General features: G+C 66.0%; 55 protein-coding genes and 1 other RNA gene (2 of these 56 running past the window's edge). 16 read left to right on the top strand and 40 right to left on the bottom strand.

What is annotated here, in order from left to right; translation table 11 throughout:
* The 3 genes from M2320_RS04060 to M2320_RS04050 all read right to left on the bottom strand — a co-directional run.
* Window positions 1-117, bottom strand: the start of a protein-coding gene (locus tag M2320_RS04060; RefSeq protein WP_264596175.1) for a hypothetical protein. Its footprint begins 129 nt before the window's first position; only the first 117 of its 246 coding nucleotides appear in the window; its start codon is at window positions 115-117; the stop codon falls past the left edge of the window.
* A 108-nt stretch (window positions 118-225) separates the two neighbouring features.
* Entirely contained in the window at window positions 226-1,659 is a 1,434-nt protein-coding gene (locus M2320_RS04055) for a nickel-dependent hydrogenase large subunit (RefSeq protein ID WP_264596174.1), read from the bottom strand.
* Window positions 1,656-2,648, bottom strand: coding sequence for a HupU protein (locus M2320_RS04050; protein WP_264596173.1), 993 nt, complete (start codon window positions 2,646-2,648; stop codon window positions 1,656-1,658). Before M2320_RS04050 ends, M2320_RS04055 begins: the two co-directional genes overlap by 4 nt.
* Window positions 2,649-2,717: 69 nt before the next feature.
* Here M2320_RS04050 and M2320_RS04045 point away from each other — a divergent pair, with 69 nt between their 5' ends.
* A complete protein-coding gene (locus M2320_RS04045; RefSeq protein ID WP_264596172.1) occupies window positions 2,718-3,980 on the top strand; it encodes a glycerate kinase type-2 family protein in 1,263 nt (420 codons plus the stop codon).
* Between the two features lie 78 nt (window positions 3,981-4,058).
* Here M2320_RS04045 and M2320_RS04040 read toward each other — a convergent pair whose 3' ends face one another.
* The 15 genes from M2320_RS04040 to M2320_RS03970 all read right to left on the bottom strand — a co-directional run bounded on the left by M2320_RS04040 (window position 4,059) and on the right by M2320_RS03970 (window position 20,289).
* Window positions 4,059-4,844, bottom strand: a complete 786-nt coding sequence (locus M2320_RS04040) for a hypothetical protein (RefSeq protein WP_264596171.1) — start codon at window positions 4,842-4,844, stop codon at window positions 4,059-4,061.
* 277 nt (window positions 4,845-5,121) lie between these two features.
* Window positions 5,122-6,045 (bottom strand): UDP-N-acetylmuramate dehydrogenase, encoded by a 924-nt coding sequence (gene murB / locus M2320_RS04035; RefSeq protein ID WP_264596170.1) that lies wholly within the window; start codon window positions 6,043-6,045, stop codon window positions 5,122-5,124.
* Window positions 6,042-6,740 carry a glutamine amidotransferase gene (locus M2320_RS04030; protein ID WP_264596169.1) on the bottom strand — a complete coding sequence of 233 codons (699 nt, stop codon included), beginning with the start codon at window positions 6,738-6,740 and terminating at the stop codon, window positions 6,042-6,044. Before M2320_RS04030 ends, murB begins: the two co-directional genes overlap by 4 nt.
* Window positions 6,737-8,143, bottom strand: coding sequence for a UDP-N-acetylmuramate--L-alanine ligase (murC, locus tag M2320_RS04025; RefSeq protein ID WP_264596168.1), 1,407 nt, complete (start codon window positions 8,141-8,143; stop codon window positions 6,737-6,739). Before murC ends, M2320_RS04030 begins: the two co-directional genes overlap by 4 nt.
* Window positions 8,140-9,258 (bottom strand): UDP-N-acetylglucosamine--N-acetylmuramyl-(pentapeptide) pyrophosphoryl-undecaprenol N-acetylglucosamine transferase, encoded by a 1,119-nt coding sequence (locus tag M2320_RS04020; protein WP_264596167.1) that lies wholly within the window; start codon window positions 9,256-9,258, stop codon window positions 8,140-8,142. Before M2320_RS04020 ends, murC begins: the two co-directional genes overlap by 4 nt.
* The gene (locus M2320_RS04015; RefSeq protein ID WP_264596166.1) at window positions 9,258-10,409 is read right to left on the bottom strand and encodes an FtsW/RodA/SpoVE family cell cycle protein; all 1,152 of its coding nucleotides are present in this window, start codon (window positions 10,407-10,409) and stop codon (window positions 9,258-9,260) included. Before M2320_RS04015 ends, M2320_RS04020 begins: the two co-directional genes overlap by 1 nt.
* Window positions 10,410-10,448: 39 nt before the next feature.
* Window positions 10,449-11,906, bottom strand: coding sequence for a UDP-N-acetylmuramoyl-L-alanine--D-glutamate ligase (gene murD, locus M2320_RS04010; RefSeq protein WP_264596165.1), 1,458 nt, complete (start codon window positions 11,904-11,906; stop codon window positions 10,449-10,451).
* Between the two features lies 1 nt (window position 11,907).
* Window positions 11,908-13,050, bottom strand: coding sequence for a phospho-N-acetylmuramoyl-pentapeptide-transferase (gene mraY, locus M2320_RS04005; protein ID WP_264596164.1), 1,143 nt, complete (start codon window positions 13,048-13,050; stop codon window positions 11,908-11,910).
* Entirely contained in the window at window positions 13,051-14,487 is a 1,437-nt protein-coding gene (locus M2320_RS04000) for a UDP-N-acetylmuramoylalanyl-D-glutamyl-2,6-diaminopimelate--D-alanyl-D-alanine ligase (RefSeq protein WP_264596163.1), read from the bottom strand.
* On the bottom strand, window positions 14,484-15,920 hold the full coding sequence (locus tag M2320_RS03995; protein WP_264596162.1) for a UDP-N-acetylmuramoyl-L-alanyl-D-glutamate--2,6-diaminopimelate ligase: 1,437 nt from the start codon (window positions 15,918-15,920) through the stop codon (window positions 14,484-14,486). Before M2320_RS03995 ends, M2320_RS04000 begins: the two co-directional genes overlap by 4 nt.
* Complete coding sequence (locus M2320_RS03990; protein ID WP_264596161.1) at window positions 15,920-17,797, bottom strand: peptidoglycan D,D-transpeptidase FtsI family protein; 1,878 nt, start codon at window positions 17,795-17,797, stop codon at window positions 15,920-15,922. The genes M2320_RS03995 and M2320_RS03990 overlap by 1 nt, the downstream gene beginning before the upstream one ends.
* A 2-nt stretch (window positions 17,798-17,799) precedes the next feature.
* The gene (gene ftsL, locus M2320_RS03985) at window positions 17,800-18,366 is read right to left on the bottom strand and encodes a cell division protein FtsL (RefSeq protein WP_264596160.1); all 567 of its coding nucleotides are present in this window, start codon (window positions 18,364-18,366) and stop codon (window positions 17,800-17,802) included.
* Window positions 18,367-19,302: a 16S rRNA (cytosine(1402)-N(4))-methyltransferase RsmH gene (gene rsmH, locus M2320_RS03980; protein ID WP_319801410.1), complete on the bottom strand. Its 936-nt coding sequence runs from the start codon at window positions 19,300-19,302 to the stop codon at window positions 18,367-18,369.
* A gap of 342 nt (window positions 19,303-19,644) precedes the next feature.
* Window positions 19,645-20,024, bottom strand: an RNA gene (rnpB, locus tag M2320_RS03975) — RNase P RNA component class A.
* Window positions 20,025-20,034: 10 nt separating this feature from the next.
* Window positions 20,035-20,289, bottom strand: coding sequence for a hypothetical protein (locus tag M2320_RS03970; RefSeq protein ID WP_264596159.1), 255 nt, complete (start codon window positions 20,287-20,289; stop codon window positions 20,035-20,037).
* 82 nt (window positions 20,290-20,371) lie between these two features.
* Here M2320_RS03970 and M2320_RS03965 point away from each other — a divergent pair, with 82 nt between their 5' ends.
* A complete protein-coding gene (locus M2320_RS03965; protein WP_264596249.1) occupies window positions 20,372-21,295 on the top strand; it encodes a 50S ribosomal protein L11 methyltransferase in 924 nt (307 codons plus the stop codon).
* A gap of 15 nt (window positions 21,296-21,310) precedes the next feature.
* Window positions 21,311-22,102, top strand: a complete 792-nt coding sequence (locus M2320_RS03960; RefSeq protein WP_264596158.1) for a transglutaminase family protein — start codon at window positions 21,311-21,313, stop codon at window positions 22,100-22,102.
* A gap of 166 nt (window positions 22,103-22,268) precedes the next feature.
* Here the strand turns inward: M2320_RS03960 and queA are convergent, their stop codons facing one another.
* From queA to M2320_RS03945, 3 genes are all read right to left on the bottom strand, one after another.
* Window positions 22,269-23,300, bottom strand: a complete 1,032-nt coding sequence (queA, locus tag M2320_RS03955) for a tRNA preQ1(34) S-adenosylmethionine ribosyltransferase-isomerase QueA (protein WP_264596157.1) — start codon at window positions 23,298-23,300, stop codon at window positions 22,269-22,271.
* A 54-nt stretch (window positions 23,301-23,354) separates the two neighbouring features.
* A complete protein-coding gene (locus M2320_RS03950; protein WP_264596156.1) occupies window positions 23,355-23,936 on the bottom strand; it encodes a hypothetical protein in 582 nt (193 codons plus the stop codon).
* Between the two features lie 144 nt (window positions 23,937-24,080).
* Entirely contained in the window at window positions 24,081-24,704 is a 624-nt protein-coding gene (locus tag M2320_RS03945) for a transglutaminase-like cysteine peptidase (RefSeq protein WP_264596155.1), read from the bottom strand.
* Between the two features lie 372 nt (window positions 24,705-25,076).
* On the opposite strand from M2320_RS03945, the gene M2320_RS03940 reads away from it, so the two are divergent.
* Window positions 25,077-25,913, top strand: coding sequence for an EcsC family protein (locus tag M2320_RS03940; protein ID WP_264596154.1), 837 nt, complete (start codon window positions 25,077-25,079; stop codon window positions 25,911-25,913).
* Window positions 25,914-25,974: 61 nt separating this feature from the next.
* On the opposite strand, the gene M2320_RS03935 is transcribed toward M2320_RS03940, so the two are convergent.
* The 3 genes from M2320_RS03935 to M2320_RS03925 all read right to left on the bottom strand — a co-directional run bounded on the left by M2320_RS03935 (window position 25,975) and on the right by M2320_RS03925 (window position 27,771).
* On the bottom strand, window positions 25,975-26,181 hold the full coding sequence (locus tag M2320_RS03935) for a TOBE domain-containing protein (protein WP_184428028.1): 207 nt from the start codon (window positions 26,179-26,181) through the stop codon (window positions 25,975-25,977).
* A 139-nt stretch (window positions 26,182-26,320) separates the two neighbouring features.
* Window positions 26,321-27,025 carry a YkgJ family cysteine cluster protein gene (locus M2320_RS03930; protein ID WP_264596153.1) on the bottom strand — a complete coding sequence of 235 codons (705 nt, stop codon included), beginning with the start codon at window positions 27,023-27,025 and terminating at the stop codon, window positions 26,321-26,323.
* The gene (locus M2320_RS03925; RefSeq protein ID WP_264596152.1) at window positions 27,022-27,771 is read right to left on the bottom strand and encodes a group III truncated hemoglobin; all 750 of its coding nucleotides are present in this window, start codon (window positions 27,769-27,771) and stop codon (window positions 27,022-27,024) included. Before M2320_RS03925 ends, M2320_RS03930 begins: the two co-directional genes overlap by 4 nt.
* Before the next feature lie 264 nt (window positions 27,772-28,035).
* Here M2320_RS03925 and M2320_RS03920 point away from each other — a divergent pair, with 264 nt between their 5' ends.
* Window positions 28,036-28,410, top strand: coding sequence for a hypothetical protein (locus M2320_RS03920; RefSeq protein ID WP_264596151.1), 375 nt, complete (start codon window positions 28,036-28,038; stop codon window positions 28,408-28,410).
* 65 nt (window positions 28,411-28,475) lie between these two features.
* Complete coding sequence (locus tag M2320_RS03915; protein ID WP_264596150.1) at window positions 28,476-28,859, top strand: hypothetical protein; 384 nt, start codon at window positions 28,476-28,478, stop codon at window positions 28,857-28,859.
* Here the strand turns inward: M2320_RS03915 and M2320_RS03910 are convergent.
* Complete coding sequence (locus M2320_RS03910) at window positions 28,853-29,155, bottom strand: hypothetical protein (RefSeq protein ID WP_264596149.1); 303 nt, start codon at window positions 29,153-29,155, stop codon at window positions 28,853-28,855. The genes M2320_RS03915 and M2320_RS03910 overlap by 7 nt on opposite strands.
* A 164-nt stretch (window positions 29,156-29,319) precedes the next feature.
* Window positions 29,320-29,511, bottom strand: a complete 192-nt coding sequence (locus M2320_RS03905; protein ID WP_184428033.1) for a hypothetical protein — start codon at window positions 29,509-29,511, stop codon at window positions 29,320-29,322.
* Between the two features lie 33 nt (window positions 29,512-29,544).
* On the opposite strand from M2320_RS03905, the gene M2320_RS03900 reads away from it, so the two are divergent.
* Entirely contained in the window at window positions 29,545-30,612 is a 1,068-nt protein-coding gene (locus M2320_RS03900; RefSeq protein ID WP_264596148.1) for an MBL fold metallo-hydrolase, read from the top strand.
* Between the two features lie 591 nt (window positions 30,613-31,203).
* On the opposite strand, the gene M2320_RS03895 is transcribed toward M2320_RS03900, so the two are convergent.
* The 4 genes from M2320_RS03895 to tgt all read right to left on the bottom strand — a co-directional run bounded on the left by M2320_RS03895 (window position 31,204) and on the right by tgt (window position 35,620).
* Window positions 31,204-31,941, bottom strand: a complete 738-nt coding sequence (locus M2320_RS03895; RefSeq protein WP_264596147.1) for an endonuclease NucS domain-containing protein — start codon at window positions 31,939-31,941, stop codon at window positions 31,204-31,206.
* A gap of 171 nt (window positions 31,942-32,112) precedes the next feature.
* Window positions 32,113-32,307: a YqaE/Pmp3 family membrane protein gene (locus tag M2320_RS03890; protein WP_184430207.1), complete on the bottom strand. Its 195-nt coding sequence runs from the start codon at window positions 32,305-32,307 to the stop codon at window positions 32,113-32,115.
* 94 nt (window positions 32,308-32,401) lie between these two features.
* Window positions 32,402-33,994, bottom strand: coding sequence for a glutamine-hydrolyzing GMP synthase (guaA, locus tag M2320_RS03885; protein WP_264596146.1), 1,593 nt, complete (start codon window positions 33,992-33,994; stop codon window positions 32,402-32,404).
* Between the two features lie 498 nt (window positions 33,995-34,492).
* Complete coding sequence (tgt, locus tag M2320_RS03880) at window positions 34,493-35,620, bottom strand: tRNA guanosine(34) transglycosylase Tgt (protein ID WP_264596145.1); 1,128 nt, start codon at window positions 35,618-35,620, stop codon at window positions 34,493-34,495.
* Between the two features lie 530 nt (window positions 35,621-36,150).
* On the opposite strand from tgt, the gene M2320_RS03875 reads away from it, so the two are divergent.
* Together M2320_RS03875 and M2320_RS03870 are read left to right on the top strand one after the other, a co-directional pair.
* The gene (locus M2320_RS03875) at window positions 36,151-36,651 is read left to right on the top strand and encodes a hypothetical protein (protein WP_184430210.1); all 501 of its coding nucleotides are present in this window, start codon (window positions 36,151-36,153) and stop codon (window positions 36,649-36,651) included.
* A 73-nt stretch (window positions 36,652-36,724) separates the two neighbouring features.
* Window positions 36,725-36,967 (top strand): hypothetical protein, encoded by a 243-nt coding sequence (locus M2320_RS03870; RefSeq protein ID WP_264596144.1) that lies wholly within the window; start codon window positions 36,725-36,727, stop codon window positions 36,965-36,967.
* 1 nt (window position 36,968) lies between these two features.
* Here the strand turns inward: M2320_RS03870 and der are convergent, their stop codons facing one another.
* From der to M2320_RS03845, 5 genes are all read right to left on the bottom strand, one after another.
* Window positions 36,969-38,375 (bottom strand): ribosome biogenesis GTPase Der, encoded by a 1,407-nt coding sequence (der, locus tag M2320_RS03865; protein WP_264596143.1) that lies wholly within the window; start codon window positions 38,373-38,375, stop codon window positions 36,969-36,971.
* Window positions 38,376-38,529: 154 nt separating this feature from the next.
* Window positions 38,530-39,192, bottom strand: a complete 663-nt coding sequence (locus M2320_RS03860; protein ID WP_264596142.1) for a hypothetical protein — start codon at window positions 39,190-39,192, stop codon at window positions 38,530-38,532.
* A gap of 323 nt (window positions 39,193-39,515) precedes the next feature.
* Complete coding sequence (locus M2320_RS03855) at window positions 39,516-39,896, bottom strand: hypothetical protein (protein WP_184430213.1); 381 nt, start codon at window positions 39,894-39,896, stop codon at window positions 39,516-39,518.
* Window positions 39,897-39,957: 61 nt separating this feature from the next.
* Complete coding sequence (locus M2320_RS03850) at window positions 39,958-40,566, bottom strand: response regulator transcription factor (protein ID WP_264596141.1); 609 nt, start codon at window positions 40,564-40,566, stop codon at window positions 39,958-39,960.
* Between the two features lie 14 nt (window positions 40,567-40,580).
* Complete coding sequence (locus M2320_RS03845; RefSeq protein ID WP_264596140.1) at window positions 40,581-41,570, bottom strand: P1 family peptidase; 990 nt, start codon at window positions 41,568-41,570, stop codon at window positions 40,581-40,583.
* Window positions 41,571-41,645: 75 nt separating this feature from the next.
* Here M2320_RS03845 and M2320_RS03840 point away from each other — a divergent pair, with 75 nt between their 5' ends.
* The 3 genes from M2320_RS03840 (at window position 41,646) to M2320_RS03830 (ending at window position 44,124) form a co-directional block, all read left to right on the top strand.
* A complete protein-coding gene (locus tag M2320_RS03840; RefSeq protein ID WP_184430216.1) occupies window positions 41,646-42,377 on the top strand; it encodes a cytochrome c biogenesis CcdA family protein in 732 nt (243 codons plus the stop codon).
* 422 nt (window positions 42,378-42,799) lie between these two features.
* Window positions 42,800-43,609 carry a Hint domain-containing protein gene (locus M2320_RS03835; RefSeq protein ID WP_264596139.1) on the top strand — a complete coding sequence of 270 codons (810 nt, stop codon included), beginning with the start codon at window positions 42,800-42,802 and terminating at the stop codon, window positions 43,607-43,609.
* Between the two features lie 74 nt (window positions 43,610-43,683).
* Window positions 43,684-44,124 carry a low molecular weight phosphatase family protein gene (locus M2320_RS03830; RefSeq protein WP_264596138.1) on the top strand — a complete coding sequence of 147 codons (441 nt, stop codon included), beginning with the start codon at window positions 43,684-43,686 and terminating at the stop codon, window positions 44,122-44,124.
* 108 nt (window positions 44,125-44,232) lie between these two features.
* Here the strand turns inward: M2320_RS03830 and M2320_RS03825 are convergent, their stop codons facing one another.
* Window positions 44,233-44,547, bottom strand: coding sequence for a rhodanese-like domain-containing protein (locus M2320_RS03825; RefSeq protein WP_264596137.1), 315 nt, complete (start codon window positions 44,545-44,547; stop codon window positions 44,233-44,235).
* A gap of 207 nt (window positions 44,548-44,754) precedes the next feature.
* Between M2320_RS03825 and M2320_RS03820 the strand changes: the two genes are divergently transcribed.
* From M2320_RS03820 to M2320_RS03805, 4 genes are all read left to right on the top strand, one after another.
* On the top strand, window positions 44,755-47,052 hold the full coding sequence (locus M2320_RS03820) for an NADP-dependent malic enzyme (RefSeq protein WP_264596136.1): 2,298 nt from the start codon (window positions 44,755-44,757) through the stop codon (window positions 47,050-47,052).
* A 126-nt stretch (window positions 47,053-47,178) separates the two neighbouring features.
* Complete coding sequence (locus tag M2320_RS03815; RefSeq protein WP_264596135.1) at window positions 47,179-48,570, top strand: porin; 1,392 nt, start codon at window positions 47,179-47,181, stop codon at window positions 48,568-48,570.
* Window positions 48,567-50,012, top strand: coding sequence for a PAS domain-containing sensor histidine kinase (locus M2320_RS03810; RefSeq protein ID WP_264596134.1), 1,446 nt, complete (start codon window positions 48,567-48,569; stop codon window positions 50,010-50,012). The genes M2320_RS03815 and M2320_RS03810 overlap by 4 nt, the downstream gene beginning before the upstream one ends.
* Before the next feature lie 195 nt (window positions 50,013-50,207).
* On the top strand, window positions 50,208-50,942 hold the full coding sequence (locus M2320_RS03805; protein WP_184427971.1) for a response regulator: 735 nt from the start codon (window positions 50,208-50,210) through the stop codon (window positions 50,940-50,942).
* 76 nt (window positions 50,943-51,018) lie between these two features.
* On the opposite strand, the gene M2320_RS03800 is transcribed toward M2320_RS03805, so the two are convergent.
* The 4 genes from M2320_RS03800 to M2320_RS03785 form a co-directional block, all read right to left on the bottom strand.
* On the bottom strand, window positions 51,019-51,900 hold the full coding sequence (locus M2320_RS03800; protein ID WP_264596133.1) for an ion channel: 882 nt from the start codon (window positions 51,898-51,900) through the stop codon (window positions 51,019-51,021).
* Between the two features lie 31 nt (window positions 51,901-51,931).
* Window positions 51,932-52,327: a hypothetical protein gene (locus M2320_RS03795; protein WP_264596132.1), complete on the bottom strand. Its 396-nt coding sequence runs from the start codon at window positions 52,325-52,327 to the stop codon at window positions 51,932-51,934.
* A 209-nt stretch (window positions 52,328-52,536) separates the two neighbouring features.
* The gene (locus M2320_RS03790) at window positions 52,537-52,746 is read right to left on the bottom strand and encodes a hypothetical protein (protein WP_264596131.1); all 210 of its coding nucleotides are present in this window, start codon (window positions 52,744-52,746) and stop codon (window positions 52,537-52,539) included.
* Window positions 52,747-52,773: 27 nt separating this feature from the next.
* Window positions 52,774-55,054, bottom strand: the 3' portion of a protein-coding gene (locus M2320_RS03785) for a tetratricopeptide repeat protein (protein WP_264596130.1). The gene runs 1,133 nt beyond the window's last position; only the last 2,281 of its 3,414 coding nucleotides appear in the window; the start codon falls outside the window, past its right edge; it ends in the stop codon at window positions 52,774-52,776.

Raw genomic sequence — 55,054 nt, 5'->3', positions numbered from 1 at the left:
TTGACCGGCGGCGCAGGCGCCGCAGACCGAAACCATCGCCCCCTCCTCCCAGGCTTGGGCGCCGCAGGTGAGGCCGAGCAGCGCCGCGCCGGCCAGAAGAATTTTTGATGCGTGCATTGTGAGCGGCCTCGTCAAGACTTGGGTAAGCTTGACGCGAGTTTTGGCGTTGCGCCTTGCCGGCGCGTTAAGGCCGGCGGGGCGGCTGGAAACGCGGTTAACGTCCCCTCAATGCGCCGTGCACACCATGCAGGGGTCAAAACTCCTGACGACATGCTGGATCGCCGCTGCCTTCGCCCCAAGCGCGCCGGTCTCGACGCCCACCAGCGCCTGCTCCAGCGGGCCGGGAACGCCCGCCGCGTCGCGCGGCGAAAAATTCCACGTGGTCGGCGCGATGATTTGATAAGCGCGGATGTGGCCGCGCTCGACGCTCACCCAATGGCCGAGCGCGCCGCGCGCCGCCTCGACTTTTCCAATCGCCGCGCCGCTCGCCAGCGGCGGCGCCGTCTCGCAAAAACTTTCGCGCACGTTTAGCGCACGCGCCCAACTTTCGGCGGCGATTGTGACCTGGGCGATTTCCACCACGCGGGCCACGACCCGCGCCAGCACATGGCTGCCTCCGGAGTTTTGAAGCAGCGCGCGCACGAGTTTTTGGCCCGCGACCGCCTGCCGCGCCACCGCGCCGGTTTCGGCGGGGTTTTTGTCCAGGCGCGGCGCCTTGGCGAAGGAATAGGCCCCGATCCGCTCCATGTCAGGAAGGGTGTGTGCGCGAAAAGGGTCTTCTGCGCTGTCGGCGAAATAGGAGGCGGCGACCTGCTCGCCGATCCGGCCCATTTTTTTCACGGCGCCCGCGGGATCGACGACGCCGGCCTGGAACAGTGGTCCCTCAGACCCGTAGTAGCCGCCAAAGCTCATCAGCGGCAGGGCGCAGCGGCCGAGTTTGTCCAGGCTAAGGTCCCCGGCGAGGCGCAGGAAGGCGGGGAAATCGGCCTTTTTCTCAGCATAGGCCCGCAGTTGCGCGGGCGTCTCCAGCGCGGCGATGTCTTCGAGCGGCGCGCCGAACAGGCTTTTTTCGGCAAAGGCGCGGAAATCGCCCAGAATGGCGAGCAGGCGCATCTTGCCGCCGAGATCGAGCGCGCGGGTGACGCCGCCGGGCTGCAGAGCCAGCGAATGCGGCCATTTGCCGGCAAGCAGCCCCATAATGTGCAGCAGGCGGGCGCGCGCGGGCAACATTTCGCGCGCGGCGGTTCCTTCCGTCGCCTTGAAGCGGGCGGCGATTTCGGCATGCCACGGTTTGCCCGCATATTCGGCGCGGGCGAAATCCGGCATGAAGAACAGATAGAAATGGCTCAGGTGGTCGGCGATGTTTTCGGCGGCGTGGACAAGGTTCGCCGCCAGTTCGCCATTGGGCGGCGGCATGACGCCCGAAATTTCGCGCAGGGCGGCGGCGGCGGCCAGGCTTTGCGACACCGAGCAAATGCCGCAGATGCGCGGCGCGATGGTGAGCGCGTCATGGGCCGGGCGGCCGACGAGGATTTGCTCGAAACCGCGATAGAGCGTGGTCGCGACCCGAGCCTCGGCGACGCGGCCCTCTTCGATGTCCAGCGTCAACTCCAGGTCGCCCTCGACGCGGTTGAAGGGACCGACGACCAGCCGGGTCACTTCTGCCTCTTGGGGTTGACCAGAATGCGGTCGGCCTCGGCGTTCTGGCGCACCCGCGCCGGCGTCGCCGATTTCGATAAAGCGGCCAGCGTCATGAACCAGGCTTTGGGCATGTCGAGCGGCAGGCCCACCGGAATGCCGCCGATTTTTGGCGTGACATGGGTGTCGCGCGCATCCTCAAACCCCGGGGAGGTGCAGGAAATGCAGGCGAAGCCGGCATGGGTGCAGGAACCGCCGCCATTCCAGGCGCGCTGGTTGCAATCGCCGATCGCCTGGGTCGCCTTGCAGCCGAGATGCTCCATCAGGCAGCCGCGTTCGGACAGCGTGCGAGCGGAGGCCTTGAACTCGTAAAACTCGTTGCGCGAGCAGCCGTGGTGGGCGAGATGGCCGGCGAAAAACAACGGACGTCCGAAGCCGTCGAGGTCGCTGGACTTGAGGTCCCCCGCCGCGAGCGCGCCGAGCGTCTCGACGATCCAGCCGGGATGCGGCGCGCAGCCGGCGACGTTCACCACCGGCAACCCGCTCCGCGACCGCCATGCCGCACCCAAAACGCCGCCGGGATCGGCGCCGTCATAGTGCAGGCCGCAGCTGTCGGTCGGGTTGGGATCGCCGGCGGGGATGCCGCCAAAGGCGGCGCAGGAGCCGACGGCGACGCAGGTTTCGGCGTGTTGCGCCAGCGCGCGGGTGAGATCGAGCAGGGTGCGGGTGGTTCCCGAGAGACGGTTGAATTGGCCGGTGCCGTTGGGGCCGCGCAGGATCGAGCCTTCCACGCAAAGGATGTCGAGTTTTTGCGCGCCGGTTTCGATATCGGCGAAAATCTTCAAAACCTCCGCGCCGGTCGCCTCGCTGACGCTCGGGTGCCAGAGCAGGTCGAGCCCGAGGTTATGGAGCTCCGCGAACAGGCCGGCGCCGCCCTGCTCGAGCGCCGCCATGGTGCAGCCGCCACACGAGCCGGCTTGCAGCCACAACAGGGTTTTTCGCTGTGTCATCGCGGCAATGTCGCCGCAATCGCTCCCGATTTCAATGGCCTCGCGGGCCGGCTCGTGATTTGATGCGCCATGGACGCGCGCACCCTCTTGAGACGCATGTTTGACGCCGCGATCGCCTCGGCGCAGCCGGCTTTGTGCCTGGCGCCGCATCTGCCGGAAAAGCCGCGCGGACGCACATTGGTGATCGGCGCGGGCAAGGCGTCGGCCGCCATGGCGCGGGCGCTGGAGGATGTTTGGGACGGGCCGCTGTCGGGCGCTGTGGTGACACGGTTCGGCTATGGCGTGGCCTGCCAAAGAATTGAGGTGATCGAGGCGTCGCATCCCCTGCCCGACGCCGCCGGACTCGCCGCCGCGCAAAAAATCGCCGGGCTGGTTCAGGGGCTGAGCGCCGACGATCTGGTGATCGCGCTGATTTCAGGCGGCGGCTCCGCTTTGCTCGCCGCGCCCCTGCCCGGACTGACGCTGGAGGACAAAAGGGGCTTGAGCGCCGCCCTGCTCGCCAGCGGCGCGACGATCAGTGAAATCAATTGCATTCGGCGGCATTTGTCGGCGCTCAAGGGCGGGCGGCTCGGCGCGCTCTGCGCCCCGGCGCGGGTCGTCGCGCTGCTGATTTCCGACGTGCCCGGCGACGATCCCATCGACATCGCCTCGGGCCCGACGGTCGGCGACCCCACCACCTGCGCCGACGCACTCGCCGTGCTCACGCGCTACGGCGTTTCAGCGCCGCCCGCCGTGCTCGATCTGCTGCGCACCGGGGCCGGCGAGAGCGTCAAGCCAGGCGATCCCCGCCTCGCCCGCTCGGAGGTCAGGTTCATCGCCACGCCGCAGATGGCGCTGGAGGCGGCGGCGGTTTACGCACGCGAGGCTGGGTTCGCGGTGCACATCCTGAGCGACCGCATCGAGGGCGAGGCGCGCGAGGTCGGCACGGTTTTGGGCGCTCTGGCGCGGCAGGTCGCCGCCAAGGGGCAGCCGTTCGCCGCGCCCTGCGTGCTGCTGTCGGGCGGCGAGACCACGGTGACCGTGCGCGGGTCGGGGCACGGCGGACGCAATGTCGAGTTTTTGTTGTCGCTCGGCCTGGCGCTGGACGGGTTGCCCGGGGTTTACGCGCTGGCCGGCGACACCGATGGCGTGGATGGCGCCGAGGAGATCGCCGGAGCTTTGCTGGCGCCGGATTCTTTGGCGCGGGCCCGGGCTTTGGGGTTTTCACCGCGCGCGAGCTTGGAGGCCAATGACGGCCATGGGTTTTTCCAGGTTTTGGGGGACAGCGTCGTGACCGGACCGACGCTGACCAATGTCAACGATTTCAGGGCGATCCTGATCGCGCCTTCCTGACGACATTGAAGCCCAACCCCTCCCTCTCCCCGCAAGCGGGTCGAGGGAGCGGCGCCGTCACGTGTCGGCCACCGCGCGCTACCTGAGGTTCAGGGAAACGGCGTCAAAGCGGGCCAGTTGCGAGGCCAATTCCGGAATGGAGCGGGCCGCCCCATCATTGGGCTTGGCGACGATCAGTGAGACCGGACGCGCCGGGGCGGGCGGATTCGCCGCCGGGGCGACGGTTTGGACGACCGGGCGCGTGACCACGGGCGACATGCTGACCGGCTTGGCGACGGGTCCCGCGGCGCGGTCGGCCTCTCGGATCGCCAGCCTGAGTTCGCGCTGGTTGATGCTGAAATCCAGATTCATCCGGCCGGCGACGCCATTGTCCGTGATCTTGTGGGCAAACCGTCCGTCATCATAGCAATACATGCGAGAGCCGATCGCATATTTCATGTTGTTCTCATGGCACTGAACGCGAAAGGCGGCGGCGACCCGCTCCGCGTTAAACTGATAGGCATAGGCGCCCAGTCCCACGACCATGAGCGCCAGCGACCCATAGGCCAGGACATTGTGCGTCGTTTTCGACGTGATGACGACCAAAGCTCCTGAAGAGATTTTTGACCACAGCGACGGCGTTTCGACAGGCGCGGGCTTGCTTCTCGCGCGCATCGCGCGCGCCATCAGATGGCGCCTGAGTTCGTCCTCGGCCTCCTTCTTCTTGCGCTCGAGCTCACGCGCAATTTTACGCGCGGCGACCCGGCGCTGAATGGCGTCGACTTCAAAGGACTCGTCAACGGATGTTGATGGGGCCGTCTGGATCGCCTCGTCCGAGGCGACGACGACCTCCCCGCTGTCTTCCGAAATCTGCGTGCTGCTCATCGGCGATTTCCAAACACGTCCAATCACAATATCGGCGCGAGGTAATCAACCAATCCTTAAAAGCGGATTATATGCGACACAACAACTTCATTATCTCCAGTTTACTGACGAGTCTTGGTTAAACCTAACCAGTATCCGGTTCACCTCTACTTCCTTATAGGAAGCAAGACCGGCGATTGATTTGGAGAAAAACACCCCTACGCCATGCCGGACGGTCGAAATCAATGTTTCAGAAATAATCGATCATCGCCTGTGCGGCGACTGAACGGAAATCAGCCTATTGCTTCAACCCAATTCTCTTGATTTCCCAGTGCAAGTCCACGCCCGTCGCAGCCTTCACCCGCGCGCGGACCTCCTCGCCAAGGTTTTCGATGTCGGCGGCGGTGGCGTTGCCGCGGTTGATCAGGAAATTGCAGTGCATTTCCGAAACCTGCGCGTCGCCGACGACGAGACCGCGGCAGCCGGCCTTATCGACCAATTGCCAAGCCTTTTCGCCGGGCGGGTTTTTGAATGTCGAGCCGCCGGTCTTTTCGCGGATCGGCTGGCTTTTTTCGCGGGCTTCGGTGATGCGGTCCATTTCCGCATTGATCGCGGCGGGGTCGCCGGGGCGGCCCTCGAACAGGGCTTCGGTGAAAATGATGTCGTCGGGGGCGCCGCTGTGGCGGTAGGTCATGTGGAGGTCTTCGACCTTGAACACGTGAACCTCGCCCTTGCGGTCGACGCCTCGGGCTTCAACCAAAAAATCCTTGGTTTCGCCACCATGGGCGCCGGCGTTCATGCGCAGGGCGCCGCCGATGCAGCCGGGAATGCCGCGCAGAAAAGCCAGACCGTCAATGCCGGCGTCGGCCGCCGCCTTGGCGGCGCGCATGTCGGGGACGCAGGCGCCGACGCGCAGCCGATGGCCCGGCTCGACCTTGACCTCGCCGAACGCCCGGCCGCCCAGCCGGATCACCACGCCGGGGATTCCGCCGTCCCGAATGATGAGATTGGAGCCGAGACCTATGACTGTGACTTCAATGGTTTGAGGCAGGTTCTTGAGAAAATAGGCGAGGTCTTCTTCATCCGATGGATTAAAAAGAACCTGCGCCGGACCGCCGACGCGAAACCAGGTGTAGGGCGCGATTTCGGCATTCGCGGTGAGGCGGCCGCGCAGCTCTGGCATGCGCGCCGAAAGCTCGCCGGTGATGTCCTTAAAACTCATGCAAAAATCCCGTCCAGCCAGCGCCGGAACATTTTGACCCCGGCCTGCGCCGTCGCCGCGCCCGTTTCCGCCGCTTGGCGGCGCAGATCGCCGGGCTTGATCCCGACCTTGCCGAGCTCGCAGGTGTGGCCGATCAGCCAGGCTTCGAGCGCTTCCGGTTCGACCTCGGCGTGGAATTGCAGGGCGAGCCCGTAAGCACCGAGAACAAAAGCCTGGTGCGGACAGAGCGGGGTGGAGGCCAGCGACACGCCGTTGGGCGGCACGCCAAAAGCGTCGCCGTGCCAGTGCAGCACGGGAACGCCTTGAAGGTCGGACAGCGGGTTTTCGCGCCCGATGTCGCGCAGGGTGAGCGGCGCGTAGCCGATCTCCTTGCCCGGGCCCGGACCGACCGGCGCGCCCAGCGCCGTCGCCATCAATTGCGCGCCCAGACAAATGCCGAGCGTCGGCTTTTCCGCCAGCAGGCGGCGGCCGATGGCGGCGATTTCCGCTGTGAGGAACGGGTAATCCTCGGTTTCATAGACGCCGATGGGTCCGCCCAGCACGATCAGCAGGTCGCAGGCTTCGATGTCGGCCGACGGCAGCGGCCCCAGCCCGACCTCATGATAGACCGGGACAAAACCGTAATCGGGAAGGATGCGCGCCAGAACGCCCAGGTTTTCGAAGGCGACATGGCGCAGGACCAGCGCCCGCTTCACGCGCCGCCCTCCGCGAGTTGGCCGGGCAAGGCATAGGCCCATTGGGTGATGCTGCCGGCGCCCAGGCAGACGACGTAATCGCCGGGCTTCGCCAGTTCGCGAATATATTTCGGCAGAGCTTCGGGGGTGGGCAGCGCCAGGGCTTGGCGGTGGCCGTGCGCCTTGATCGCGGCGACCAAATGGTCGCGGTCGACGCCCTCGATGGGGGCTTCGCCGGCGGCATAGACATCGGCGACCAGGACGACGTCGGCGTCGTTGAAACAGGTGGAAAAGGCGTCGAACAGGGTTTGCAGGCGGGTGTAGCGGTGCGGCTGCACCACCGCGATCACCTGGGCCTTGGTCGAAGCGCGAGCGGCCCTCAGCACGGCGGCGATTTCGACGGGATGGTGGCCGTAATCGTCGAAAATGGCGACCCCGTTCCAGTCGCCGGTGCGGGTGAAGCGGCGCTTGACGCCGCCGAAACCGGCGAGGCCTTTTTGAATCTGGTCGAGGCCGACGCCGAGCTGGTAGGCGACAGCAATCGCCGCCGTGGCGTTGAGCGCATTGTGGTGGCCCGGCATGGGCAGCACGAGGTCCTTTAACACGATCTCGCGGCCGTGGAGGCGGTCGCGGATCGTCACCTGGAAGCGGCAGACGCCGCCGGTGAGGTCGATGTTGGACAGGCGCACGTCGGCCTGCGGATTCTCGCCATAGGTGATGACGCGACGATCCTCGATTTTGCCCACCAGTTCCTGGACGGTGGGATGGTCGAGGCACATGACCGCGAAACCGTAGAACGGCAGGTTTTCCACAAAAGTGCGGAACGCCTCCTTGATGGCCTCAAAAGTTTTGAAGTGGTCGAGATGCTCGGGGTCGATATTGGTGACAACAGCGACGTCGGCAGGCAGTTTGAGAAAGGTGCCGTCGCTTTCGTCGGCCTCGACCACCATCCACTGGCCCTCGCCAATGCGGGCGTTGGTGCCATAGGCGTTGATGATGCCGCCATTGATCACGGTGGGGTCGAGTTCGCCGGCGTCAAGCAGGGTGGCGACCAGCGAGGTCGTCGTCGTCTTGCCATGGGTGCCCGCGACCGCCACGCATTGCTTGAGGCGCATCAGTTCGGCGAGCATTTCGGCCCGGCGCACCACCGGCAGGCGCTTTTCACGGGCGGCGGAGAGTTCGGGATTGTCGCGCTTGATCGCGGTCGACACCACGATCACCTCGGCGTCGCCCAGGTTTTTCGCGTCATGGCCGATGAAAATCTTGGCGCCCTTGTCGCGCAGGCGTTTGACATTGGCGTTGTCGGAGGCGTCGGAGCCCTGGACCTGATAACCGAGATTGATCAGCACTTCGGCGATGCCCGACATGCCGATGCCGCCTATGCCCACGAAATGGATGGGGCCGAGCGTGCGGGGCAGTTTCATTGGGGGGTCTCCGGCGAATCGATCATGCCCGCAATGTGCAGGGTCAGGTAGGCCAGCCTGATGGCGGCGTCGGTCACGCCCGCGGTTTTTGCCTCCGCGGCGCGCTTCGTCAAGTCTTGGGGATTGGCGAGCGCATGGCGCAGCCGCTCCAATAGTCCCAGAGGGGTGAAATTGATCTGCCGAACGACATCCGCCGCGCCGGTGGCGGCGAGATGGGCGGCATTGGCCGCCTGATCCGCGTCGAGCGCGTGGGGAAAGGGGACGAGGATCGAGGGGCGCCCGATCGCGGCGATTTCCGACACGGTCGAGGCGCCGGAGCGGCCGATCACCAGATGCGACGCGGCGATGCGCTTGGGCAGGTCGTTGAAGAAAGGCGCGACTTCGGCGGCGATCTTCAGCCGGGCGTAGGTCTCCTTGACGCGCGAAAGGTCTTCGTCGCGGGCCTGCTGGGTGACGACCAGGCGCGCCCGCTCCGCTTCAGTGAGCAGGCCGAGCGCGTCGGGGACCACGTCGGAAAACACCCGCGCGCCCTGCGAGCCGCCGGTGACCAGCAGTCGCAATTTCTGGTCGTCGAACCCGGGATAGGCGTAGCGCGCCGCCTCCAGCACCGCCGGGCGCAGGGGATTGCCGACATAGGCGACTTGCGCCCCGCCGGGGGAAAGGCCGTCGAGGGTGGGAAAGCCGGAGGCGATCAGTTTCGCCCGTCCCGCCAAGAACTTGTTGGCGCGGCCGATCACCGCATTCTGTTCGTGCAACACCAGCGGCACGCCGCGCAGCGAGGCGCCGAGCGCCGGGGGCACCGTCGGATAGCCGCCGAACGCGACGATGGCGCGGGGTTTCAGCTCGCCGGCGAGATTGAAGGATTCGAGCACGCCATTGGCGAGGGTCAGAAGCGCCATCAGCTTGGCGCCAAGCCCGGAGCCGGTCGGCGTCGCCGAAGCGATGACATGCACGGCTTCGGCGGGGAAGTCGGCGGCGTATTTCTGGGCGCGGTCGTCGGTGGCGAGCCGGACGCGCGCGCCCTTGGCGATCAGCTCATGGGCGAGCGCCGCCGCTGGAAACAAATGGCCGCCGGTTCCGCCGGCGGCGACCAGGATCAGATTGTCGCTTTCCATCAGGCGGCTTGTCCTTCAGGCGGTCCCCGATGATCGAACAGGATTTCCGAACGCGGCCGCTTGCGAGTCACCGCTATCAGAAAACCCATGCTGATGCCTAGGGAAAGCAGCGACGATCCACCGTAGGAAATGAACGGAAGCGTCATGCCCTTGGCCGGCATCAGGTGCAGGTTGACCGCAATGTTGATCGAGGCCTGGATGCCGAACAGCATGGCGAGGCCCGCCGTGGCGAAGCGGCAGAACGGGTCCTCGTTGCTCGACGCCTTGATCAGGCTGCGCAGCACGATGAAGGCGAACAGGCCGACCAGCGCCATACAGAAGATCAGGCCGAATTCCTCGCCGGTCACGGCGAAGATGAAGTCGGTGTGGGAGTCCGGCAGGATTTGTTTAAAGGTGCCCTCGCCCGGCCCCTTGCCGAACCAGCCGCCTGAGACGAAGGCGTCATGCGCGGTCTCCACCTGAAAGGTGTCGGCCTGTCCGCCCCCCTCGCCGGGGTTCAAAAAGTTCTGGATGCGGGCGCGGACATGGGGGGCGAATTTATAGGCGAGGCCGGCGCCGACCACGCCGACGCCGCCGAGCGCCGGGAACCACAGCCAGTGCAGCCCGGCCATGACCAGAAGCGCGCCCCAGACCAGGCAGACGAGAAGGGTCTGGCCGAAATCGGGCTGCAGCACCAGCGGAACGATGGTCACCGGCAGCAGCGCGATCGCCAGCAGATTGCCGGGAACGTCATGGCGTCGCGCGCCTTCGGAAAAGGCCCAGGCGGCGAGGATGACGAAGGCGGGTTTCAGGAATTCCGAGGGCTGGACGCCGAAAATCCAGCGCTTCGCGCCCTTGACCTCATGGCCGAACAGTAAGGCGGCGAAAATGCCCGCCATGGCGACGACATAGAGCACCAGCGCGCCGCGACGCAAATGGCGCGGTTGCAGGAAGGAGCAGGCGATCATCAGCGCCACCGAGGGCGCCAGCAATTCCACCTGCCGGTTGACGAAATGGAAGGTGGGCAGGCCGATGCGCTCGGCGACCGGCGGGCTGCCGGCCATGATCAGCACCAGACCGCAGACGATCAGGGCGCCGACCGCCGCCAGCAGCCAGCGATCGACGGTCCACCACCAATCGGCGACCGGGGAGCGTTCCGCGCGTGATACCATGTGCAATCGTCCTTCCGCCCGGCGCTAAGGCCCGCGCGCCTAAATGGGTTCGTCCTGTGGCTTTTCGGCTTCCGGCGCGGCGGCGGGCGCGTCGAGGGAGGGCCCGGTGATCACGTCCTCCACCGCCTCGCGGAACGCGTCGCCGCGCTTTTCGAAATTGGGGAACTGGTCGTAGGAGGCGCAGGCCGGCGATAGCAGCACCACCGGCTCCGGCGCGTCGCTCGCCCGCGCGTCGCGCGCGGCGGCGGCGGTGGCGACGTCGAGCGTCCCGCATTTTTCGTAGACGACCGCGCCTTCCAGGGTTTTCGCAAAATCCTCGGTCGCGGCGCCGATCAGATAGGCCTTGCGGATTTTTCCGAACAGGCCGCGCAGCGGCGCAATGCCGCCCTCCTTGGCCTTGCCGCCGATGATCCAGAAAATGTCGTCAAAGCTGAGCAGCGCCTTTTCGGCGGCGTCGGCATTGGTCGCCTTGCTGTCGTTGACGAACAAGACCTTGCCGGAACGGGCGACCTGCTCCATGCGATGGGCGAGGCCCGGATAGGATTTCAGGCCGGCGTAAATACGGTCATGGGTGAGGCCGAGGCGTTCGCAGGCGGAAAAGGCGGCGGCGGCGTTCTGGCCATTGTGCGCGCCGCGCAGAGCCGGCGCCTGCGAGAGGTCGAACAAAGCCTCTTCCACCGTCTTCATCGCCGGCAAAGCAAAAGTGCGGCGCAGCGCGCCGGCCTCGCAGCGGACGGCGCCAATGGCGTGGGGCTGGCTGTTGGTGATGCCGACCACGGAATGGCCGAGTTTTTTCAGATATTGGAAGATCGCCTCGCAAAAGGCGTCGTCGCGGCCGACCACGGCGAAATCGCTGGATTCCACCAGCCGCTGCTTGATGGAGGCGTAATTCTCCATGGTCCCGTGCCGGTCGATGTGGTCGGGCGTGAGATTGAGCAGCACGCCGATCGTCGGATTCAGCGAGGGCGCGAGGTCGATCTGGAAGGTGGAGCATTCCACCACATGCACGCGATTTTCGGCCGGCGGCGCGAGGTCGAGGATCGGCACGCCAATATTGCCGCCCATCTGCACGTCGGCGCCGGCTTCGCGCAGGATATGGGCGATCAGCGAGGTCGTGGTGCTCTTGCCATTGGTGCCGGTGATGGCGATCAGCGGCGCGTGCGGGCAGGTTTTGGCGCGCTCGCGCAGGAAAAGCTCGATGTCGCCGATCACCTCGACGCCCGCCTCCTGCGCCTTGACCACGGTCCAGTGCGGCGCCGGATGGGTCAGCGGCGCGCCGGGGGTGAGGATCAGCGCATGAAACAGCGACCAGTCGGCGTCGTGGAGGTCATAGGGGGTAAAGCCCGCCTCCGTCGCCTTTTCGAGCGCGGTTTGCGAATCGTCCCAGACGTAGACGCTGGCGCCGCCGGCCGCGAGGGCCTTGGCGGTGGAGAGGCCGGAGCCGCCGAGGCCGAACAGCGCGACGGTCTTGCCGGAAAAGCTTGAAACCGGGATCATGTTAGCGAACCTTGAGAGTGGTCAGGCCGATCAGCGCCAGGACAAAAGCGATGATCCAGAAGCGCACCACGACCTGCGGCTCGGCCCAGCCGAGTTGCTCAAAGTGGTGGTGGATCGGCGCCATTTTGAACACGCGCTTGCCCGTGGTCTTGAACGAGACGACCTGGACGATCACCGACACCGCCTCCATCACGAACAGGCCGCCGACGATGGCGAGCACGATCTCGTGCTTGATCGCCACCGAAATCGCGCCGAGCATGCCGCCCAGCGCCAGCGAACCGGTGTCGCCCATGAAAATTTGCGCGGGCGGCGCGTTGAACCACAGAAAGCCCAGGCCCGCGCCCAAAACCGCGCCGGCCATGACGGTCAGCTCGCCGGCGCCGGTGACATGGTTGATGCCGAGATAATGGGCGTAAATGAAATTGCCGGCGAGATAGGCGATGATCCCGAACGTGGCCGAGGCGATCATCACCGGCACGATGGCGAGGCCGTCCAAGCCGTCTGTGAGGTTGACCGCATTGCCGGCGCCGACAATGACCAGCGCCGCAAAGGGAATGAAGAACCAGCCGAGATCGATCAACCAACCGTTGACGAAGGGGGCGGCAAGCTTGGTCGCCGGGGCCGCGGTGTGGAAGGGCGCGACCAGCGCGGAAGCCAAGTCGGCGAACGAGGTCACCGGCGGCGCCACCGAAGCGCACATCATGAAATAGGCGGCGAGCATGGCGATGCCGGCCTCGATGGCGAGGCGCGAACGGCCGGAAAAGCCGGCGTGGCTCTGCTTGGTGACCTTGAGATAATCGTCGTAAAAGCCGATCGCTCCGAAGCCAAGGGTGACGAACAGCACGATCCAGACATAGGCGCTTTTCGGATTGGCCCACAGGATCGTCGACAGCGCCACGCCGAACAGAATCATCAGGCCGCCCATGGTCGGCGTGCCCCTTTTGGCGAGATGCGATTGCGGGCCGTCGGTGCGGATCGGCTGACCCTTGCCCTGCTTCAGCCGCAGCGCCGCGATCATGCCGGGGCCGAAGAAGGCGACGATGGCGAGCGCCGTGGCGCTCGCGCCGGCGGCGCGGAACGTGATGTAGCGGAACACGTTCAACGCGTTGAAATAATGGGTAAGATCGGTGAGCCAGGTGAGCATCTATGCCTCTGAATTCAATTCCGGAGCGGCGAAACGCTTTTTCAGCGCCGCGACCAAAGCGTGCATTTTCGAACCGTTCGAGCCCTTGACCATCAGCGCGTCGCCGGGACGCAGCGCCTGGGCCAGCAGGGGTTCGAGCCCGCTGGCCTCCGCCGCCCAGCCACCGCGCTTCGCCGGGGGCAAGGCGTCGTAAAGCGAGCGGCTCAGCGGACCCGCCGCGAAGACCAGATCAATACGGTTTTTTTCAAGCGGCTCCGCGAGTTGCGCATGCAGCTGCGGGCCGGTGGCGCCGAGCTCCAGCATGTCGCCGAGCGCGGCGATGCGGCGGCCTTCGCCGGACACCGGCGCCGCGCCCAACAGGTCGATCGCCGCCTTCATCGAGGCCGGATTGGCGTTGTAGCTCTCGTCGATCAGCAGGACATCGCTGCCTTGGATCAGCGGATCGAGCGGCAGGTTTTCGCGGGCGCCGCGGCCTTGCGGGGGCGCGAAATTTTTCAGCGCCTCGGCGGCCTTGCGCATGTCGAGCCCGACGGAACGGGCCGCCAGCAGGACGGCGAGGCTGTTGACCGCCAGATGCTTTCCCAGCGCGCCGAGGCTGTAAACAACGTCCTCGCCGAGCACGCGCGCCGAAATCCGGGCGAACGCGGCCTTCGGTTCGTAATTCACGAGCTGGGCGTCGGATTCGGTCTCGCCGAAAGTGAGGATGGGACCGGCGTGGCGTTTCGCCTCCTCCTCGAGGATTTGAAACGTGTCGATGTCGCGGTTCAGGATGGCGACGCCGCCTTCGACCAGACCGCCAAAAATTTCGGCCTTGGCGCGGGCGATGGCTTCGACATTTTCAAAATGTTCGAGATGGACTGGCGCGACATTGGTGACGATGGCGACATGGGGGCGCACCATGTCCACCAGCGCGGCGATTTCGCCCGCATGGTTCATGCCGATCTCGAACACGGCGAAATCGGCGTCCTCCGGCAGCCGCGACAGGGTGAGCGGCACGCCCCAATGGTTGTTGAAACTTTTTTCGGAGGCGTGGACGTTTCCGGCCGCGCCGAGCGCGCAGCGCAAAGCCTCCTTGGTCGAGGTTTTGCCCACCGAGCCGGTGACGGCGATCACCGCCGCGCTTGTGCGCTCGCGGGCGGCGCGGGCGAGGTTTTCCATGGCCTTGAGCACGTCATGGACGACGAACAGGGTTCCCAAGCTTTTGAGCGCGTCGGCATGCGCTTCGTCGACGACCGCCGCCGCCGCGCCGCGCTCGAAAGCCGCGGCGACATAGTCATGGCCGTCGGTGCGATCGCCCTTGATGGCGAAGAACAGGTCGCCGGGCTCCAGGCTGCGGCTGTCGATGGAGATGTTTTTGACGCCCGCCGGAAGGCTTCCCAGCACACGCGCGCCGAGCGGGGCGATCAGGCCGAGGCCGCTCCACAAAAAATCGCTCATGCCAACTCCTCCAGCGCGGCGCGCGCTTCGTCATGATCGGAGAACGGCAGGATTTTGGCGCCGACGATCTGACCTTTTTCGTGGCCCTTGCCGGCGATCAGCAGCGCGTCGCCGGGGCGCAGCTCAGCCACGCCGGCGCGAATCGCCTGGGCGCGATCGCCGATTTCCCGAGCCCCCGGGGCGTTTGCCAGAATGTGCGCGCGGATGTCCGCCGGCTGTTCGCTGCGCGGATTGTCGTCGGTGACGATGACGACATCCGCGCCGCGCGTGGCGATCTCGCCCATGATCGGCCGCTTGCCGGCGTCGCGGTCGCCGCCGCAGCCGAATACGACGATCAGGCGATTCTTCGCAAAGGGTTTGAGCGCCGCAATGGCCTTTTCCAGCGCGTCGGGCTTGTGGGCGTAATCGACGAAAACCGGCGCGCCGTTTCTGTCGCCGACCCGCTCCAGCCGGCCGGGCGCGCCCTTGAGCTGTTCCAGCGCCGCAAAAACGCCATCGGCGGGGGCGCCGGCCGCCAGCGCCAAGCCCGCCGCAACCAAAGCGTTTTCCGCCTGGAAGGCGCCAGCGAGCGGCAGGCGGATTTTGCGCGTGACGCCCGCGTGGACGAGGGTGAGGATCTGGTCGAACCCTTCCGCGCCCCCCTCGGCGAGGCGAATCCCCTGCCCCTTGGCGCCGACCGTGAAAGCCTTGAGGCCGCGCGCCTCGCAGGCCGCGACGACTTTGTCCGCGTGGTCGCCGTCGGCCGCAACCACCGCCGTTCCGCCCTCTGGCAGCAATTCGGTGAACAGCCGCAGCTTCGCGCCGAAATAGGCGTCGAGATCGGGATGGTAATCCAGATGGTCGCGCGAAAGATTGGTGAATCCGGCGGCTTTGAGCCTCACCCCGTCGAGGCGGCGCTGGTCGAGGCCGTGCGAAGACGCCTCCATCGCCAGATGCGTCACCCCCTCGCCCGCCAACGCATCGAGCGTCTTGTGCAGGGTGAGCGGGTCGGGCGTGGTCAGCGAGCCATAGACGGCGCCGCTCGGTTTTATCACCCCGATCGTACCGAGCGAGGCGGCGGGAAAACCGCAGGCCGCAAGAATCTGGCGGGTGAAATCCGCGACCGACGTCTTGCCGGACGTGCCGGTGACCGCGACGATCGTTTCCGGCTGGCGCGGATAAAACAGCGCCGCTGCTTGCGAGAGCGCGGCGCGGGCGTCGTCGACGCGCTGGTAATGCGAGGCGATCGCCGGGGGCGCGCGGCGGTCGCCGACCACCAGCACGGCGCCCGCCGACAGCGCTTTTTCGGCGAAAGCCATGCCGTCCGCCTTGGCGCCGGCCAAGGCGAAGAAGATGAAGCCGGGTTTGACCGCCCGGCTGTCGGCGGTCAGGCCCAAAACCTCGGCATCGCAGAGCGCGGCGGGGACGTCGGGGAAAAAATCGGCGAGCTGCATCAGTCTTCGCCTCCAGATTTCGCCGGCTGGTTGACAAAACCATAGCCCATCCGCGCCAGCAGCGGGAACGGCTGCGCCGGCAGCTCAATGCGCGGCTGGAGGCCAAGGAGGGGCGAGATCCGCTCGATCAGCCGGCCTGTGACATAGCCGGAATTGTAGGCGGCGGTGGCGTAGGGCTCGCCCGGAAGGCGCTGCGGCTCGTCCATCACGGTCAGGAACAGGTAGCGCGGCTGGTCGGCCGGCACCACCGCCATGAACGTCGTGAACAGTTTCGAGTGGTCGTAGCGGCCATGAAAGACCTTTTCCGCCGTACCGGTCTTGCCGCCGACGAAATAGCCGGGAATATTGGCTTTTCTGGCCGTGCCGGCTTCCGCGTTGAGCCGCATGATATAGCGCAGCGCCTCTGAAGTCTCCGCCCGGATGACGCGCGGCTGCGCGGTCTTGTCGAAATCGGCGGGGCGCTTGAGGAAGGTCGGCGTGACGAGATAACCGCCGTTGACCAGCGCCCCCACCGCCATCATCGCCTGCAGCGGCGCGACGGCGAGGCCGTGGCCGAAGGCGATGGTCGCCGAGGACACCTGCGACCAATGCGCCTGCCGGGGCTGCATCGGCTCGCGGCTTTCCGGAAGTTCCGTGCGCATGCGATCGAGCTGGCCCATCTTTTTCAGGAAGGCTTTCTGGTAGTCAGGCCCCAGCGTCAGGGCGAGGCGCGCCGTGCCGACGTTGGAGGAAAACTTGAAAACTTCCGGCAAGGTCAGCATGCGGTTGTGATTGTGGGAATCATGAATGACGTTGCGTCCAATATGCAGCGGCGCCTGGCCGGAAATCGACGAGTTCAGGTTGAACCGGCCGGAATCCAGCGCCATCGCGAGGGTGAGCGCCTTGAAGGTCGACCCCATTTCGAACACGCCATAGGTGAGGCGGTTGAAATTGTCGGCGCCCTGCGCGTCGCGGGGATCATTGGGGTCGTAATCGGGCAAAGATGCGGCGGCGACGACCTCGCCGGTGTTGACGTCGAGAATCGCGGCGCCGGCGGCCTTGGCGTGAAAACGGTCCATCGCCGCTGCAAGTTCGTCGCGCACCGCATGGGTGGCGCGCATGTCGAGCGACAGCGCCACCGGCCTCAGGTCGTGCTGCACGACGAGACCGGAAGCGCGCAGCGCGCCGAGGCCCTGGTCATCCAAAAACTTTTCGACGCCTTGCAGGCCGTTATTGTCGGCATTGGTGAAGCCGACGATATGGGCGCCGAGCCGTCCATTGGGATAGACGCGCTTGTGCTCGGGCAAAAAGCCGACGCCGGGCAGGCCGAGGCGGAAAATCTGGTGCTGCTGCGCCGGGGTCACCTCGCGCTTGACCCAAACAAACCCTTTTTTCTTGCCGAGCCGTTCGCGCAAGTCGCTGGCGTTGAGGTCGGGCAGGATGGCGGTGAGCTGTTCGACCGCCTCGTCCTTGTCGACGATCGAGCGCGGCTCGGCGAATACCGACATCACCTTGACGTCGGTCGCCAAGACTTCGCCGTTGCGGTCGGTGAGGTCGGGGCGCGCGGCGGAGACGGCTTCCGCGGCCTCGCGCCGCGCCGAGGGCTGGTTGGGCGTCATGCCGAGATAGGCGAGACGGCCGACGAACACGCAAAACAGAGCCGAGAATAGCAAGGCGATGAAGCGGATGCGGCTGCGGCTCTTGCCGAGGTTGGTCGAAAACAGCGCGCCCCAGAAGGAGCGGCGCAGGAAAAACGGCGGCGGCTTGCGCGGCGGCGGCGGCGCGGCCTCCACCGCGATCGGCGCGACGACGGGCTCGGGCTGCTCCTGCGGCCCGGGCGCGTGCGACGCGGGAGGCTCGTAATAGGGTTGATCGGCGCGGGCGGCGGCGGAACGCATGCTCATCTCTCCGCTTTCACGGCTTTTGCCGGTTTTGCTGCGCTGGCCGCGGGCGCCGGAGCGCTGGACGGCGGCTTGGGAGCGCTCGCCGCGGGCTTGGCGGCGGGCTTGGCGGCGTTGGCGGACGGTTTTGCGGAGCTCGCGCCAGGCTTGGCGGGATTGGCCGAGCCTTTCGCCGGGCTCGCAGCCGGCTTGACCGGGCTCGAGGCGCCGCCGCCATCGCCGGACGGGGTTTTGGTGGGCGCGGCCAGACCGAGATCGGCGAGCTTGGCGGCGATCTCGTCGCCGCGCGCCGCCTTCTCCGGCACCGCGCTCGCGAGGACGATCTGATTCAATTGCAGCTTCTGCCCGCCGAGATATTTGCCCGCCAGGGTTTCCATGCGGCCGGGGCTGTCGAGCTGCGCCCATTCGGCCTTGAGCATGGTGACGCGATCCGTCTCGCGGGCGAGGTCGCGCTTGGCCTTGGCGAGCTGCTCCGCCTGATAGAGCGCCGCATATTTGATTTCATAGGCATAGACCGCCGAGCCCACCAGCACCAGCACAGCCAGGATGTTGAGGATGCGAAACATTTATTTCTCCCCGGCCGGGCGGGACAACAGCTCCGCCCAGCGCAGCTTCGCCGAACGGGCGCGCGGATTTTTCCGCGCCTCCTCGTCGCTGGCGGCGACGGGTTGCGGCGGGCGCAAGGCAAACGTGGGTTCGGGCGGCGCGATCTCGCCGGGCAGCAGCCGCGAGGCGGCGCGCCCGCGCCCGCTGCGCTCGGCGAAGAATTTTTTGACGATTCGGTCTTCCAGGGAATGGAAGGTGACGACCGCCAGCCTTCCGCCGGGTTTTAGGATGCGCTCCGAGGCCTCGAGCGCCTGGGTCAGCTCGTCCAGCTCGGCGTTGACCGCGATGCGCAGCGCCTGAAAGGTTTTGGTGGCGGGATGAATGTCCTGGGGACGGCTGGGAATGGCCTTGGCCACGATCTGGGCGAGCCGCAGGGTGGTCAGGATCGGCGCCTCTTGCCGCGCCTGGCAGATGAAACGGGCGACCCGGCGCGAGCCGCGCTCCTCGCCATAGAGATAGATCAGATTGGCGAGATCGACCTCTTCCAGCTCGTTGACGAGATCGGCGGCGCTGCGGCCGGCGCGCGACATGCGCATGTCGAGCGGGCCGTCGAAACGGAAGGAAAAGCCGCGCTCGGCCTCGTCGAACTGCATGGAGGACACGCCGATGTCGAGCGCGATCCCGTCGAATTTTTCGCCGCCCGCCGCCTGCCCCATCTGGGAAAAGCGGGTTTCCACCAGCTTTAGCCGACCCTGCGCCTCGACCACGAGGCTTTGGCCGGCGGCGATGGCGGTGGGGTCGCGGTCGAGCGCCAGAACTTCGCCGCCGCCTTCGAGAATCGCCCGCGTGTAGCCGCCGGCGCCAAAAGTGCCGTCGATGAATTTTTTCCCCGGCGCGACCTCGAGCGCGTCGAGCACCTCGGCGAGCAGCACGGGAATGTGGCGCGCGTCGCTCATGGCGCGGGGTTCGGGGCGAGGAAAAGCATGAAAACCTGGGGGTTGGCGCAGGCGCGCGAAAACAGCCGACAAAGCCGGACTCGGCGCCATTTGGGGATGTGCGGGCGGACTAACATGCGTCATGTCTGGGCGTCAAAGACCGGATTGCGGCTCTTGGGCGCATTAAAGCATTCTTAGCGTTAAGACTTTGTTGAGACGGGAAGAGGGCTAGGGATCAGCGGGTTGCCGAGCGTCAGGGCGGGGTGGGCCGAGAATCGGGACCGGAACGAATTGCGCCCTGCCGGCTCGCGATGGCCGCAAGCGTGAGCCGCACAATTCGATCCGGTCCCCTCCTTGGGAAGGAGCACCAGTCGGCCTGTAAGCCGGGTTCTGTATGGCGCCTTGCGGCGCGTGACAGCCATTCATCTGGGACCTCCATTGCTGGAGGCCTCTTGCAACCAACCCGGACGACGCCCCGGAGAAGGGGTGGAGGCTAGCCTCGGCCAGCTCCTGTCGTCCCTATTCGGTTTTGCTCCCGGCGGGGCTTGCCGTGCCGTCGACGTTGCCGCCCACGCGGTGCGCTCTTACCGCACCCTTTCACCCTTACTCGCAGCGAACTGAGAGCGGTTTGCTTTCTGTGGCGCTTTCCCTGGGGTCGCCCCCGCCGGACGTTATCCGGCGCCGTTTCTCCGTGGAGCCCGGACTTTCCTCTGTTCGAAAACAGCGGCTGTCCGGCCGACTGGCTGGCGTGCTTTACGGCTTTTGCTCTTGCGGCGCAACCGGCGGCGGTTCGGCCGGCTTTTCCGCCTCGCAGACCGTTTCGCGCGGCGTGCAGGCGATCCCCGGCGTCGAGCAGGTTTTGGGCGTGCAGATGGTGCAGCCGTCGGTCCAGCCGAGGCAAGTGGGATGGTCCGCGCCATAGCGCTGCATCGGGCGCGGGTCGGCGGGCGCGTCGGCCAAAGCCGGCGCGGATGCAAGCAGGAACGCGAGGAAAATGGCTTGGCGCATAAAACCCTCCCCACCCCTTTTGTCCCGCGCCTGCGCCGCGCGCAAGATCGACTTGGCGGGGTCGGCGTGCTACAGCCGCGCCATGCTGGAAGGTCTCCCCCCAAACAACGCCGCGCATGTCATGCGCCTGCGCTGCGCCGAGGCGCAAGCCCGCGCCCTCGCCGATCTCGTCGTCGAAACGTTCGATCCCGCCGAAACCGCGGCCGCCGCCTTCGAGGAAAAGGCGTCCACCGAGAGCTGGGCGGCTACGCCCTGGGTGGTCGAGGTCTATTTCGGCCATGAACCGGACGAGGAAAACCTGCGCGAACTGGCGACAATTGTGGTCGGCGCGGAGCTGGCGGCGCAGATCACCTTTGGCCGCGTGTCGCAAAAGGACTGGGTGGCGTCCTCGCTCGAAGGTCTGTCCGCCGTTCGCGCCGGGCGGTTTCTGGTGCATGGCTCGCACGACCGGGCGAGCGTCAAAACCAATGACATCGGGCTGGAGATCGAGGCGGCGCTGGCGTTCGGCACCGGCCATCACGGGACGACGCGGGGCTGCCTGCTGTTTTTAGACGAGATTTTGAAGCGCCGGCGTCCGCGCGACATTCTCGATGTGGGTTGCGGCACCGGGGTTCTGGCGCTGGCCGCCGCGCGCGCCTTGCGGCAAAACGTGGCGGCGGGCGATATCGACGCCCAAGCTGTCGCCGCCGCGCGCGCCAATGCCGTGCTCAACCATGCGGGGCCCTATCTGCGTCCCGTGCAGGCGCGCGGCGCGGCGCATCCGGCCTTGTGGCGTCCCGGCGCCTATGACCTGATCTTTGCCAACATTCTGGCGAAGCCGCTGCGGGTTTTGGCGCCGAGCCTCGCTTATCTCGCCGCGCCTGCGGCCGATGTGGTGCTGTCGGGGATGCTGGTGCGCGACGTGCCCGGCGTCTCCTCGGCCTGGGCGGCGCAAGGGTTTTATATCGCCAAGCGCCGGCATATCGACGGCTGGGCGACCCTGTTGATGCGGCGCGGCGGGGCTTAGGCGAGCGGGACCAAAATGCTGTTTTCTGTCCGCCACCGCACGTTTTACAGCTATTCGGCGCCGGTGCGGTTGGGCGGGCATGTGTTGCGGCTGCATCCGCGCGCGCTCGATGTGATGATACGCTCGGAATCCCTACGGATCGAACCAGAACCGATTTTTCGCGCCGTCGAGGTCGATCCCGATGGCAATCGGACGACCAGGGTCGAATTTGATGGCGCGACCGACCGGCTGCTGATCGAAAGCGTCTTTGAGCTGGAGACTTGCGCGCCAGGACCGCTGGCGGCCGCGGCCCTGCCCTGGCGCGAAACGGCCGGGTTCGATCCGGGCCCAAAAGTGCGCGCCTACGCTTGCGACCTTTTCGCGCGCAGCGGGGGCGATGCGTTGCTCTTACTCGACGCGCTCAACCGCGACCTGTTTTCGCGCACGGAGCGGCGCATCCGCGACGCCGGCTATGCGCAGGAGCCAGAGGACACGTTGTTGCGCCGCAAAGGCGCGTGCCGCGACCTCACCCTGCTGTTCATGGCCGCGGCGCGCAGCCTCGGCTTTTCCGCCCGCTTCGTCAGCGGCTACCAGGCGCAGGCCGAAACGCCCGACGGCAAGCGGCATCTCCATGCCTGGCCCGAGGTTTTGTTGCCCGGCGTGGGATGGCGGGGTTACGATCCCACCCATGGGCTTGTTGTTTCCGACGGGCACGTCGCGCTCTGCGCCGGCGCGGATCAGCGCGCCACCATGCCCGTCGAGGGCGGGTTTTATGGCGACGGGGTTTCCTCGACTCTGGCGTTCGAGTTGGTGATTTGCGCGGAATAGGCGCAGGGGGCGCCCCCCCTTGTGACGGGATCAGATCGACACGGGAGCGAAATTGACGAACTCGCCGCCAGGCTTTCGCATCTGACGCTGGTCCGAAGTGATCTATCTGCTGGACATCACTCACCAGGGCGCAAGATGGATCGTTGCTCGCGCACGCCCCGCCCCATCACCTCTGCAAAAAGCACGCATCCCCATAGGAATAGAAGCGATACCCCGCGCCAATCGCATGCGCATAGGCCTGTTTCATCGCATCGATCCCGGCGAAAGCGCAGACCAGCATGAACAAAGTCGAGCGCGGCAGATGAAAGTTGGTCATCAGCGCGTCCACCGCCTTGAACCGGTAGCCTGGCGTGATGAAAATCGACGTGTCGCCGGCAAACGGCCGCACCCCGCTCTCGTCCGCCGCGCTTTCCAATATGCGCAGAGACGTGGTGCCGACCGCGACGATCCGCCCTCCCCGCGCCCGCGCCGCGTTAAGCCGCGCCGCCGTGCCCGCGTCGATCTCGCCCCATTCCGCATGCATGACGTGGTCGCGCGTGTCCTCCGCCTTCACCGGCAGAAACGTGCCGGCGCCGACCAGAAGCGTCACTTTTTCGACGCTCGCCCCAATTTTGCGCGCGGCTTCGAGCAAATCCGGCGTAAAATGCAGACCGGCGGTGGGCGCCGCGACGGCCCCAAGTTTTTCCGCAAAAACCGTCTGGTAATCGCGCGCGTCCTGCGCATCCTCGGCGCGCCGCGCGGCGATGTAAGGCGGCAGCGGCATGTGCCCCACGGCCATGATGGCGTTGTCGAGCGCGGGACCGGAAAGGTTGAAGCCGAGCAAAACCTCGCCTTCATGTTTTTCGACGACCTCCGCCCAAACGCCCTCGGCAAAATCCACGCGTTCGCTGATCTTCAATTTCTTGGCGGGCCGCACAAAGGCGCGCCAATGGTTTGCATCGACCTTTTTGTGCAGCGTCGCCTCGATCCGCGCCAAAAATTCGCCGCGCTGGCGTGTGCCGAACAATTGCGCGGGAATCACCTTGGCGTCATTGACCACCAGCACGTCGCCGGGTCGCAGCAGCGACGGCAAATCGGCGACGTGAGCGTCGCGCAGCGCGTCGCCCACCACCAGCAGCCGCGCGGATTCACGCGGCTCGGCCGGCCGCAAGGCGATTCTGTCTTCAGGCAGGTCGAAATCGAACAGGTCCACACGCATGATGCGGCGTCATAACAGGTCGAGCCGCAAAGGAAAACGGAGGATGCGCCGACGTCAGGCGTCGCGATTTCGCTTGCTGAATTCCTCGAACAGGATGGTGTCGAACAGCAGGATCGCGTCCTTGTCGCGGATCGATTTCATCAGCGAGGCGCGCATATCCGCGGCTTCCTTGAAACTGTGCAGATAATTATTGACGATATAGGTCAAGCGCATGATGTCGCCTTTGCGGATCGCCCAAAAATGCCTGGCCCTCATCCCAGCGATGGAAACAAAGGCGAAATAGCCTGATGAAGCCACGAACAAGGACGCGGTGACGAAAAACAGGACAGTGACCCCCAGGATCAAATACAGGAATCCCACGGTCAGCGCCGTCAACAGGACCAGCGCCGCAAGGCTCAGCACAGCGGTCCTGTCGTCATATTTCACTTTGCTGCTCGAGACGTGGGTCAAAATATCCTTGATCTCGGTTGCGGCGTCGGACTTTTCCGCGCGCGCCACAGCGGGATCGTCGCGGATCGCCGGGTCTTGTCGTGATTTTTGGACGGCGACCATCGCGCGCGCCAGAAAAAAGGTGGCGATCGCGCCAAGCGACGCAAGGATGGACGAGGTGATGACGAAATAATCGGCGGTCGACATGGAAACACGCTCTGGCGTTCAGAATCGGCTCAAGTCTTAATCGCTTCAAGCGGCAAGGCAAACGCGCGGCGGGGGCTAGGACGGCGGAGCGTCATGAAAAAACCCCGCGAGCGCTCGCGGGGTTCCTGTCGGGGACGGCGGCGCTCAGCGCGCCGCGAATTTCTGCGAGGCCACCGGGCCGAGCGCGACCCAGACATTCGGGTCCTGCTGGCTCTGGCGCTTGACGAAACGATAGGAGACGCGGCTCACCGGCTTCACCTCGTCGGTCAGATTGTCGAGGATATATTCGCCGGCATTGGTCTTGACGGTGAGGATGGCGTGGCCCTCGTTCTGGGAGTCGCGCACCACGGTGACCAGCAGCGCCGCGCGGGGATAGCCGCGCTCGACAAGAATCTTGCGCTTCATCAGGGCGTAATCCTCGCAGTCGCCCTTGCCGTCGACCGGCAGGTCCCAGCGGTCGACCACACCCCAATGCTCCATGTCGGACACGGCCTCGACCGCATGGTTCACGAAGGAATTCACCTGACGGATTTCGCGCATCGAGGCTTCGGTCAGATTGACGTCGGCGACCTTGCCGGACGCGTCGCATTCGCTGGCGTAGCGCTGGCAGAAATCGATCCAGCCATAGGGAATGGAGGTGTCGGAGCCGACCGAGGCATAGGCGACCTCGACGCCATTGGGCACGCTGGCCTTGGCGCCGGAGCCGCAAAACGGCGCGGCGGCGAGGGCCAGAACCATTCCGATGCCTGCGAAAGCTGCGATACGCATGTCATACCCCTTTGATGGAGGCAGTATGACGTTGGGCTATTGGAGCCGATTTATTTGAAATCCTCGCATTTTATGCAAAGCCGTTCATTTTTTGCTGGAGACGGATTAAGTCTAACAAAGCCTGATCTGAGTGATTAAAAGGCGACGAATCGCGCGCTAGAGCCTCATTTTCCTGGGGTCACAGCCATGGTTTCGGAAGCGTGACCATTTCGGGTTAATGCGTATCAAGTCTACTTCTTTACTTGGAGGGCGGGAAAACAGTTAATTTGCGGCGTCGGGGCGCCATTGTCCCGCTCAAACCTTGACTCCGCCCCGGCCCAAACCATCTTTGGCTCAGGGGACGCGAGGGAGCGCTGGCCGGAGGCCGCCCGCATGAACAGATCAGAATTGTCGCCGGCCGATCATGCCGCGCTGATGGATGCGGTGCGGCGCCTGGAGCGCACCACTTTGGTGATGCGGGTCGCGACGATCTTCGGCAAGAAAATCAGTTTCGCCACGCAGCTGGTCCCCGCCCGCGCGGTGGAAGTGGTCAACAAGGCCACGGGCGCCGCCATGCGCCTCGCCTTGAACGCGGCGCTCGCGAGCCTGAACGGCAAGCCGCTGCGCGACAACAGCATGCGGCTGCACCGCGCCATGGTCGCCGCTTCAGGCGCGGCCGGCGGCGCGTTGGGTCTCGCCAGCCTGCCCGTGGAACTGCCGGTGAGCACCGGCCTGATGCTGCGCTCGATCGCCGACATCGCCCGCGCCGAGGGCGAGGACATCGCCAATGCTGATACGGCGCTCGCCTGCCTGCAAGTGTTCGCGCTCGACGGGCGCGGCGCCGAACCGGCGGCGGATTATACGGATTCCACCTATTTCGCCCTGCGCGGGCTGATGGCGCGCAGCATCAGCGAGGCCGCGCGCTATGTCGCCAGCCGCAGCCTGATCGACGAGACGGCGCCGGTGCTGGTGCGCTTCACCACGCAAGTCGCCTCGCGGTTCGGGGTGGTGGTCAGCCAGAAATTTCTAGCCCAGGCGACGCCGGTGCTCGGCGCGCTCGGCGGCGCCGCCGTGAACCTCGCCTTCATCGAGCATTTCCAGTCGCTGGCGAAGGGCCATTTCACCGTGCGGCGGCTGGAGCGCTTTTATGGCGAGGAGCTGGTCAAGGCGGAATATTCCCGTATGGCCGCGGCGCGCGATCCCGACGAGATTTTTACGCCGGCGGCGTGAAGGCCGGCGGTCACAATGGATTGGACGGGCCGCCACACCGGCGACCCGTTCTGACGTTATCTCAATCCGTGGCGAGCATGATGTCGTTCGGCTTGACCACGGCATAAACTTTGTCGCCGATCTTCAGATCCAGTTCTTCCACGGTCTCGTTGGGGACTTCGGCGGTCAGGATGGTGCCGACGATGGAAATGTCCACATGGGACGTGTTGGCGCTGGTCCGGATGGCGACAACCTTCCCGGCGATGGAGTTGCGGGCTGAAATCTTCACGGCTGCCTCCTCAATCCCCGCTGAATCACTGGCGGGCTGGGAGGAATTTCGCGGTCAGGCCCCTAAAATACAACTTAAGATTGCGACGCCTCGACCTCGTTTCGCCATTTGCCGTTAATCAATGGTAATGCGGCAACGGTCAGCCCGTTGACGCATCGCCGTCAAGGCGCAGATCGGCGAAAACCGCTTCGCCGCGCAGCCAGCGCGCCTCCGCGTCCGGGGATGTCAGCGCCCGGTCGAGGCCGGTCAAAAACTCGCTCGCGCCCCAGTCGAGCCCGCCGTCGCGCAGGGCCGCCTGCAACGCCCCCTGCACCAGCGCGCGCACGGTCTTGTGCGCAGCGGAAACGAGCGTTTCGACCTCCTCGCCCCGGGCCGCCGCCTCGCAGGCGGCCCGATCAAACGCCACATGCCCCCGGCAGGCCAGCGTGCGCGCGGCGTAAATCGCGCAGGCGCCGTTGATGATGAAGGGACAGGCGAGCTGCGAGGCGAAGCGCGCCTGCTGGTCCATGCCCCGGGTCCGTTCGACGAAGGCGGCGACGTCCGGCGCGAAATCCACCCCATGCGCGGCGAAAGCCGCCGCGGTCAGCCGGATGAACCGCGCGGCGACAAAAATCTCGGGCGCGGTGGCGGCGACCTGGAGCGCGCAGCAGGTGGCGCAGCCCCGACAGCAGGCGGGCGCCGGCTGCCCCTCGCTCTGGATCTCCGCATTGCGCTCGAACAGCTCGATCGCCTGCGCGGCCAAGGCCTCGATCAGGCGCGGATCGCCCCGCCCCGCCCGGATGGTCTCACCAAAATTTTGCCGCACGGCGTCGAAAAAGGCCTGGGCGCCATTGTCCTCGGTCATGCCCGCGCTCCCGTCTCGAACGGAAACAGCCCCGCCTGGAACGCCGCGCTCATATGCTCGACGCGCGCGATGGCGTCCCGCGCCGCCGCCGGCTTCAGCTCCGCCTCCGCCGTCTCCCGGAACAGGGCGACCCAGCGGACAAAATGCTCCGGACGCAGGTTTAACCCCAAATGCGGCGCGAAGGGCCCGCCGGCATAGCGTTGCGTGCGCAAAAACGCGCGCGACCAGAAATTCTGCACGATCTCGAAATGATGCTCCCAGTCGCTGACATGGCCGCGGAACACCGGGCCGATCACCTCGTCCTCCAGCGCCCGGCCATAGAACACCCGCACCAGGCGATCGAGATCGGCCTCGCTGACCTCGACCGGCTCCGCCAAAACTTCGGGAAAATCCGCCTCGGCGCGGTCGGGGACCAGCGCGACGAGCTCCGGCGCCGCCCGCGCCGTGCGATCCGCGACATTCAGCGGCGGATTATATTTTTTCACGAGGTCGCGCAGGATATGCGCGCGCTGCCGCGCATTGCCGCGCTCCATGACATACACCCCATCCGCGAGCCCGCGCGAAAGGGCCGGATCGGCGCGCAAAGCGTCGAGCGCCACGGCGATGGACTCGCTTTCGCCGAACAGCAAGGGATGCAGGGCGTCGCCGATGCGGCGGGTGAGGACGAAAAGGCCGGGCCCCTCGGGCGCCGGACCGGAGGCGAAGGCGAACCCGCCAAAAGTTTCGATTGCGCCCGTTTGGGGCATGCGTGTCCTCCCAATTTCGATCGCCACGAGGCATCTTCCATGCCACGCGACAGGGGACTGGATCGCATTGCGCGCGTCGTTCCGCGGCGGGGAGCGAAGCCCCGAAGCCCGCGCCCCCCACGCGGCATCGCGCCGCACAAATTTCTGTTGCGACGCACATTTCAATCGATCATAAGGGTTTTTAGCGCGCGTATCGAACGATAATCAGAACACTGCTGACAGTCGCGGGCCGGGAGGGCGCCAGCCCCTGAACGGAGCCTCACCATGCGCCTCACTCAAAGCCTCGCCGCCGGCGTTTTCGCCGCCGCCGCCCTCATCGTCGGCGCCGCCTCGGCCGCCGAACTCAAGGCCTATGCCGGCAAGTCCATCGAACTCAAGGACGTGCACGGCCTGATCTATTACGCCCCCAAGGGCGACGTGTTCGAGGTCGTGACCACGCTCGACACCGAGGGCCATGCGTTCCGCGTCGTCTCCACCTTGAAGGACGGCCAGTCCACCACGCTCTCGGCGCCGGGCGCGCTGGGCGAGGAGGCCGCGACCGTCGAAATCCGCCGCGATGGCGACAGCCTCTCGGTGATCGACCACACACGGCAGCGTCGCGCCGAAGTGACCCTGCCCAACGGCCGCCGCGCCGACTAAAACCAACCGCCTCGCTTGGCGCAAGCCGCGCGCTCCCCCATTTCAGGGCTTTGGAGCGTCGCGGCATGGCCCCACTTCCGCACGAGAGCTGGTTCGCTCTCCACATTCACGCCCAAACCTGGCTGCGCCAGCAGTTTCCCGCCTTCGCCCGCCGCGCCTGGCTCAGAGGACGCGCCCCGGCGGCGCTGCTGGCGGCGGCGCTCGCCGGCGCGACCGCGCTGTGGTTCGCGCAGACGGCGCGGGTCGCCGCGCCGGACGCGCCGCCAAAACCGTCGCTCCCGGCGCTGTCGCCCATTCCCGACCTCACGCCGGCCCGCGAACTGCCGCCGGGAACGGCCGGCGCCCCGCCCCTGCCGGCGAAACTGACGCCCACCGCCCCGCCAGAGGCGCCGCCGGCGGCGCCGCCGCTGAAGGAGCCGGCCGAACCTTTTCGCGCGCGGGATCAGTAATAGCCGCCGCAGGCCTCGCGATAGCGCCGACAGGTCCCCGCGCCTTCCAGGCCAAGCTCGTCCTTGTGCTGGCAGGCGTAACGCAGCCGCGCGCACCGGTCCTCGCCGCCGCCGCGATAGCCGCCGCAACGTTCGCGGTAACGCTGGCAGGTCCCCGCGCCCTCGAGTCCCAGCTCCTCCTTGTGCTCGCACGCATAGCGCAGGCCCTGGCAGTTCTGCGCATAACCGGCACTGGGGATCAGACCCAGCGACAGCCCGAGCGCGGCAAGCGCGGCCAACAAAAGTTTCCTCATCATCAACACCCTCTCATCGCCCGGCCGATTCTTTGGGACGGGCCGACGGAAATAGCGTGTGCGCCGGGCGAAAGTGAGGATTTTTTTCTCCCGAAACGTGCGTCCGGGCGCCGCCGGGCCCAAATTCCCGAAAATATGCGGCCGGGGCGACGCCCCGGCCCTTTGGCTCACGCCTTGTGCTTGCGGGTGATCACGTCGATGGCGGTCACCGCCTCGGACGTGTCGAGCCAGGCTTCCGCGCGCTCCTCGGTCTTGAACTCCTTGCCGAGGTCGAGCGGATCGGCGACTTGGGGCAGATGCAGGAAGCACGCCCATTTGTCATTGGGTTTTTGTTCGATTGTGACTTTCGGTTCCGCCATTTCGCCCTCCGATTGGCGTTTACGCAACACGAAGTGTCGGACAATTGGTCGTACCGACAGCCCGCCCCGCGCGGGCCGCAAGCCGGGCGCCACATTGAAGGCGCGGAGGCGCGATGCTACATCCCGGACATGCCGAGCAACCGCTATTATTCCGGGCCGTCCAGCGACCATTTCGACGGCCGGTTCTTCAACCTGGCCCCGGCGACCCCGGACAAGGCGGTCGCGGAGGTCAGGCGCTGGCGCCGCAACGCGCGCCCGCAGCCCTGGCCGGACTCGGTCGCCGTGGCGCCGGCGGCGCCGCCCCCGCGCAGCGCGGCGACGCGCATCACTTTGGTCGGCCACGCCACCGTCCTGATCCAGACCCGCAATCTCAACCTGCTCACCGACCCGTTCTGGTCGAAGCGGGCGAGCCCCGTCCCGTTTTTCGGCCCAAAAAGAATCTGCCCGCCGGCCGTCGCCTTCGACGCCTTGCCGAAAATCGACGCCGTCCTGCTCAGCCACAACCATTACGACCATTGCGACACGTCCACCCTGCGCCGATTGGCGAAGCGCGACTCCCCCCTGTTCATCGCCCCGCTCGGCAATGACAGGGTTTTGAAACGCTCCGGCGCGACCCGCATGCAAACCCGCGACTGGTGGGAAGACTGCGACCTCGGCGCCGAAGTGAGGGTGGCCGTGGTTCCGGCGCAGCATTGGTCGTCGCGCGGCCTGCACGACCGGCGCATGGCGCTGTGGGGCGGATTTGTCGTCCACGCGGGCGAAGAGAAAATCTATTTCGCCGGCGACACCGGCTATGGCGACGGCTCCCTGTTCAAGACGATCCGCGACCGCGTCGGCGCGCCGGACCTGGCTTTGCTGCCGATCGGCGCCTATGACCCGCGCTGGTTCATGGCCGACCAGCACATCAACCCCGAAGAAGCCGTGATGATTTTTGAGGACATTTCGGCCAAACAAGCCCTGGCGATCCACTGGGGCGTAATCCAACTCACCGACGAGTCCCGCGACGCCCCCCGCGAAGACCTTTTGACTGCCCTGTCGGTGCGCGGCATCCCCCCGGAAAAATTTGTAGCGGAGGAACCGGGTTTCATCTGGGAGGCCTGATCTTGTAGCGAGCCTCGGGAGCGCCTCCCTTCTCCCCTTGCGGGAGAAGGTGGCGCGTCAGCGCCGGATGAGGGGTTCGAGCCCGACCAACCGCTCGATTCAGCGATTTCACACCGTCGCCTCGAGCGGAAATCAACAAAAGTGAAAACCATTTTGCCGGCTTGACAAACGCGATTTTGTTCCCGTTTTGTTTTCACGTGAAACATCGGCGAAAAACACCGCTGATTCCCAACGTTTTTATCTCCCGCCCCCGCCGGCGCCCTACGCGCCCGCTGACACAACCGCGAGGTTGTCAGCGCAAAAACAGACGTTTTTTGATCGTTTTTTCGCGAAAAATCGCAGAATTTCCATTTTTTTCGATCAATTTTCGCGAGTCGATTTCCACCTTGAGTTGAAATTCACCAAAAACGCCGCCGCCGGCCCCGCGCGCGAGGCACCAAAGAAACACCACAGCTTTATAACCGCTCCTCGCGGCTTGGGACTCGGGAGATGGCGGTAGGCCATCGCCCTCCGGGACGCTTTGCTCGATGCCCTACCGCCATTTGGCGGGATTTTTCGGCGCACGAAAGCAACCGCTCTCGACGGACGAGGTCATGCGGTCACCGGCGAAAACGAAAAACGAAACCCGTAACTCACCAGTGTGACGCTTGCCACCACCCGGGCGGCCGACAGGGCGCGTGCATCGAAAGCAGGCGCAATCAGAATGCCCCGGACCGTTCCGTTCGTCTCCGCGAGCATATCGCCCATATACGCCAGCAATTGCGCCACGGCGTCGCGCTGCGCCTTGACGGACTTCAGCTCGATGACAACCCATGCGCCCGATTGGTCTTTGGCAAGAATGTCGATCCTGCCGGAGGGAACGATTTTTTCCACGCCTCCATCGGCTACGACAAGACCATCTTCGAGTTGGGTGATTTCCTTGCGCAGCGCCGATTGCAAATCGCGCTCCATGGAAAACGTGCGGTCGCCCTCGGCAAGCAAATCGACGGCTTCAAGTTGTTCGGGGAAAACTTCGGCGCGCGCGGCCTCAAGTTCGACATCCTGCCGGAAGCGCGCGTATTTCTGAACGGCCGCCTTATACGACGCGAGATTGTTTCGCATGTCGACGTCGCCATTGAACGTCAGTTTCGAGGGGTTCGGTTTGTTCTTTCTCTGGTCCTCCGACGAATAGGAAAGTTCGTCGATCAGACTTTGGAGTTCGTCCTGGTCGTAGAGATTATCGAGATCGCCGTAGGCAGCCTCAACCCGCCTAAGCTCCGACAGTCTGCTCCGCCGCGTCGACTCCGAGGGCACAGCACGGAGGAGCCACTCAGTGTAACTCGGGTGCATGCCACACTCCCTTTCAAGGGGCCGCCGCTATCTCTCTGAATACAACAAGTAGCCCTCACCCTGAGGAGCCTGCGGAGCAGGCGTCTCGAAGGGCGGGGGCGGTCCACGCGTGTCAGCAATCTGGAAACAGGCTTTGCGTGGGAGGCGCGCACGTTCACGCCGTCGCGTCACTCACCTCCGCGGCCCAAGCGCCTCTTCAATCTTCTTATCCGTATTATACTGGCTCAGCGCGTAAACGGCCCAAATGGCCGCCGGCACCCATCCGATCAAGGTCAATTGCAGGATCAGGCAGAGCAGGCCGGCAAAAGGCCGGCCGATGGTGAAGAAGGTGAGCCAGGGCAGAACCAGGGCGATCAGCAAGCGCATGAGTTTGCTCTTTGACACAAAGGGAATCGGACGAGCGGAAGCCCGCGAAACCGCAATTTTGCACTTATCGCCGCCCGACGCCAGCGCGCGAAAATCACTCCCACTCGATGGTGCCCGGCGGCTTCGACGTCACGTCATAGACCACCCGGTTCACCCCCTTGACCTCGTTGATGATCCGGGTCGCGGTGCGGCCCAGGAACGCCATGTCATAGGGGAAGAAATCCGCCGTCATGCCATCCACCGAGGTCACGGCGCGCAGCGCGCAGACATGGTCGTAGGTGCGCCCGTCGCCCATCACGCCCACGGTGCGCACCGGCAGCAGCACGGCGAACGCCTGCCAGATCACATCATACAAACCAGCCTTGCGGATTTCGTCGAGATAGATCGCATCGGCCTTGCGCAAAATATCGAGTTTTTCGCGCGTCACCCCGCCAGGGCAGCGGATGGCGAGGCCGGGACCGGGGAAGGGATGGCGCCCGACAAAAGCCTCGGGCAGACCAAGCTCACGGCCCAGCGCCCGCACTTCGTCTTTAAAGAGTTCGCGCAGCGGCTCGACCAGTTTCATGTTCATGCGCGCGGGCAGACCGCCGACATTATGGTGGCTCTTGATGGTCACGGAGGGCCCGCCGGTAAAGCTGACGCTCTCGATCACGTCGGGATACAAAGTGCCCTGCGCCAAAAACTCCGGCGCGCCCTTCCCGTCCGCCGCGATCTTTTTCGCTTCGGCCTCAAACGTCTCGATGAACAGCCGCCCGATGGTTTTCCGTTTGGTCTCGGGATCGGACTCGCCTTCCAGCGCGCCGATAAACAAATCCTGAGCCTGAACATGGACCAGCGGAATATTGTAATGGTCGCGGAACAGCCGCACCACTTCCTCGGCCTCGCCCATGCGCAACAGTCCGTGGTCGACGAACACGCAGGTGACGCGCTCACCGATGGCCTCATGGATCAACACGGCGGCCACCGCCGAATCCACGCCGCCGGAGAGCCCGCACAACACCCGGCCCTGCCCCACCTGCTCGCGGATCGCCTTGACAGCCTCGCCACGGAACGCGGCCATGGTCCAGTCGGATTTCAGCCCGGCCACCTTGCGCACAAAATTGGCGAGCAGCTTGGCGCCGTCGGGCGTGTGGGCGACCTCCGGATGGAACTGGGTGGTAAAAATCTTTCGCTTTTCATCGGAGGCGATGGCGAAAGGCGCGTTCTCGCTGCGCGCCTTGACGGTAAAGCCGTCGGGCAGCTTGGTGACGCGGTCGCCATGGCTCATCCAAACCTGATGGCGTTCGCCCTTTTGCCAGAGCCCCTCGAACAAGGCGCTATCCTCGATCACCTCGAGCTCGGCGCGGCCGAATTCGGCGTGATGGCCGCCTTCGACCGCCCCGCCCATTTGCGCGGCGATGGTCTGCTGGCCATAGCAAATGGCGAGAATCGGCAGCCCCGACTCCAAAATCTCTTTTGGCGCGCGCGGCGAACCCGCTTCAGTGACCGAAGCCGGCCCGCCCGAGAGGATCACCGCGCCGGGCTTGATGGCGCGAAAAACCTTTTCAGCCGACTGAAACGGCACGATTTCGCAGTAAACCCCGGCCTCGCGGACCCGTCGTGCAATCAACTGCGTCACCTGCGAACCGAAATCGACAATGAGCGCCTTGTCGTGGCGCTGGAGAATGTCCTGGTGCAGGTCTGTCATGATGTTCCCTTGGCGGCGCCGGAACCGCGGCCTTAAGCCGCCGGCGCGAAATTTTCGCTGGTTGCGCACGGATTAAGCGAAAGGGACGCGCCACGCAAGGTTTCGCGGTCCAAAGGACGAAAAGCGCGAGCGTGACGCGAAGCAGCGGGCTGACCAACTCAGCCTTTACAGGCACTGATACAAATCAATTTTTTTGTCAGAAATACCGCAGAGGCAGATAGACAAGCCAATTGTCTTCGACTAACGTGCGCTCACCGTCGAAATGACGGGCCGCAGCCGAAAAATCGGCGTGGTGCTCGAGTCCAAGTCGTGGGAGGACGTCAAGCAACCGGACTATGCGTCAGAATTCATCTCGGGGAGAGACCAGTTTCGGCATAGTTTGGCCTTGGCAGGACAAGGCGAGGCAGAGCGGAAAAGCAGCTAGCTTTTCCGCTCTTTCATTTTCTGCGCCCAATCTGACATCCAAAACTTGCGCGGGACATGCCAACGCTTCGGGGATCAGCCGGGTTCCCCAGCGCGATCCCAATCCGCCCGCACCTGCGCGCGATAATCGTCATAGCGCCCCGCCGCGATCGCCTCGCGGGCGCCGGCCATCAGCTCCTGGTAATAGGCCAGATTGACCCAAGTTAAGAGCATCATCCCCAGAATTTCCTGGCAGCGCACGAGATGATGCAGATAGGCCCGCGAATAATCGCGCGCCGCGGGACAGGAACTGCTGGGATCGAGCGGGCGCGGGTCGTCGGCGTGGCGCGCATTCTTCAGATTGAGCTTGCCCCAGCGCGTATAGGCGAGGCCGTGACGCCCGGCCCGGGTCGGCATCACGCAATCGAACATGTCGATGCCGCGCGCCACGGATTCGAGCAGGTCGTCGGGCGTGCCCACGCCCATCAGATAATGCGGCTTGTGCTCGGGCAGATGCGGCATGACCGTCTCGATCATGGCGAGCATCACATCCTGCGGCTCGCCCACCGCCAGCCCGCCGACCGCCAGCCCCTGAAAATCCATGTCGGCCAGAGCCTTGGCGCTCTCGATGCGCAGATCGCGCTCAGCCCCGCCCTGGACGATGCCGAAACAGCCCCGCCCCGGCTGCGCGCCAAACGCTTTGCGTGAGCGCTCCGCCCAGCGCAGGCTCAGGCGCATGGCGCGCGCGGCCTCATCGTGCGAGCACGGCAATCGCACGCATTCGTCGAACTGCATCTGGATGTCGGAGCCGAGCAGCCGCTGGATCTCCATCGAGCGCTCGGGCGTCAACTGGTGCCGGGAGCCGTCGATATGCGACTGGAAGGTCACGCCATTCTCATCGAGCTTGCGCAGCTTGGACAGCGACATCACCTGAAAGCCGCCGGAATCCGTCAAAATATTGTGCGGCCAGTTCATGAACCTGTGGAGGCCGCCGAGTTCGGCGACGCGCTCCGCGCCGGGGCGCAGCATCAGGTGATAGACATTGCCGAGCACGACATCGGCCCCGAGCTCGCGCACCTGGCCGGGATACATGGCCTTGACGGTCGCGGCGGTGCCCACCGGCATGAAGGCGGGGGTTCTGATGACGCCGCGCGGCGTCGAAATTTCGCCAAGACGGGCGCCGCCGTCACGGGCGCGCAAGGTGAAGCGGAAGTCTTCGGTCAATGGATGCTCAACCCAGGAGTAGGAACTTCCTTCTCCCCTTGCGGGAGAAGGTGGCTCGGCGCGAAGCGCCGAGACGGATGAGGGGGCGCCAGCCAAAGACGAACCCGGCGCTGGCGCGCCACCTTCTCCCGCAAGGGGAGAAGGCGGAGCCGGCAAAAGGCAGAGACGCCGCGCGCTTGTCAAGGCGAAGCGGCGATCCTTGCAAATGATCAAGGCTCTTCAAAAAATTTGGCGCGGACGCCCACACAGCGCGCCCCTGTCGCCGCGGCAGGCTCCGCGGCCGGAAACGCGCCGAAAGCCGGGCGTTTCGCCCGCTTTCGCCTGTTTTTGCTGCCGGACGCCCCGCGGCGCGAGCCGCCATAACCGCCGCGAAACATTCCCACTTCCGCTGTCAACTCCGTAAAAACCACAATGCCCGTTCCGCCCAGTTTAAGCGAAAGTTCGCATATCGGCCCTACGGTCACCGCGGTCCGGGCGGTGCGGTGAAGGTTTGCGTCCGAGCACCAGTCCGGAAGCAAGGAATATTCCTCATGACGACACTGATCACACGAGTTTACGCCTCAGAGAGCAGCGCCCGCGCCGCAGTGACCGCGCTCAAGGCAAAATACAGCGCCGACCAAGTCGCCCTGGACAGCAAGTCCGTAAAGGGCAAGACGGTCGTGACCTTCCGCGCCGAATTCGGCACCGCCCGCAACGCCGCCAAGATTCTCGACGCCCACAAGCCGGTCTCCGGCTCCGAGACCACCGAGTCCAACGGCCCGAAGGGGCGCGGCTCCGTCGGCCTGTCGCGCTTCCTCGACCTTCCCGAGCTGTTCCGGCACAACACCCGGACCGAGCTGATCGACGCCCCGACGGCCTTTTCCGACACCTTCTCGCTGCCGGTGCTGTCGGACAAGAAGCCCAAGGTCAAGCTGCTCGACGATCCGACGCCGCTGTCTCGCATGCTGAACATCCCCGTGCTCAGCAACAAGAAGCCTGACGTCAAGCTGCTGAACTGGAAGCCGGACGACCACCTCCTGATTCGCAAGTAAGCATTCCCGGCCGCCGCGCTGCAAAAGCGCGGCGCCGCTTGGGCTTCGCTGCCGAGGCCAAGCCGCGCCAATCTTGTCCCGCCTGTCCGCCGCCCTCGCTCTCGCCCTTTTGGCGACGCCATCGGCGCATGCGGAAGTCCATTTCGGCCGCAACGTTTACATCGGCGGCCACGACGTCTCCCACCAGACTTTTAACCGTCACCGCCGCGGCGAATACCATCTTTACCGCGCGCAGCCGCGCCACCCGGGCTGCGTCTGGCGGCGCAACGGCGAGGGTTCACGGACAAAAGTCTGCCGCTTCAAAACCTTGCGCTGAATTACCGCCGCTTCTTGGCGTAAGGATTGTCGCCCTGTTTCAGCGTCATGCGGATCGGCGTTCCCGGCAGGACAAAAGTCTGCCGCAGCCCGTTGATGAGGAAGCGCCGATAGGAATCCGGCAATTCGTCGAGCTGGTTGCCGAAAATGACGAAATGCGGCGGCCGCGCCTTGGGCTGGGTGATGTAGCGGATCTTGATCCGCCGCCCCGCCACGGCCGGCGGCGGGTTTTGATCGATGACCCCTTCCAGCCAGCGGTTGAGCCGCGACGTCGACAGGCGCTTGTTCCACACTTCATGCGCCGAGAGAATCGCCCCCATCAAAGCGTCGAGACCGCCGCCATTGGCGCCGGAAACCGGCATGACCGCCGCGCCGCGCACCTGGGGCAGCAGCCGCGCCGCCTCCTCGCGCAGGGTGACGATATGCGCCTTGTCCTCGATCAGGTCCCATTTGTTCAGCCCGATCACCAGCGCCCGGCCCTCGCGCGCGACCAGATCGACAATGGTCAAATCCTGCTTTTCAAAGGGAATGGTGGCGTCGAGCAGCACGACGACCACTTCGGCGAAGCGAATGGCGCGCAAAGTGTCGGCCGCCGCCAGCTTTTCCAGCTTTTCTTCAACTTTGGCGCGCTTGCGCAACCCGGCGGTGTCGAAAATTTTCAGCCGCCGTTCGGCGTTCTTCCCCGTCCACAGATAATCGACGCTGATGGAATCGCGGGTGATCCCGGCCTCGGGCCCGGTGAGCAAACGCTCCTCGCCGAGCAGCCGGTTGATCAGCGTGGACTTGCCGGCATTGGGGCGCCCGACCACGGCGATGCGCAGCGGTTTTGAAGGATCGAGCTCGCTGCCCTCCTCGTCGTCGCCCAGCACCAGCCTTTCGCGCACCTCGTCGTCATCCTCGGACAGCTGCGTGGCCTCGGGCAGCGCCGTCAGCAGGCACGAAAAAAGTTCGGCAAAGCCGTCGCCATGCTCGGCGGAAAGCGCGACGGGATCGCCCAGGCCGAGGTCAAAGCCCTCATAGGCCCCGGCCTCGCCGGCGCGGCCCTCGGCCTTGTTGGCGATCAGGATCACCGGTTTTCCCGCGCGGCGGACCAGCGAGGCGAAATGCCGGTCTTCCGGCGTCACCCCGGCGCGGGCGTCGATGACGAAAAACACCGCATCGGCGTCCTCGATCGCGGCTTCGGTCTGGGCGCGCATGCGGCCGGACAGCGAGGCCTGATCGCCCTCCTCCAGACCCGCCGTGTCGATCACGGTGAAATTGAGGTCGCCCAGTTTCGCATCGCCGGCGCGACGGTCGCGGGTGACGCCCGGCTGGTCGTCGACCAGCGCCAGTTTTTTACCGACAAGCCGGTTGAACAGGGTGGATTTGCCGACATTGGGCCGGCCGATGATGGCGACGGTAAAGGTCATCTACGATACGAGCGATCCGGGGACCGCCCTCTCCTTCGAGACGCCTGCTTCGCAGGCTCCTCAGGATGAGGGCTACTTGGATAGAGAGAAATCCCCATGGGGAGGAGGCGCTGCAAGCGCCGTCTTCAACCATGGCCATCAAAACGAAGCTTTGTCACTTCTTTTCGGGCGAAACCTTGCCGCCGCCGCGCGCCAGCGACGCCAGCGCTTCCGCGCGCTGCCGCAGCGAGGCCGGCGCATTGGGATCGACGATCAACTGGTCCAGCAGCCGCCCGGCCTCTTCGAACTCGCCGCGCTTGAGCGCCGCCAGCGCCAAAATTTCGCGGGCGGAATAGCGGAACGCGCCATTGAGCAGCGGGCCCAGGCGGTTCTCCAGTTCGGCCTTGTCGGCCTCGTCGGCGCGCAGCAGGCCGGCGCGCAGCCGCGCCGTATCCTGCAACAGCGACGGCACAGCGGCGTCCACGGCGATGGAATCGAAAATCTTCACCGCGCCGGCGCGGTCGCTGAGGCTCTGCTCCTGCGCGGCGCGCAGCAGCGCCAGGGCGCGCACGCCCGGTGCAGACTCCTTCGCCATCGCCTCGAAGGCGGCCTCGGCCTCGGCGGGTTTTTGTGCGCGCGCGAGTTCCTGCGCCGCCATGAACTTGGCGCCGGCGGCCTCGGCGGCCACGGTCTTGCGGTGCTTGTCATAGGTGTAGACGGCGGTGCCGATCACGATGGCCGCCGCCGCGCCATAGACGACGATGGAATATTTCGACCACGTCTTGTTCAGCTTCTCGTTGCGAACGTCTTCATCGACTTCGCTGAAAATATCGGCCATCGCCAAAACCCCTGTTTGTGGCGTCAGCGATTAGCACGCCGGTCGGCAAGTTTCCAGCCGAACGGCCGGCGCCGCGCCGCAAGCCGTTTTCGGGAATTTTTCCGCCGCTTTCCGGGAGTCGCGGCCGAAAACTTCGGGACTCTTTGCAATTTCCGCGCATTTTCGCGCGTGCTACAAACTTCCTGCGGCGGGCGCTGGAGTCCCATTCCCCTTGTAACCCAAGGTCCGGCGTCCGCCGCCGCCCTGCAACGGGCAGGCTGACCTGCACGGCCTCCAAGCGCGCTGCTCGGTCTTCGGTTCTGCCCCGAAGACCGAGCCTTTTGTCACTTCAGCAGCTTTTTCAGCGCCTTGCCTTCCTTGGAGTTCAGCTCCTTGGCGTCCAGCGTGCCGTCGCCATCGGTGTTGGCGGCGTTGAAGCGCTGCTCGACCACGGCCAGATATTCGTCACGGGTCAGGGTCTTGTCCTTGTCCGGATCGGCGCCGGCGAAATCCACCTTGCTGAGGCGGCCCTGCAATTCCTTGATGTCGAGCGTGCCCTCATGGTCCTTGTCGAGCTTGTCGAACAGGGCGCCGGCGGCGGCCTTGGCTTCGGCGAGATCGATCGTGCCGTCCTTGTCGGGATCGAGCGCTTCGGGGATTTTCGCGGCATAGGCGGACGTGGCGAACGCCAGCGCCGACGCCAGGACCAGGCTACGGATTTTCATGAAGGCCTCCATCGTGCAATGCGCGGAATCTAGCCCCGCTGCAGCGCAACATCAAGCAGCCTCAATCCACCCGCAAAACATCCATGGCGGCGCGCATCAGATCCATCGAACTGCGCGCCCCGAGCTTGCCCTTCAGCGCCGTGCAATTGTTTGCAATGGTCTTGTAGGAGACGCCGAGCTTGTCGGCGATGCCGCCCATATCCTCGCCCGCCGCCAGCAGCCGCAAGATTTCGATCTCCCGGGTGGAAAGGTTTTGCAGCGGCGACGGCGGGGCGAAAGCCATTTTCCGCGCCAGATCGGCGGGCAGCCAGGTCCCGCCCGCAAAAACCTGTTTTAGCGCCGGCAGGAACAGCATGGGGTCGTCGTTCTTGGCGATATAGCCGCGCGCCCCCGCCTGGATCGCCCGGGCGGCGAAAGCGGGATCGTCGTTCATGCTGAAAATGACGATTTTGGCTTCGGGGTCCTGCTTGAGGATGCGTTGGGTCAGATCGAAGCCGGAAAGGCCGGGCAAATTGATGTCGATCACGCAGACATCGGGTTTTTGCGCGCAAAAGGCGGCGAACCCGGTTTCCGCGTCGGCGGCGTCGAAAACGTCGACCGGCTCGGCGGACAGCAGGGCCTTGCAGCCGGAGACGACAACGGGATGGTCGTCAACGATGAGAACGCGCATAAACAAAACCTCTTTCAACCGCCGAATTTGTCGCGCCAGCTCGGCAGCGCCCCGGGAAATTTCAGCGCCTTCGCCTCGAACACGCCGCGGGCCACCGCACGCGCCAGACAATCCGCCGCCGCCGCGCCGATCCGGGTCAGCTCCACCGGCCCCGCCTCGCGCCCCGAAACACCGGTCGCCCCGGCGAACACCGTGTCGCCGTCCATCGCCGCATGGACCGGGCGCAAAGCGCGCGCCAGCCCGTCTTGCGCCATGATCGCCACGCGCTTGGCCTGCGCCTTGGTGAGTTCGGCGTCGGTGGCGACAATGGCCAGATTGGTGTTGCGCGGCTCCGCGCCCTTCATGCGGATCGCCAGCGCGGACGGGTCGAATTTGGCCGGCCAGCCGCGTCCGGCGAATTCGCCGTCGCGCTCATAGGGCGCCGCCCAAAAGTGCGGCCCATCGCCAATGGTCGCCTGCCCCACCGCATTGACCGCCACCAAAGCGCCGACGACGAACCCATCCTCCGTGACCGCCGAGGCCGAGCCGAGGCCGCCCTTCAAATCGACCACGGTCGCGCCAAAACCGGCGCCATGCGTGCCCAAAGCGAAATCCCCGGACGCCGCCCGCGCGGCGTCCGCGCCAAGCCGCCAATAGACGGGTTCGCGCCAAAAATCCTTGTCGCCGCCATTGGCGAGATCGAACAGGATGGCGCCGGGGGCGATCGGCGCGAGCTGTCCCGCGACCTCCACCCCCCGCCCCCGCTCACGCAGCACCGAGGTGACGCCGCCCATGGCGTCGAGCCCGAACACCGAGCCGCCGGAGAGGACGAGCGCATCGACCCGCTCCACGGTCATGTCGGCTTCAAGCAAATGCGCGTCGCGCAAGCCCGGCGCGCCGCCCGAGACCGAGACGGAGGCGACCGCCGGCGCGTCGAACAGCAAGGCCGTGACGCCGGTGGCGATCCCGGAATCCTCGGAATTGCCGACCATGAGGCCGCGCACGTCGGTGATGAGATTGCGCATGGACACACCCGCTCGAGAGTTGTTTCGCTATCCTGCGCGATGGCTTATGAGTGCGGCAAGACGAAAGAGTTTTCTATGACCGACAATGTGACCATTACGGCGGCGCTGCTGGCGGGACTGCTGTCCTTTCTCTCGCCCTGCGTGCTGCCGCTGGTGCCGCCCTACCTGACCTTCATCGCCGGCTCCGGCCTGGAGGAGCTGGCGGAAGGCGGCGAGCGCCGCGCCGCCCGCGACACGACTTTTGCGGCTTTGCTGTTCGTCGCGGGGTTTTCCACCGTTTTCGTCGCCTTGGGCGCGACAGCCTCGGCGATCGGCCAGACGGTGCGCGAAAACCTGCCGCTGCTCTCGGCGGCGGCCGGCGTGGTGATCATCGGCATGGGCCTGCACTTTCTCGGCGTGTTCAAGCTCACCCTGCTCTATCGCGAAAAGCGCCTGCAGGTCGAAAAGCCGGTGGGCCTGTGGGGCGCCTATGTGATGGGCCTCGCCTTCGCCTTTGGCTGGACGCCTTGCATCGGACCGATTCTCGCCGCGATTCTGGCGGTGGCCTCGTCGGAGCAGACGGTGGGCAAGGGCGCGTTCCTGCTGGCGATTTATTCGCTGGGCCTGGGGATTCCGTTCATCGTGGCGGCGCTGGCGATGGAGCCGTTCATCCGTTTCCTGCGCCGCTTCAAGCAGCATTTCGGCAAGGTCGAGCGTGTGGTAGGGGCGCTGCTGGTGGTGACCGGCGTCGCCTTCCTCACCGGCGGCATCCAAAACATGTCGTTCTGGCTGATCCAGACGTTTCCGGGACTGGCGACGCTGGGCTAGCGCACCCCCTGGTTCGATAGGCCGCTGTGAGCGGATTGCAGGCGTGATAACGCAAGTGGGTCGACCTTGCCCGGCCCTCCGCGCACGGCTGGTAACTTGACGCGCCCCTGCGTCAGCATTAATTTGACAACCTGTCAGTTGCAGCGACTGCATTTATTTCAAGCGGTTTGCCTATGTACGACTATTACCACATCACCTATTCAACAATTGCCCAAACCGTCCCGATCTCTTTTGGAATCGACCCTGAATACTGCGAGAGCTATGAATGGGCTCCAAGCTGGTCCGGTGAGGTGCTTGTCACGATCGATCCAGCCAATGGCTACGGGTGGATTGATTCGGGATCCATCACCTTCACCAATGTTGGCCTAAGCCAGGGGAACATCGTCACGCGCTCAATGTCCGATTATGATCCCGGCAGCCAAATGACCATATTCGGCAGCGTATCGAGGAACAGCGACGGCGACTGGACGGTGTCCGAAAATTTTCATCGTCACTATAATCCCGGGTCGGACCGCTCCGATCAGCTTTCATTTGTCTTTCATCCCGGAGTCGTTTCGACGGCAGCCATTTCGTTTCAAATGGACCAGTTCTGCGGCGGGCCTGCGTTCACCTCCGAGGGCGTCGTTCAGGCGACAATTCAGGCGACCTGTTTCGTGCGAGATGTGCTGATCGCCACGCCGCACGGAAACGTCGTCGTCCAGGACCTCAAGCCCGGCGATCTCGTCCTGACCGCCGATGGCCGCGCGGCGCCCGTCGAATGGCTCGGGCGCCAGACCATATCGACCCGCTTCGCCGATCCGCTGCGCGCGCTGCCGATCCGCATCAAGGCCGGCGCGCTGGGCGAAAACCGCCCCGCCCGCGACCTGCTGCTGTCCCCCGACCACGCCCTGCTGCTGGGCGGCGCGCTGATCCACGCCGGCGCGCTGGTCAACGGAACGAGCATCGTCCGCGAGACCAACGTCCCCAAGGTCTTCACTTACTACCATGTCGAACTGGCCGACCACGCCCTGATCCTCGCCGAGGGCGTTCCGGCCGAAACTTTTGTCGACAATGTCGACCGCATGGCCTTCGACAACTGGGCGGAGCACGAGGCGCTTTATCCCCAGGGCAAAGCAATTGCCGAACTGCCCTATCCCCGCGCGAAAGCGGCGCGGCAGGTTCCGATCGCGGTGCGCAAAATTCTGGCGGAACGAGCGGCCCTTCTGGCGCCGGCGGTCGTGGCGGCGGCCTGAAGGCGCAAGTCGCACAACTGGCGCGAGAATGACAAATTGCCGTGGCACAAGCAGGTTCGATCCTGCGAGGCCCCATGAAAACCGTGCTGTTCCTGTGCACCGGCAATTACTACCGCAGCCGGTTCGCCGAAGAACTTTTTAACGCCTTCCCGCCGGAAAACTGGCGCGCGATCTCGCGCGGCGTCGCCGTCGACCTCGGCGCCGGCAATATCGGGCCGATCGCGCGCTCCACCGCGCAGGCGCTGCGCGAGCGCGGCATCGCCTTCGACCGGGACAAAGCCCGCCACCCCCTGCAAGTCTCTGTCGCCGACCTCGACGCCGCCGACCACATCGTCGCGCTCAAACTCGCGGAGCACATGCCGCTGATCCGCGCGCGCTTCGCCGCCTGGGCGGAGGCCGCCCCGCCCGACCGCATCGAATATTGGCGCATCCACGACATAGACTTCGCCCCGCCCGAAACCGCGCTGCCGCAGATCGAGGCCCACGTGCGCGATCTCATCGGGCGGTTGCGATAGAGAGAGATTTTTTCATATACAACAAGTGAGTAGCCCTCACCCTGAGGAGCCCGCCTTAGCGGGCGTCTCGAAGGGCGGGGGCGGCCCACGGGTCGTTCGGCAGCTATATTATTTCTCCACCGGCTCGCCGGCCGCCAGCCAATCGTTCATCGAACCGGCGTAATGGGTGTTGGCGTCGGAGCGCCCGCCGAGTCGCGCCATTTCCATGGCGCGTTGCGTGCGCTGCCCCGAACGGCACGAAAACACGATTCGTTTCCCCGCCTCGCGCGGCAGGTTTTGCGGCTCGAAGCGCGACAGCGGAAAATTCACCGCGCCCGGGATGTGGCCGGCGGCAAATTCATCGGGCTCGCGAACGTCCAGCAGCAGGATTTTCCCTTCCGCGAGTCCCTGCTTCAATTCGTCGCGCGTCACCGTCTCGACCATGTCGTCGATTCCTTCTCATGCACGGGGCCCAGGGCCCGCAGAAAGAGTCGTTGTACGCCTCGCGGACCAAGGGGCAAAGCCCAGAATGCAGCGGCGCTCTGGTCCATTCTGTCGATGGCGCGGCGGCGCGGGCTGGCCTATATCGTCTCCGACTAAAGTACCGAGTCGCGTCAAAACGCCGCGCCGGCAGACACTGAGGAAACGTCCATGAGCGAGAGCCTGTCGTCCGACCTGCAATCCGGCGCGCTGGTCTATCATTCCCATCCGCGCCCCGGAAAACTGGAGATTCGCGCGACAAAACCGCTCGGCAACCAGCGCGACCTCGCGCTGGCCTATTCCCCCGGCGTCGCCGCGCCCTGTCTCGAAATCGCCGCCGAGCCCGACAAGGCCGGGCTCTACACCGCCCGGCAAAACCTCGTCGCCGTGGTCACCAACGGCACGGCCGTGCTCGGCCTCGGCGACATCGGCCCGCTCGCCGCCAAGCCGGTGATGGAGGGCAAGGCGGTGCTCTTCAAAAAATTCGCCGGCATCGACGTGTTCGACATCGAGCTGAACGAAAAAAACGTCGACCGCTTGGTGGACGCGATCGCCGCGCTGGAGCCGACTTTTGGAGGCATCAATCTCGAGGACATCAAGGCCCCGGAATGTTTTGAGGTCGAACGCCGCCTGCGGGAAAAACTGGCGATCCCCGTCTTCCACGACGACCAGCACGGCACCGCCATCATCGTCGGCGCCGCCGTGACCAACGGCCTGAAACTCGCCCGGAAACGGATCGAAGAGGCCAAAATCGTCGCCTCCGGCGCCGGCGCGGCGGCGCTCGCCTGCCTGGGCCTGCTGGTGTCGCTCGGCGCCAGGCGCGAAAACATCTGGGTCACCGATCTCGACGGCGTGGTGTTCAAGGGCCGCAACACGCTGATGGACCCGCTGAAGGAAACTTTTGCGCAGGACACGCAAGCCCGCACCCTGGCGGAGGTCATCCCCAACGCCGACGTCTTCCTCGGCCTCTCCGCCGGCGGCGTGTTGAAGCCTGACATGGTCCGGCAGATGGCGGCGACGCCGCTGATCCTGGCGCTAGCCAATCCTCATCCGGAAATCCTCCCGGAAGAAGCGCTCGCCGTGCGGCCGGACGCCGTGCTGTGCACCGGGCGCTCGGATTATCCCAATCAGGTCAATAACGTCCTGTGCTTCCCCTATATTTTCCGCGGCGCGCTCGATGTCGGCGCGACCACGATCAACGAGGCGATGAAGCTCGCCGCGGTCGAGGCCATCGCCGCGCTCGCCCAGGAGCCGCCCGCCGATGAGGTCGCCCGCGCCGCCGGCATCGCCCCCGCCTTCGGCAAAACCAGCCTGATCCCCTCGCCCTTCGATCCGCGCCTGATGCTGCGCATCGCCCCCGCCGTGGCGGAAGCGGCGGCGGCCAGCGGCGTCGCCCGCCACCCGATCGACGATTTCGACGCCTATCGCGCCCGGCTGGAAGGCACGGTGTTCCGCTCCGGCTTCATCATGAAGCCGCTGATGCAGACGGCCAAGGCCAATCCGCGCCGCGTCGTCTATTCCGAGGGCGAGGACGAGCGGGTTTTGCGCGCGGTGCAGTCGGTGGTCGAGGAAGAGATCGCCCGCCCCATCCTGATCGGCCGCCGCGCCGTGATCGAAAAAAACCTGAAGAAATTCGGCCTCGCCGTCGCCCTCGACCGCGATTTCGACCTGATCGATCCGGAAAACGACCCCCGCTACAAGGATTACGTCGCCTCCCTGGTCTCGATCTCGGGGCGGCGGGGCGTGAACCCGGGCCTCGCCCGCACTTTGGTGCGCACCAACAATACGGTGATCGGCGCTCTGGCTTTGGCGCGCGGCGAGGCCGACGGCCTGCTGTGCGGCCTGGAGGGGCGCTATACGGAGCGGCTGGGTTTTCTGCGCGACGTGATCGGCGTCGCGCCCGGCGTGTCGGATTTCGCCGCGATGAGCCTGATGATCACCAGCAAGGGCGCGTTCTTCATCGCCGACACCCATGTGCGCCGCGACCCCTCGGCGGCGGAGATCGCCGAGACCGCCATTCTCTGCGCCGCCCACGCCCGCCGCTTCGGCCTGACGCCGAAAATCGCCTTCGTCTCGGATTCGGATTTCGGCTCGGACGATTCGCCCTCCGCCGCCAAAATGCGCGAGGCCGTCGACATTTTGCGCGAATTGGCGCCGGAGCTCGAAGCCGATGGCGAGATGAAGGCGGACAGCGCGCTCTCCGAGGTGAAAAGGCTGCGCGTGTTCCCGGATTCGCGGCTCAAGGGCGTGGCCAACATCCTGATCATGCCGAACCTTCCCGCCGCCAACATCGCCTATCAGATGACCAAGATGATGGCCGACGCCCTGCCGGTCGGTCCCATCCTGCTCGGCGCGGCGCGCCCCGCCCATATCATCACCCCCTCGGTGACGGCGCGCGGCATTGTCAACATGACGGCGGTGGTTGTGGCGGAAGCGCAACACCACGCGGCAGAACCCTGCAGGGATTGATCCACCGCCGGAAAAAAGGCCCAATCGATGCTATATGAGGGAGAAGGTTTCCGGATGGGCTCCGGAGGAAAGTGAATTCTGCTGCGATCCCGCGGTTTACGCGGGATCGGGCCGGAAAGGCGAAAGATGAACCCCGCGTCGACTCGCAAGATCGCCGCCTTGATCCTGCTTCCGCTCGCCGCGCTGCCGGCGCGGGCGGCGGAACGATCCGTCACGCCCGCGTCCACCGACGCCCCCAGCTATGCCCGCACCTGCAACGCCTATGGCGCCTCCTATTTCGCCGTTCCCGGCACCGACATCTGCCTGTCGCTCGGCGGCGTCGCCGCGGCCCAACTCGAGCCGCGCAACCTGAGCAACTGGCTGCCGGCGCCGCCGCCCGGCGCGGCCCTGCCCTTCACCTCGACGACGCGCCCGACCCAGCAGATCGGCGGCGCCTTCGCCGTGGGGTTCAACGCCACGGCGCGGCTGCCCACCGAGGCCGGTCTGATCTCGGGCTATGTCAGCGGCATCGTCGGCTATGCCGCCGCCAACAATCCCAGCACCTGGAACAATCTGAGCCGGCTCGACTTCGCCTATCTCACCTTCGCCGGCTGGACGGCGGGGCGCGCGCAATCGGCCTTCGACTTCTACGCGGACGCCTGGAATTTCATGCCGCTGCGCGGCTCCAACACCCGCACGGAGCTGGTCTCCTACGCTTTCGCGCCGACGCCGGGCGTGACCGCCGTGGTCTCGGTGGAAAATCCCCGGGAGCGCTGGGGCAACATCGGCCAGAGCGTCGCGCCCTACGCCTCCGCCGCCAATACCGGTCCGGTCGCGCCGGATCTGGTCGGCGCCGTGCGCATCGAAAGCCCGTTCGGCCTGGCGCAGATCAGCGGCGCCGCGCATCAGCTGCACACCGCCTATACCGCGCCGCCCTCGGTCAATCCGCCCGGCGCCTCCTCCTCGCAATGGGGCTTTGCGGCCCAGGGCGGCCTGAAGGTCAACCTGCCCGCCCTGTCCGACGCCGACGCCATGATCCTGCAGGCGACCTATGCGCGCGGCGCCTCGGCCTATGTCTCCGGCGACAACCAGAGCACTTTTGGAGATTTCGGCCGGCCCTCGCTGTCCGGCCCGAACCTCAGCGGCGTCGGCCCCGGCCTGTCCGCCTACGACTACGATTGCGTGATCGGCGCGCAACCCTTCGGACGCTGCGACAAGTCCAGCGGCTACGCCATCGTCGCGGCGCTCAAACATTTCTGGTCGCCCACCGTGTCCTCCTCGCTGTTCGCCAGCGTGTTCGGCATGAATTATCCGGAAGCGGTGAACCAGAGTTCGGCGACCGTCGCCGGCGCCCCCGACTATCGCGAAACCATCCTCGGCGGCAATCTCGCCTGGACCCCGCTGAAGAACCTCATGATCGGCGGCGAACTGTCCTATACGCTGAGCAAGACGCAAACGCCGCAGCCGCCAAGCAATGCCGACCATTGGACCGCCTCGCCCGAATGGTCCGGCCGCGTCCGCGTCCAGCAGAAATTTTGAGCGCGGCCGACGAAAGCCAAGAGCAGCCCGATCTGGCGTCGGATCTGGCGCCGGCTCTCGACCTGGGCCTGTTCGCCTTCGCCCGCATCGGCCCCGACCTGACTGTGCGCGCCGTTCAGGGCCGCCTGCTGGACTGGCTGCCGCCGATCGGCGCGCCGCTCGCGGACACGCCGGTGTTCTTCGGCCTCGACGCGCAATTGGCCGCGCTGCGCGACGGCGCGCGCCTGGACCTGCCGGGCCTGAGGCTGCCGCCCAAGCTCGAGACGCCGTTCGACCTCACGCTGGTCCATGAGCCAAGAACCGGCGGCCTGCTGCTCTACGCCGCCGCCGACGCCGGCGTGCTCGAATTCGAGCGCCAGCTCGCCCACGAACGCCGCCAGAGCCAGATTCTCGCCGATCAGGCCGCGAGCGCCGGCCGGGTGCTGCGCGAACAGGCGGCGCTCTATCGCGACATCGTCGAAAACGACAGCGACCTCGTGCTGCGCCTGGGGCCGGATCTGCGCATCTCCTTCGTCAACACGGCGGTCTGCCGGCTGCTCGGCCTCACCGAAGCCCTCATTCTGGGACGCCCGGTGGACGATCTGCTGGACTCCGCGCCCGAGGAGGTTTGGCGCGCCCGATTTTTTACGAAATCGGCGAGCTATTTCGAGCAGGCGGCCTCGTTCGAACAGGCGGCGCGCCGGGCGGACGGCGAACGCATCTGGATCTGGTGGCGCGTCCATTGGGTCAGCGGCGGCGCCGAATATCAGGCGATCGGCCGCGACATCACCGACCTCTTGCGGCTGCGCGCCGACGCCGCCGCGCGCGCCGAGGAGGCGCGCGCCAATGCGGTGATGCGCGAGCGCCTGCGCATCGCCCACGCCCTGCACGACACGCTGGTGCATTCGCTCGTCGCCCTGAGCCCGCAGATCCGGCTGATCCGCAAGACCGCGGGAGCGGACGCGCCGACGCGGCTCAAGGAGGAGCTGGCCTTCGCCGAACAGGCGGTGCGCGACGGTCTTTCCCGGGCGCGCGCCGCCATAGCGGATTTGCGCAGCCAGACGCTGGAGCGGGAAGGGCTCGGCGCGGCGCTCGAAGGGCTGGCGCGCCGCTTCGGCGATCGCACCGGCGTGCATGTGCTGGTGGACCTCGACGCCCGCGCGGCGACGCTGGCGCCGGAGGTGGCCGACACCTTCTACCGGATCGCCGAAGAGGGCCTGCGCAACGCCGAACTGCACGCGCAGCCGACCCGCGTCGGCGTCACCCTGGCCGTGGACGAGACCGGCGCGGCCACGCTGGTGATCGACGACAACGGCCGCGGCTTCGATCCCGACCAGCCGCCATCAGGACATTTCGGCCTGATCGGCATTCGCGAGCGCGCCGAAATGATCGGCGCGCGCTTCAACCTCGCCTCGACGCCGGGCGTGGGAACGCGCATCGTCGTGGTCGCGCAGGGCGGCTGAAGACTCCTCTGCGTCAACCGCCGCCGCCAATCCCGCGCGGGCCCGGAAGCCCCGCCCGACGCGGCGCGTGAAAGGACGGGTTTACTGTAATCTGACAAGTAATTGCATCTTGCCTGGAAAGCGGCTAGAGCATTGCCGATTATTGCTCACTTTCAGCTGTGCGCGGCGCGATCCGCGCGTTCCCAGCGGCTTCCGATGACGGTGGCGGACAGTTGGGGTGTATCAGGCGGCGGCGCCGCCTTCCTGGAAAACCGGAGGGACGGATTGGAGCGGTCTGAACGCATCCGCATTCTGATCGCGGAGGATCAACCGATGATCCGCCGCGCTTTCGCGTCTATGCTGGCGCTGGAGGGCGATCTGGAGATCGTCGGCCAGGCCGCGGATGGCGCGGAGGCGGTGCAGGAGGCGCGGCGCTGGCAGCCCGACATCGTCCTGATGGACATCCAGATGCCCCGGCTCAACGGCATAGCCGCGACGCGCCAGATCGTCCGCGACTGCCCGGACGCCCAGGTGATCATCCTCACCACTTTCGACACCGACGAGCTGATTTTCGACGCGATCTGCGCGGGCGCCCAGGCCTATCTGCTCAAGGACGCCGAGGAGGACGAAATTCTGGAGACGATCCGCGCGGTGTCGCGCGGCCATTCCCGTCTCGCCCCCAATGTCGCCCGCAAACTGCTCGACGAATTCCGCCGCGTGCGCCGCCCGGCGGCGCCGCTCGACGACGGGCAGGACCAGGAAGCCCTCACCGACCGCGAGAACGCGATCCTGCAGCTGATCGTCGCGGGCAAGGGCAACAAGGAGATCGCCGCCCAGCTCAAGCTCGCGGAAGGCACGGTCAAGAATTACGTCAGCCGCATTCTTGAAAAGCACAACGCCCGCAGCCGCACCGAGCTGGCGGTCAAGGCCCTCAACCGCCGCGCGGAATGAAGGGGACTGGATCGCCGCGATCGGTCATTCATGTCCTGACGCAAGCGGGGGCGTACTGCGATCCAGTCCCTGCGCTCTACTCCACCGCCTCGGTGTGGTGGATTTTCCGATAATCGACCTCCGGCAGCGCGCCCTCCTGCTCCGGCAGCGCGCCAATATCGGCATAGACGTGATTGAAGCGCACATCGGACAAATGGTAGCCGCGGCGCACGATCAGCCTCTGGCCCGAGGTCTCGTCATGGCCGTTGAACACCAGCAGGATCCGCGCGTCCATCGCCGCGAGATCGGCATGGGTCAAGCCATGCAGCGGGCTCGCCGCATCGATCGGGTGAAACAACGTCCAGGACAGGACAAAAATGGGGTTGCGCTGGTGCGCGAGCCGCAGAGGGCTAAAGCGCACGTAGCGGCGGCCCTCTTGCGTGGTCTCGGTATGGATCAGCCAAAGCTCGGCTTCGGCCTCGGTGACGACGCTGTGGCGGGCGTTGGCGAGCCGCGCCATCAGCGTCCTCTGGCCCTGGTGCGGCCCGACCACCAGCGCCTCGGCAAAAATGACGCGCGCCCGCGGCCGCGAAAACCGCGCGAAGATCAGGCCGGTGAACACGGCGAGCGTCGACAGGCCGGTAAAGATTTCGACGGTGACGACGCAATGGGCGTAGGCGTTGGCGGGATGCATGTCGCCATAGCCGACGGTGGCGAGGGTCTCGACGGAGAAGAAGAATTTGTCGAGGAACGAACCCGGCCGCGCATTGGCGATACAATCGCCGCCCAGATGGAACAGGCTGGCGAAGATCAGGTTCATCGTCAGGAAATAGACGGCGAATCCGAGGAAGAACAGCGGCCAGGACGCCGCCATGGAATGGTGGAAGAGATCGCCGAACAGGCTGGGCTTCAGCCCGCGCGCCATAAACTCGCGGTCGGCGACGCGAATCCTCTTGGCCTTGTCGGGGTCGACGATCATGGGGCGTCGATAGCAGCCGCAAGCCTAAGCGTCAAAACCGGTCGAGGTTGATCTTCTGGTCTGGAACGGTCCCATGGAACAGCGGGCGCACCAGGCCGGGCGCGAGGCTTCCCCAGGGCCCGTAGAGCGCGAGCGCCCGGTCGCAGGCGCCGCGGAAGCGATGGCTTTCATAGGCCGCGGCGTGCTGGCGCGCATAAGCGAAGCCGAAAACCTTGATGTAATGGCCATCGACCGGGATGCGGTGGACATCGCGGAACAAGGCGAGCGCGGCGGGATCGACGGCGTAATTGACGCACATCTCGCTCCAGGCGGAGGCGTCGGCGATCAGCCGGATCAGCGCGTCCCGCTGCGGGTCGGGCGCCGCGGGACGGGCTTGGGCGCCGGCGCAGACGAGCGAAGCGGCGAGGCCGAGGATCAGAGTTTTCATGCGGCCCTCTCGAGATTCGACCCCATTCTGCCCGAGGGCCGCGCACAATCAAGCCCCGCAAACGCGTTCTTCCTTCTCCCCTTGCGGGAGAAGGTGGATCGGCGCGAAGCGCCGAGACGGATGAGGGGTTGCGCGCTTCGGGGGACAAAGCGACGGTGAGAGCGTCGCAGCGACGCGGCGCCCACCCCCCGATATCGCCCGCGCTACCCCTAAAGCTTGCGCGATCGCCGCTTCGGCGGCGCGAGAGGTTTGAGCGCGCTTCCCCAAAAAGCGGCGGCCATTTTCTCGGCGTCGCGCATCATCGCCTTCTGCCGCTGCAGCGCGGCGGCGGTGATCACGCCGCGCGCCGGCCCCAAAACCTTGCCGGCGGCGGCATGCGCCCCGCTCAGCCAGAAACTCATGATCGGGTTTTTTCTCATCGGCTGTCCTTTCGCAGGGGACAACGCTCAAGCCGCCGAAACGGATGCAGCCCCGGCCTTGCCGCGCAAAACGGCGCGCGCCCGGCCGAACACGGTGCGGCTCCAGTGCCGGCTGGTGTGCTTGTAGGCCGCCGCCGTCCAGATCGCCACGCAGCGCGACGCTTCGCTGTGGGTGAGGATGCGGGTGCGCCCCAGCCGGGCGTCGAGATCGCCGACCAGCCAGGCGGCCACGCAGCGCGTCAGCAATCCGGGCCCGGTGGACAGCCAGAGAATGTCGGAATCGCCCCGGTTCACCGCCAGGATCGCCTGGTCCAGCGCCGCCAGAATGACGGGATGGCCGGGCGCGACGCCGATCAGATTGTTGCCGGTCGAGCCGAGATTCTCCTCCTGGTAGAGGATGAGGTCGCGGCCTTCCGCCTCCAGCCCGGAGAGCGGCGCGAGGCAGCGGTCGTCGGCGTCGACATACCAGCCGCCATGGCGCGCCAGCCAGGCCAGCCGGAACAGGTCCGCCTTCATCGCCGGCTCCCGCGCCCGCTTGAAGGCGGCGGCCGCGCCCGCGCCCTGCCCGGCGAGGAAGCGGGCGGCGTCGAGGCTGGAAAAGCGGCGGTAGACGAAATCGGGATGGGCGGCGCGCCAGCCCTCGCAGAGTTTTTCCACCTCGGCGGGAATGTTCTCGTCCCAGAACTGCATGATCGCGCGCGGGATCGCACTTTTCGCCAAGCCCGGCCCGGCCGGCTCAAGCCTGCCGCCGCGCCGCAGAGCGATCATCAGCGCCATGGCGGCGGCGGTGGATTCCGGCGCCTCCGCGACGGCGCCAGCGAGACCGGCGATATCCTGCGCGGCCAAAGCGTCGCGCAGGATCGCGCCAATCTCGGCGTCGATGCGGAATTCGTCGAGCAATTGGCCGAGCAGCGATTGCGACGGCTTGGCGCCGCCCCGGTGCGACACGCGATGCGCCGCATTGGCGTTGGTGGCCGCCGCGAGATGGCGGCGCGCCGGCTCGAAATCGCAGCGCAGCAGCGCGGTGCGCCCGGCGCATTCATGCAGCCAGCCGTCGGCGGGACGCAAGGCGAGGGCGTCGGCAAAAGCGCGATAGGCGCCGGCGAGGTCGAAGGCAGAAGCGGCGAGGGCGCCGCGCAGCTGCAGAACCTGCGCCCGCTCCCGCGCGCCGGCGGGAGCCGCCGCCTCCAGCGCGGCGCCCGCGGCATCGAAATCGCCGCGGGCGATCGTGGCGGCGAGCCAACGCGCCCAGAGGTCGAAATGATGCGGAAAGGCGGCGACGCCGTCGCGCAGCAAGGCGAAGGCGGCCTCGGCCTCGCCGAGCATGGTCAGGTTTTTCGCGCGCGCGAGACAGATTTCCGGCGCGTCGCCGAACCGCGCCTGGCAGGCGGCGAGCTCCGCCTCCGCCTCCTCGCCCTGGCCGAGCTTGGCCAGGGATTCGGCGAGCTGGGCGCGAATCCACAGGTTTGCGGGATCGGCGGCGACGGCCTTGCGCCGCAGCTCCACCGCGCTGTCCATATCGTCGATCTGATCGGCGAAGTCGCCGAGCGCGGCGAGCCCCCGGGCGTGGTCCGGCCGGGTCGCAAGCAGGTCCTTCAGCGCGCCGATCGCCGCCTCGGCGTCGCCCTGGCGAAAATCCTCGACCGCCAGTTCGATGCGCGCCTCGTCGAATCCCGGGGCGACCGCCAAAGCGCCGGCAAAGGCGGCGCGGGCGCCCGGCCCGTCCGAGGCCTCGCGGGCGAGAAAACCCAGGCGCATATGCAGTTCGGGACGGTCGCGCCGCGCGATCTCGGCTTCAAGCACGCGCCGGGCCTCCTCGACCCGTCCGGCCTCCTTGAGCTCGTCGGCATATTCGATCACGGCCCAGACATGGCCGCCGGGCGCGCGCGCCGCCGCCTCGAAATTTTGCAGCGCCCGCGCGCGGTCGCCGCGGCGGCGCGCCGCCTGCGCCCGACCCATCAGCGCGCGCACATCGTCGGGCGCAAGCGCCAGCCGGGCGTCGAAAATCGCCTCGGCCTCGTCGAGCCGCTGGACGCGCAAGAATTCCTCGGCGAGGCCGAGCTGCGCGCCCGGATTGTCAGGGGCGAGGCCGGCGGCCTTTTCCAGCAGCGCGACAAGCTCGGCGCCGCAAAAACCCCGGCGGCGCAGGAAAGGCGCATAGGCGAGCAAGGCGTCGGCGGATTCGGGGCGCTCCGCCGCCAGCTCCGCCATCAGCGCCTCGGCTTCGTCGTGACGGCCGAGCGCGGCGAGCGTCACCGCCACATCGTTGCGCATCCAGACATTGGCGGGCTCGTTGCGCGCCGCCGCG

Origin of the sequence: Rhodoblastus acidophilus (genome assembly GCF_025961575.1) — a bacterium.
GTDB classification, from domain to species: Bacteria; Pseudomonadota; Alphaproteobacteria; order Rhizobiales; family Beijerinckiaceae; genus Rhodoblastus; species Rhodoblastus acidophilus_C.
This window is presented reverse-complemented; position numbering and strand designations above follow the sequence as displayed.

Bases quoted from the DNA above. Each gene is read 5' to 3' on its own strand.
- M2320_RS04050 (WP_264596173.1), bottom strand. From the start codon at position 2,648: ATGACACAGCGAAAAACCCTGTTGTGGCTGCAAGCCGGCTCGTGTGGC.
- M2320_RS04045 (WP_264596172.1), top strand. From the start codon at position 2,718: ATGGACGCGCGCACCCTCTTGAGACGCATGTTTGACGCCGCGATCGCC.
- M2320_RS04040 (WP_264596171.1), bottom strand. From the start codon at position 4,844: ATGAGCAGCACGCAGATTTCGGAAGACAGCGGGGAGGTCGTCGTCGCC.
- murB (WP_264596170.1), bottom strand. From the start codon at position 6,045: ATGAGTTTTAAGGACATCACCGGCGAGCTTTCGGCGCGCATGCCAGAG.
- murC (WP_264596168.1), bottom strand. From the start codon at position 8,143: ATGAAACTGCCCCGCACGCTCGGCCCCATCCATTTCGTGGGCATAGGC.
- M2320_RS04020 (WP_264596167.1), bottom strand. From the start codon at position 9,258: ATGGAAAGCGACAATCTGATCCTGGTCGCCGCCGGCGGAACCGGCGGC.
- M2320_RS04015 (WP_264596166.1), bottom strand. From the start codon at position 10,409: ATGGTATCACGCGCGGAACGCTCCCCGGTCGCCGATTGGTGGTGGACC.
- murD (WP_264596165.1), bottom strand. From the start codon at position 11,906: ATGATCCCGGTTTCAAGCTTTTCCGGCAAGACCGTCGCGCTGTTCGGC.
- mraY (WP_264596164.1), bottom strand. From the start codon at position 13,050: ATGCTCACCTGGCTCACCGATCTTACCCATTATTTCAACGCGTTGAAC.
- M2320_RS04000 (WP_264596163.1), bottom strand. From the start codon at position 14,487: ATGAGCGATTTTTTGTGGAGCGGCCTCGGCCTGATCGCCCCGCTCGGC.
- M2320_RS03995 (WP_264596162.1), bottom strand. From the start codon at position 15,920: ATGCAGCTCGCCGATTTTTTCCCCGACGTCCCCGCCGCGCTCTGCGAT.
- M2320_RS03990 (WP_264596161.1), bottom strand. From the start codon at position 17,797: ATGCGTTCCGCCGCCGCCCGCGCCGATCAACCCTATTACGAGCCTCCC.
- ftsL (WP_264596160.1), bottom strand. From the start codon at position 18,366: ATGTTTCGCATCCTCAACATCCTGGCTGTGCTGGTGCTGGTGGGCTCG.
- rsmH (WP_319801410.1), bottom strand. From the start codon at position 19,302: ATGAGCGACGCGCGCCACATTCCCGTGCTGCTCGCCGAGGTGCTCGAC.
- M2320_RS03970 (WP_264596159.1), bottom strand. From the start codon at position 20,289: ATGCGCCAAGCCATTTTCCTCGCGTTCCTGCTTGCATCCGCGCCGGCT.
- M2320_RS03965 (WP_264596249.1), top strand. From the start codon at position 20,372: ATGCTGGAAGGTCTCCCCCCAAACAACGCCGCGCATGTCATGCGCCTG.
- M2320_RS03960 (WP_264596158.1), top strand. From the start codon at position 21,311: ATGCTGTTTTCTGTCCGCCACCGCACGTTTTACAGCTATTCGGCGCCG.
- queA (WP_264596157.1), bottom strand. From the start codon at position 23,300: ATGCGTGTGGACCTGTTCGATTTCGACCTGCCTGAAGACAGAATCGCC.
- M2320_RS03950 (WP_264596156.1), bottom strand. From the start codon at position 23,936: ATGTCGACCGCCGATTATTTCGTCATCACCTCGTCCATCCTTGCGTCG.
- M2320_RS03945 (WP_264596155.1), bottom strand. From the start codon at position 24,704: ATGCGTATCGCAGCTTTCGCAGGCATCGGAATGGTTCTGGCCCTCGCC.
- M2320_RS03940 (WP_264596154.1), top strand. From the start codon at position 25,077: ATGAACAGATCAGAATTGTCGCCGGCCGATCATGCCGCGCTGATGGAT.
- M2320_RS03930 (WP_264596153.1), bottom strand. From the start codon at position 27,025: ATGACCGAGGACAATGGCGCCCAGGCCTTTTTCGACGCCGTGCGGCAA.
- M2320_RS03925 (WP_264596152.1), bottom strand. From the start codon at position 27,771: ATGCCCCAAACGGGCGCAATCGAAACTTTTGGCGGGTTCGCCTTCGCC.
- M2320_RS03920 (WP_264596151.1), top strand. From the start codon at position 28,036: ATGCGCCTCACTCAAAGCCTCGCCGCCGGCGTTTTCGCCGCCGCCGCC.
- M2320_RS03915 (WP_264596150.1), top strand. From the start codon at position 28,476: ATGGCCCCACTTCCGCACGAGAGCTGGTTCGCTCTCCACATTCACGCC.
- M2320_RS03910 (WP_264596149.1), bottom strand. From the start codon at position 29,155: ATGATGAGGAAACTTTTGTTGGCCGCGCTTGCCGCGCTCGGGCTGTCG.
- M2320_RS03905 (WP_184428033.1), bottom strand. From the start codon at position 29,511: ATGGCGGAACCGAAAGTCACAATCGAACAAAAACCCAATGACAAATGG.
- M2320_RS03895 (WP_264596147.1), bottom strand. From the start codon at position 31,941: ATGCACCCGAGTTACACTGAGTGGCTCCTCCGTGCTGTGCCCTCGGAG.
- M2320_RS03890 (WP_184430207.1), bottom strand. From the start codon at position 32,307: ATGCGCTTGCTGATCGCCCTGGTTCTGCCCTGGCTCACCTTCTTCACC.
- guaA (WP_264596146.1), bottom strand. From the start codon at position 33,994: ATGACAGACCTGCACCAGGACATTCTCCAGCGCCACGACAAGGCGCTC.
- M2320_RS03875 (WP_184430210.1), top strand. From the start codon at position 36,151: ATGACGACACTGATCACACGAGTTTACGCCTCAGAGAGCAGCGCCCGC.
- der (WP_264596143.1), bottom strand. From the start codon at position 38,375: ATGACCTTTACCGTCGCCATCATCGGCCGGCCCAATGTCGGCAAATCC.
- M2320_RS03860 (WP_264596142.1), bottom strand. From the start codon at position 39,192: ATGGCCGATATTTTCAGCGAAGTCGATGAAGACGTTCGCAACGAGAAG.
- M2320_RS03855 (WP_184430213.1), bottom strand. From the start codon at position 39,896: ATGAAAATCCGTAGCCTGGTCCTGGCGTCGGCGCTGGCGTTCGCCACG.
- M2320_RS03850 (WP_264596141.1), bottom strand. From the start codon at position 40,566: ATGCGCGTTCTCATCGTTGACGACCATCCCGTTGTCGTCTCCGGCTGC.
- M2320_RS03845 (WP_264596140.1), bottom strand. From the start codon at position 41,570: ATGCGCAATCTCATCACCGACGTGCGCGGCCTCATGGTCGGCAATTCC.
- M2320_RS03840 (WP_184430216.1), top strand. From the start codon at position 41,646: ATGACCGACAATGTGACCATTACGGCGGCGCTGCTGGCGGGACTGCTG.
- M2320_RS03835 (WP_264596139.1), top strand. From the start codon at position 42,800: ATGACCATATTCGGCAGCGTATCGAGGAACAGCGACGGCGACTGGACG.
- M2320_RS03830 (WP_264596138.1), top strand. From the start codon at position 43,684: ATGAAAACCGTGCTGTTCCTGTGCACCGGCAATTACTACCGCAGCCGG.
- M2320_RS03825 (WP_264596137.1), bottom strand. From the start codon at position 44,547: ATGGTCGAGACGGTGACGCGCGACGAATTGAAGCAGGGACTCGCGGAA.
- M2320_RS03820 (WP_264596136.1), top strand. From the start codon at position 44,755: ATGAGCGAGAGCCTGTCGTCCGACCTGCAATCCGGCGCGCTGGTCTAT.
- M2320_RS03815 (WP_264596135.1), top strand. From the start codon at position 47,179: ATGAACCCCGCGTCGACTCGCAAGATCGCCGCCTTGATCCTGCTTCCG.
- M2320_RS03805 (WP_184427971.1), top strand. From the start codon at position 50,208: ATGACGGTGGCGGACAGTTGGGGTGTATCAGGCGGCGGCGCCGCCTTC.
- M2320_RS03800 (WP_264596133.1), bottom strand. From the start codon at position 51,900: ATGATCGTCGACCCCGACAAGGCCAAGAGGATTCGCGTCGCCGACCGC.
- M2320_RS03795 (WP_264596132.1), bottom strand. From the start codon at position 52,327: ATGAAAACTCTGATCCTCGGCCTCGCCGCTTCGCTCGTCTGCGCCGGC.
- M2320_RS03790 (WP_264596131.1), bottom strand. From the start codon at position 52,746: ATGAGAAAAAACCCGATCATGAGTTTCTGGCTGAGCGGGGCGCATGCC.